General features: G+C 69.8%; 39 protein-coding genes and 1 pseudogene (1 of these 40 running past the window's edge). 19 read left to right on the forward strand and 21 right to left on the reverse strand.

Annotated elements, in window-relative coordinates:
• On the reverse strand, positions 1–399 hold a 399-nt coding region (locus K933_RS16325), incomplete at its 3' end, for a lysylphosphatidylglycerol synthase domain-containing protein (RefSeq protein ID WP_023395861.1).
• A gap of 163 nt (positions 400–562) precedes the next feature.
• On the opposite strand from K933_RS16325, the gene K933_RS16330 reads away from it, so the two are divergent.
• The 3 genes from K933_RS16330 to K933_RS16340 all read left to right on the forward strand — a co-directional run bounded on the left by K933_RS16330 (position 563) and on the right by K933_RS16340 (position 3599).
• Entirely contained in the window at positions 563–2305 is a 1743-nt protein-coding gene (locus K933_RS16330; RefSeq protein WP_023395862.1) for a DUF3604 domain-containing protein, read from the forward strand.
• Between the two features lie 374 nt (positions 2306–2679).
• Entirely contained in the window at positions 2680–3015 is a 336-nt protein-coding gene (locus K933_RS16335; RefSeq protein ID WP_023395863.1) for a hypothetical protein, read from the forward strand.
• Positions 3012–3599: a DUF6789 family protein gene (locus tag K933_RS16340; protein WP_023395864.1), complete on the forward strand. Its 588-nt coding sequence runs from the start codon at positions 3012–3014 to the stop codon at positions 3597–3599. The genes K933_RS16335 and K933_RS16340 overlap by 4 nt, the downstream gene beginning before the upstream one ends.
• A 79-nt stretch (positions 3600–3678) precedes the next feature.
• Here the strand turns inward: K933_RS16340 and K933_RS16345 are convergent, their stop codons facing one another.
• The 3 genes from K933_RS16345 to K933_RS16355 all read right to left on the reverse strand — a co-directional run bounded on the left by K933_RS16345 (position 3679) and on the right by K933_RS16355 (position 6173).
• Entirely contained in the window at positions 3679–3921 is a 243-nt protein-coding gene (locus K933_RS16345; protein ID WP_023395865.1) for a PRC-barrel domain-containing protein, read from the reverse strand.
• A 148-nt stretch (positions 3922–4069) separates the two neighbouring features.
• Complete coding sequence (locus K933_RS16350; RefSeq protein ID WP_023395866.1) at positions 4070–4654, reverse strand: 20S proteasome subunits A and B; 585 nt, start codon at positions 4652–4654, stop codon at positions 4070–4072.
• 115 nt (positions 4655–4769) lie between these two features.
• Complete coding sequence (locus tag K933_RS16355; protein ID WP_023395867.1) at positions 4770–6173, reverse strand: sulfatase; 1404 nt, start codon at positions 6171–6173, stop codon at positions 4770–4772.
• A gap of 110 nt (positions 6174–6283) precedes the next feature.
• On the opposite strand from K933_RS16355, the gene K933_RS16360 reads away from it, so the two are divergent.
• Complete coding sequence (locus tag K933_RS16360; protein WP_023395868.1) at positions 6284–6580, forward strand: hypothetical protein; 297 nt, start codon at positions 6284–6286, stop codon at positions 6578–6580.
• Between the two features lie 233 nt (positions 6581–6813).
• Here the strand turns inward: K933_RS16360 and K933_RS16365 are convergent, their stop codons facing one another.
• The 3 genes from K933_RS16365 to K933_RS16375 all read right to left on the reverse strand — a co-directional run bounded on the left by K933_RS16365 (position 6814) and on the right by K933_RS16375 (position 16021).
• Positions 6814–7158 (reverse strand): hypothetical protein, encoded by a 345-nt coding sequence (locus K933_RS16365; protein ID WP_023395869.1) that lies wholly within the window; start codon positions 7156–7158, stop codon positions 6814–6816.
• Complete coding sequence (locus tag K933_RS16370) at positions 7097–9208, reverse strand: PKD domain-containing protein (RefSeq protein WP_023395870.1); 2112 nt, start codon at positions 9206–9208, stop codon at positions 7097–7099. Before K933_RS16370 ends, K933_RS16365 begins: the two co-directional genes overlap by 62 nt.
• Before the next feature lie 204 nt (positions 9209–9412).
• A complete protein-coding gene (locus K933_RS16375; RefSeq protein ID WP_161631430.1) occupies positions 9413–16021 on the reverse strand; it encodes a malectin domain-containing carbohydrate-binding protein in 6609 nt (2202 codons plus the stop codon).
• 609 nt (positions 16022–16630) lie between these two features.
• Here K933_RS16375 and K933_RS16380 point away from each other — a divergent pair.
• The 3 genes from K933_RS16380 (at position 16631) to K933_RS16390 (ending at position 21524) form a co-directional block, all read left to right on the forward strand.
• A complete protein-coding gene (locus K933_RS16380) occupies positions 16631–17218 on the forward strand; it encodes a DUF7344 domain-containing protein (protein ID WP_023395872.1) in 588 nt (195 codons plus the stop codon).
• A 1019-nt stretch (positions 17219–18237) separates the two neighbouring features.
• Positions 18238–19572 (forward strand): orc1/cdc6 family replication initiation protein, encoded by a 1335-nt coding sequence (locus tag K933_RS16385; RefSeq protein WP_023395873.1) that lies wholly within the window; start codon positions 18238–18240, stop codon positions 19570–19572.
• Between the two features lie 506 nt (positions 19573–20078).
• Entirely contained in the window at positions 20079–21524 is a 1446-nt protein-coding gene (locus K933_RS16390; RefSeq protein ID WP_023395874.1) for an endonuclease/exonuclease/phosphatase family protein, read from the forward strand.
• A 9-nt stretch (positions 21525–21533) separates the two neighbouring features.
• Here K933_RS16390 and K933_RS16395 read toward each other — a convergent pair whose 3' ends face one another.
• Together K933_RS16395 and K933_RS16400 are read right to left on the reverse strand one after the other, a co-directional pair.
• A complete protein-coding gene (locus K933_RS16395; RefSeq protein ID WP_023395875.1) occupies positions 21534–21824 on the reverse strand; it encodes a HalOD1 output domain-containing protein in 291 nt (96 codons plus the stop codon).
• A 160-nt stretch (positions 21825–21984) separates the two neighbouring features.
• The gene (locus K933_RS16400) at positions 21985–22260 is read right to left on the reverse strand and encodes a winged helix-turn-helix domain-containing protein (RefSeq protein ID WP_049947978.1); all 276 of its coding nucleotides are present in this window, start codon (positions 22258–22260) and stop codon (positions 21985–21987) included.
• A 414-nt stretch (positions 22261–22674) separates the two neighbouring features.
• Between K933_RS16400 and K933_RS16405 the strand changes: the two genes are divergently transcribed.
• Positions 22675–23352: a DUF7344 domain-containing protein gene (locus tag K933_RS16405; protein ID WP_023395877.1), complete on the forward strand. Its 678-nt coding sequence runs from the start codon at positions 22675–22677 to the stop codon at positions 23350–23352.
• 663 nt (positions 23353–24015) lie between these two features.
• On the opposite strand, the gene K933_RS16410 is transcribed toward K933_RS16405, so the two are convergent.
• Positions 24016–28503: a PKD domain-containing protein gene (locus K933_RS16410; protein ID WP_023395878.1), complete on the reverse strand. Its 4488-nt coding sequence runs from the start codon at positions 28501–28503 to the stop codon at positions 24016–24018.
• Positions 28504–28770: 267 nt separating this feature from the next.
• On the opposite strand from K933_RS16410, the gene K933_RS16415 reads away from it, so the two are divergent.
• Positions 28771–30417, forward strand: coding sequence for an alkaline phosphatase family protein (locus K933_RS16415; protein ID WP_049947979.1), 1647 nt, complete (start codon positions 28771–28773; stop codon positions 30415–30417).
• A 121-nt stretch (positions 30418–30538) separates the two neighbouring features.
• Here the strand turns inward: K933_RS16415 and K933_RS16420 are convergent, their stop codons facing one another.
• Both K933_RS16420 and K933_RS19425 read right to left on the reverse strand, forming a co-directional pair.
• A complete protein-coding gene (locus K933_RS16420; RefSeq protein ID WP_023395880.1) occupies positions 30539–31546 on the reverse strand; it encodes a GNAT family N-acetyltransferase in 1008 nt (335 codons plus the stop codon).
• Positions 31543–33181 (reverse strand): annotated as a pseudogene (locus K933_RS19425) (alkaline phosphatase family protein). The gene K933_RS16420 and the pseudogene K933_RS19425 overlap by 4 nt, the downstream one beginning before the upstream one ends.
• A 281-nt stretch (positions 33182–33462) precedes the next feature.
• Here K933_RS19425 and K933_RS16430 point away from each other — a divergent pair.
• Both K933_RS16430 and K933_RS16435 read left to right on the forward strand, forming a co-directional pair.
• Positions 33463–35478: a hypothetical protein gene (locus K933_RS16430; RefSeq protein WP_049947980.1), complete on the forward strand. Its 2016-nt coding sequence runs from the start codon at positions 33463–33465 to the stop codon at positions 35476–35478.
• Positions 35479–35480: 2 nt separating this feature from the next.
• Positions 35481–35702, forward strand: a complete 222-nt coding sequence (locus tag K933_RS16435; protein ID WP_049947989.1) for a hypothetical protein — start codon at positions 35481–35483, stop codon at positions 35700–35702.
• A 121-nt stretch (positions 35703–35823) separates the two neighbouring features.
• On the opposite strand, the gene K933_RS16440 is transcribed toward K933_RS16435, so the two are convergent.
• From K933_RS16440 to K933_RS16470, 7 genes are all read right to left on the reverse strand, one after another.
• Entirely contained in the window at positions 35824–37713 is a 1890-nt protein-coding gene (locus tag K933_RS16440; protein ID WP_152529847.1) for a hypothetical protein, read from the reverse strand.
• Between the two features lie 109 nt (positions 37714–37822).
• Entirely contained in the window at positions 37823–38914 is a 1092-nt protein-coding gene (locus tag K933_RS16445) for a DUF354 domain-containing protein (RefSeq protein WP_023395885.1), read from the reverse strand.
• 1 nt (position 38915) lies between these two features.
• Complete coding sequence (locus K933_RS16450) at positions 38916–40166, reverse strand: nucleotide sugar dehydrogenase (protein WP_023395886.1); 1251 nt, start codon at positions 40164–40166, stop codon at positions 38916–38918.
• A 160-nt stretch (positions 40167–40326) separates the two neighbouring features.
• Positions 40327–41745 carry a sulfatase gene (locus K933_RS16455; protein ID WP_049947981.1) on the reverse strand — a complete coding sequence of 473 codons (1419 nt, stop codon included), beginning with the start codon at positions 41743–41745 and terminating at the stop codon, positions 40327–40329.
• 148 nt (positions 41746–41893) lie between these two features.
• On the reverse strand, positions 41894–43012 hold the full coding sequence (wecB, locus tag K933_RS16460) for a non-hydrolyzing UDP-N-acetylglucosamine 2-epimerase (RefSeq protein WP_023395888.1): 1119 nt from the start codon (positions 43010–43012) through the stop codon (positions 41894–41896).
• Between the two features lie 168 nt (positions 43013–43180).
• Entirely contained in the window at positions 43181–44428 is a 1248-nt protein-coding gene (locus K933_RS16465; RefSeq protein ID WP_023395889.1) for a hypothetical protein, read from the reverse strand.
• A gap of 278 nt (positions 44429–44706) precedes the next feature.
• Positions 44707–46332 carry a DUF7282 domain-containing protein gene (locus tag K933_RS16470; RefSeq protein ID WP_152529848.1) on the reverse strand — a complete coding sequence of 542 codons (1626 nt, stop codon included), beginning with the start codon at positions 46330–46332 and terminating at the stop codon, positions 44707–44709.
• A 197-nt stretch (positions 46333–46529) separates the two neighbouring features.
• On the opposite strand from K933_RS16470, the gene K933_RS19295 reads away from it, so the two are divergent.
• The 5 genes from K933_RS19295 to K933_RS16490 all read left to right on the forward strand — a co-directional run bounded on the left by K933_RS19295 (position 46530) and on the right by K933_RS16490 (position 53426).
• A complete protein-coding gene (locus tag K933_RS19295) occupies positions 46530–46658 on the forward strand; it encodes a hypothetical protein (RefSeq protein WP_268744634.1) in 129 nt (42 codons plus the stop codon).
• 50 nt (positions 46659–46708) lie between these two features.
• Positions 46709–47848: a glycosyltransferase family 4 protein gene (locus tag K933_RS16475; protein WP_023395891.1), complete on the forward strand. Its 1140-nt coding sequence runs from the start codon at positions 46709–46711 to the stop codon at positions 47846–47848.
• A 374-nt stretch (positions 47849–48222) separates the two neighbouring features.
• Complete coding sequence (locus K933_RS16480) at positions 48223–49809, forward strand: flippase (protein ID WP_080509309.1); 1587 nt, start codon at positions 48223–48225, stop codon at positions 49807–49809.
• A 453-nt stretch (positions 49810–50262) separates the two neighbouring features.
• Positions 50263–52053: a hypothetical protein gene (locus K933_RS16485; protein WP_023395893.1), complete on the forward strand. Its 1791-nt coding sequence runs from the start codon at positions 50263–50265 to the stop codon at positions 52051–52053.
• A 263-nt stretch (positions 52054–52316) separates the two neighbouring features.
• On the forward strand, positions 52317–53426 hold the full coding sequence (locus tag K933_RS16490) for a DUF1616 domain-containing protein (protein WP_023395894.1): 1110 nt from the start codon (positions 52317–52319) through the stop codon (positions 53424–53426).
• A 588-nt stretch (positions 53427–54014) separates the two neighbouring features.
• Here the strand turns inward: K933_RS16490 and K933_RS16495 are convergent.
• Positions 54015–54299: a hypothetical protein gene (locus K933_RS16495; protein ID WP_023395895.1), complete on the reverse strand. Its 285-nt coding sequence runs from the start codon at positions 54297–54299 to the stop codon at positions 54015–54017.
• 167 nt (positions 54300–54466) lie between these two features.
• On the opposite strand from K933_RS16495, the gene K933_RS16500 reads away from it, so the two are divergent.
• On the forward strand, positions 54467–55756 hold the full coding sequence (locus K933_RS16500; protein WP_023395896.1) for a sulfatase-like hydrolase/transferase: 1290 nt from the start codon (positions 54467–54469) through the stop codon (positions 55754–55756).
• 190 nt (positions 55757–55946) lie between these two features.
• On the opposite strand, the gene K933_RS16505 is transcribed toward K933_RS16500, so the two are convergent.
• The gene (locus K933_RS16505) at positions 55947–56480 is read right to left on the reverse strand and encodes a DUF7344 domain-containing protein (RefSeq protein WP_023395897.1); all 534 of its coding nucleotides are present in this window, start codon (positions 56478–56480) and stop codon (positions 55947–55949) included.
• A 382-nt stretch (positions 56481–56862) separates the two neighbouring features.
• Between K933_RS16505 and K933_RS16510 the strand changes: the two genes are divergently transcribed.
• Both K933_RS16510 and K933_RS16515 read left to right on the forward strand, forming a co-directional pair.
• Entirely contained in the window at positions 56863–57450 is a 588-nt protein-coding gene (locus K933_RS16510) for an acyltransferase (RefSeq protein ID WP_023395898.1), read from the forward strand.
• A protein-coding gene (locus K933_RS16515; protein ID WP_023395899.1) for a DegT/DnrJ/EryC1/StrS family aminotransferase crosses the window boundary here: on the forward strand, positions 57447–57671 show its 5' end (the start). The gene runs 888 nt beyond the window's last position; 225 of the gene's 1113 nt are visible here — the first part of the coding sequence; its start codon is at positions 57447–57449; the stop codon falls past the right edge of the window. Before K933_RS16510 ends, K933_RS16515 begins: the two co-directional genes overlap by 4 nt.

Consider the following 57671-nt stretch of genomic DNA (forward strand, 5'->3'; position numbering starts at 1 on the left):
GAGGAGGTTGACCACGTCGACGGCCATCACGGCCGCCAGCCCGGTCTCGTAGTCGGCGTCGGTCGAGCGGTCGAGGACGGCCGCCGTCAGCGCCTCGCCGCCCACCTGCGCGAACGGCGTGAGTCCGTTGAGAAACGTCGCGCTCGCGTACACCGCGACCGCACGCGGCGGGGAGGCGGCGACGCCGAGCGTCCGGAGCGCGACCCGCAGCGACAGCCCCCACGCGACCAGCCAGCAGGCCGCGGCCGCCAGCGCCGCGGCGACCCCCGCGGGGTCGGCGCCCGCGAGCCCCGCGAGTACGCGGTCGACGCCGGCGACCCACCCGAGACACGCGAGCGCCGCCAGCGCGACGAGGAAGCCGACGAGGACCGTCCGGGGTGGGACGAGCGGGCGCGACATCGAGCGAGCCGACGTTCACGACCGCCCGACATAAACGCGCCGCGTCGACTCGCGCGCGTCGCGACGGCCGGGAGCGAACCGGCCGGGACGGATGCGGGACCGGTGGCCGGCGAGCGTCGGGACGCCGGAAAGGGTAATGACCCGTCGCCGCCACGGGTAGGTGATGACGCTCGGTCCCGCGATACTCTCTGACGGACGCGAGTCGGTCGCGTCGTTCCTCCGGGGCGCCCCCTCGGTCCGACAGCTCCTGGCGAGCAGACACAGCGCATTCGAGAGCGCGCACCTCATCCTCCCGTCGACGGCCGTCGTCGGCGAGTCGGTGACGCTCTCGGTGCAAGCGTGGGACCGCTACGAGCGGCTGGTTCCCGACCCCGAGGCGGCGTTCGCCGTCGAGACGACCGACCCCGCGGCGACGCTCCCGACGGCGCTGGCGTTCGACGGGTCGCCGGTGGTGCGACTCGACGGCGTGCGGTTCGAGACGCCCGGCGTCCACTACGTCGCCGTCGAGCACCGCGAGACGGGCGAGCGGTTCGTGAGCAACCCCGTCGAGGTCCACGCGACCCCGCCCGACAGCCGGGTGTACTGGGGGGACCTGCACTTCCACTCGCGGCTCTCCGACGGGGTGGGCGGCGTCGCCACGGGGTTCGAGTTCGCGCGCGAGGTGATGGGTCTCGACGTGGTGGCGTGTACCGACCACGACACGATGGGGTTCTTCATCCCGCCGTCGCTCCAGCGCCGGCGGATGCACCGGCGCTACTTCGACCGGACGAAGCGGCTGGTCGACGACCACCACGACCCCGGCGAGTTCGTCACGCTGTTCGGCTACGAGTGGACCAAACAGCCCAACGCGGGCGGACACATCAACGTCTACTACGAGTCGCCCGACGCCGCGCGGCTGTTCGACTCGCGGAGCCCCGAGTCGGACACGTACGAGAAGCTGTGGGCGCGCCTCCGCGAGTGGCGCGACGAGACCGGCGAGCGGGTGCTCACGATCCCGCACCACCCCGCGGAGGCGCTGTACCCGTTCGACTTCGACGCCACCGACTACGACGACGAACTCGCGCCGCTGGTCGAGGTGTACTCCCAGTGGGGCAGCAGCGAACTCCGCGGCGCCGACGGCAACCCCAAACCGATCGGCGGCATCGGCAACGGCGAGGTGGACGTCCCCGGCCACTACGTCCAGGACGCACTCGCGATGGGCCACCGCGTCGGGATGCTGGCGTCGTCGGACATCCACGGTCCCTACCCCGGCCACTCGCACATCCACGTCGACCCCCACCTTCCGCGAGCGTCGGAGTGGCTCCGAGACGGCGTCGGCTGGGGGCTGATCTGGCGGGTCTGGAACGAGCGGAGCTACCCGGGCGGGCTCACCGCCTTCCGCGCGTCCGACCTCTCGCGGGAGTCCGTGTTCGACGCGCTCGAAGGCCGGGCGGTGTACGGGACCACGCAGCCGCGCCGCATCCTGGTCTCCTTGTCGGTGGACGGCCACCGCCTCCGCGACGAGGGGAGCGCCGTCGCCGTCGGCGGCCCCGACGCCGAGCGCCGGGTCGAGTGCTCGGTGGCGGGCACCGCCCCGCTCGACCGGGTGGAGGTGGTGAAGAACAACGCCGTCTGGCGGGTCGCGGAGCCGGACGACTCGGCGAGCGACGACGGGGCGGCGAGCGGGGAGCCCGCGGCCGCGAACGGCTACGAGCGGAGGGGCGACGCGTTCGCGGCGTACACCCTGACCGCGTCGTTCGTCGACGACGAGCCGCTGTCGGGGATCCGGTGGGACGAGCGTCGGGGGACCGACGACGACCACTACTACCTCCGCGTCCGGCAGGTCGACGGCGGGATGGCGTGGGCCGGCCCGATCTGGGCGAGCGCGGACGGCACGGACGACGCGGGCGCCGGCGGTGGGGAGTGAGCGACCGCGTCGAGACGCTCGTGGGTCGGCTCCGCCGCGCCGAGAAACGCCGGCTGGTGGAGGGACGAGCCGGGGTCAGCCCCCCTTGACGACGCGGTCCCAGTCGCCGTCCCAGGAGGTGGGGCACTCGACGACGCATCTACCGCGGGTCGAGCTACGCGTTCCGCCTCGTGTGCGGCGGTCTCGCCGGGGTCGTACTGGTCGCGCTGCGCCGAATCCCGTCGTGACGCCGGAGCGACGGTCGACTCGGCTCCGGAGACCCCCGGAGATGGGCCGCGCCGCCACTCGACCTAGAGCCGAGGTGGATACCCGGTCGTGTCCGGTTTCGCTTGCAACCCACACGTTCAACCCGACCACGCGCGAAGCCAGCCGGCATGAGAGATGTCGTCGAGGAACTCGAAGCCGTCGCGCTCCACGACCGAGTAACCGTCGAACTGGACGACGGAACGACCGTCGCGGGCACCGCCGCGCCCGTGGAGTTCGACCAGAACAATCGACTCCGGATCGAACTCCGGCCGGACGACGCCGCGGGGAGCGACGAGCGGTACGAACTCGCCGCGTCGGTCGACGACGGCGAGTGGTCGCCGGTCCGCGTCCGACGGCAGTCGGGCGACGAGGACTGGGCCGAGATGGGGGAGGCGGTGTCGGTCACGCGCGGCGACGAGCGCCAGTCTGACGACGACGGCGCCGCGGGGAGCGACGACCGATGACGCGCTCGCCGGTCGGTCGGCTGGTCGGTCTCGTCCGCCGCGGCGTCGGCGACGCGACGGGCGACCGGTCGACGGGCGACGACGCCGCGGCGGGCGAGACGAGCGGCGCGTTCGGCGCCGGGCGGGCGGCGCTCGCGGGCGGCGTGGGCGGGCTGCTCGGCACGGTCGGGATGACCGTCTACCGGCTGCCGGTGTTCCACGCGCTCCCGCCGACCGCGGAGTTCTGGGCGCAGTACGTCGGCGGCGGCGACGCCGAGGACCACCCTGTCGCGGGGCTCCTGCTCCACCTGCTGTACGGGGTGGCCGCGGGCGCGGCGTTCGGTCCGGCGTACGCCGCGCTCGTCGAACGGCTCCCCGGGGAACCGGACGCGACCGGGATGGTCGGCGGTGCCGCCTACGGCGCCGCCCTCTCGGTGTTCGGCGAGCGCGTCCTCCTGGAGGGGCTGCTCGACCGGGAGTTGGAGCGCGAGCACGCGCTGGTCTTTCACGCCGGCCACGTCGTCTACGGGCTGACGCTGGGGACGTGGCTGGGAACGCGCGAGCGGCGCGGCGACGTGTACGACCGGCAGAGCGACGGGTCGTAGCGGACCGACGGGCGCGCGGCTCGGCGTGCGGAAAGACGGAGAACGGCGACGGAACGGAGAGCGGCCGGCCGGGCCGACCTTACAGTCGGCGGAGGAGGACGCGGTCGTCGTCGACCGACTCGACGTCGGCGTCCTGGAGCGGGTAGACGTCCTCGTCGTCGTCGACGTCGCCCCAGCCCAGTTTCGACTTCACCGTCTCGAACATCCCCGGGTCGGGGTCGACGTACGCGGTCGCGTGGCGTACGTCGACGACGCGGCCGACGTCCTCGCCGTTCTGGTTGACAACCTTCTTGCCCTCGTCGTCGTCGGTGAACGTGACCATCGACTCCGATAACGTGTCGGACGCGAGATAAGCGTTGTTGCCGCATCCGGTCCGAGGCGCCCGCGAGCGGCCGATACGTTGTTCCGTGCCGCCCGCGTAGCTTCGTGATTCGTTCCGGACGCCCGAGGGGTCGACGCCGACGGCCGGGCTACGACCCGTCGTCGTTCGCGTCGCCCGCGTCGCTCGCGTCGGCGCCCGCCCCGTCGTTCGAGAGCGTCCACACCTCGACCTCGCCGCCGGTCTCGGCGTCGCGGACGGCGGCCGCCTCGACCGCGTCGCGAGCGAGCGCGGCCGCCCCGTCGGCGTCGGCGCGTGTGTCCGCGTCCTCGATGACGCCGAGCGCGACCGCCGCGCCGGTTCCGAGCGCGACGACCGGACCCTCGGTGACCGCGCCGGTCGCGCCGACGCCGCGGACCCGCGCGACCCCGTCGGCGTCGCGCGCGACGACCGCCGCCTCGACCTCGGTCATCTCGGCCGCCTCCCGGGCGAGCGCCACGACCCGGTCGAGTCCGAGCGGGTCGTCGCGGTCGAGCCGTTCCGACCGGAGCGTCGCGCCGAGTTCCCGTTCGAACTCGTCGACGCCGGCGCGGTCGCCGGTCGCCGCCGCGCCGACCCCCTCGAAGTCGAAGACGCGATCGACGTGTTTGCTCGTGACCGTCCCGTCGTGCGTCGCGAGCGAGTCGCCCGCGAGCGCTGCGCCGTCGTCGGTTTCGACCGCGACTACGGTTCCCATGTCGGGTCCGTGGGGACGGACCGTCAAGGGTGTCGTGGCCGCCCGGTCGTCGGTGGACCGACGGGGGCACGGCGGCCGGTCGCGTCGAACCGACGCCGGGTCGGCCGGGAGAGACTCAGAGGTAGCCGAGCCGTTCGAGCTGTTCCTCGGTTCCCGCGGCGATCTCCGGTCCCTCGGTCTCCGCGGGGTGCTCGGAGAGCGTCTCGTCGATCCGACCGTCGAGCGCGGCCCACTCGTCGTCCCACGCCTCGTCGACCACCCGCTCGGTTCCCTCGTCGTCGATCCGCGTCAAGATCGGTTCGCCGCCGATCCGGCGGATCAGCTTCCGCCTCCGCGTTCGGACGCACTGGAGGGCGTAGTCGAGTTCGTCGTACGCCTCGGCGGGCACCTCCCCCTCGACGTTCGATTCGAGCGCCGCGATCCCCGTGACGGGGTCGCCGTACTCCGCGAACACGGCGTCGCGCGTCTCGCCCGAGAACACGCTCCGCCCCTCGACCCCCTCGGGTACGTCGATTCCGAGCGCCTCGTAGATCGTCGGCGCGAGATCGACGTGCGAGACGAGGTCGTCCGTACGCGTGCCCGCGCGCTCCCCCCCGGGGAGTTTGATCACCAGCGGGACGTGGATGAGTTCGTCGAAGAGGCTGAACTGGTGGTACGCGCGGCCGTGTTCGCCGAAGTGTTCGCCGTGGTCGGCAGTGACGACGATCAGCGTCTCGTCGTACACGCCCTTCCGTTTCAGGATGCGCACGAGTTCGCTGAACAGCGAGTCGGCGAACGCGATCTCGCCGTCGTACCAGTCTCCGAGCGCCCGCCACTCCGCCTCGGTCGGGTCGAGGTCGCCGACCATGTAGGAGTTGCCCGCGTAGCGGGCCAGGTCCCACACGACGTCCATCCGGACCTCGTCGGGGTCGAACGACTCGAACCGCTCGCGGAAGCGCCGCGGCGCGTGGTACTGGTTGTGCGGGGAGTTGATGTTGATGAACCCGAAGAACGGCCGCTCGTCGTCGGCCCGGAGGCGCTTCTTGACCGCCGCCATCGTGAGGTACTCGCCGGCCTTGCGGTCCATCCCCCGGTAGTCGCGCGCGAGACGCGCGTACCCCGGTAGGAGGTCGAAGACGTACTCGCGCGCCTCGTCGAGCGACCGGGGGACGAACGGCACCCGGTAGGTGGAGACGTAGTCGTCGAACCCACGCGCCACGTCGGTGTCGTACCCGATCTTGGGGTTGAGCGACGACCCGAACGTCCGGTAGCCGTGCGCCGAGAGCGTCTCCGCGAGCGTCGCCGCGCCGTCGACTCCCGACCCCGTGTCGAAGTAGCCGTGCGTCGACGGGTACGTCCCGGTGAACATCGACGCGTGCGAGGGCGGCGTCCACGGGGCGGCCGCGAACGCGTCGTCGAACACGATACCGTCCGACGCGAGCGCGTCGACGTTGGGCGTCGTTCGACGGTCGTACCCGTTGACCGAGAGGTGGTCGTAGCGAGCCGCGTCGATGACGACGAAAAGAACGTTCGGTTTCATTACGGAATCGTATCCATTCGGACCGCATCACTGTTACGGCGAGGGTCGGTAACCGTTCGGTTCGGCTCGCGGGCCACACTAATTATACGTCAATAGCCAGAGTGGGAGGTATGGGAAGCGTCATAGACCGCCTGCCGACGAGCTTGCGGACGAAGAAGACCGACGTGGGAGCGCTCGAAGACGACATCGAGGAGGAACTCGACTCCAACAGCCAGATGGGTAAGGTCCGGATGCTCATGATGACCGGACAGGCGCTGTACTTCTGGCGGAAGGGACGGAAGGTCGACAGCCTGCTGCTGCTCGCCGCGGTGTTCATCGCGCCCAAGAGCGGGCGCGCCGCCTACCTCATCAACACCGCGGTCACGCTCAACACCCTCCGGAAGTACCTCAAAGGCCAGAAGAAGTAACGCCGGCCGCGCGGTCGCCACTCACCGGTTGAATTCTCGCGGCGTAGCGACCCGCTTGGTCGTTCTCGGGTCAGACTCCCGAACGGGGAGCGACGGGGACGGACGACCGGAGGGCGCCGTCGGCGTGTCGGCGCGAGCCGAGCCGTCGGCACCGAGCGGGTGAGACGCGTCGCTCGGCGGCGCGGGGGAGGGCCGAAAAATCGAGGCCGGTCGGAGACCGTGCGTCGAGGCCGCTACGGGGCGACTCGGTCGGGCGAGAGCCGCGCCGCGGGCGTGGCGTCGACGGGTTCGCCGTCGACGTACACCGTCGCGTCGCCCTCGACGGTCAGGTCGGTCAGGTTGCCGGTGAACGTGTACACGTCGCTCCAGGTGCCAGTGACTCCGCCGCTCGCGGTCGACCCGACGATCGAGTCGCCGGATTCGAGCGTGGAGCCGACGGCCGCCACCTCGCCGGCGGCCGAGAACTCGTAGGAGCTGTACTCACCGCTGCCGGTGAACCGGATCGTGTGCCGGTCGTCACCGTAGTCGGCGGGGTCGACGGGTTCGCCGTCGACGTACACCGTCGCGTCGCCGTTCACCGAGAGCCGTTCGAGGCTGCCGGTGAACGTGTACGCGTCGCTCCACGTGCCGGTGACTCCGCCGCTCGCGGTCGACCCGACGATCGAGTCGCCGGACTTCGAGCGTGGAGCCGGCGGCCGCCACCTCGCCGGCGGCCGAGAACTCGTAGGAGCTGTACTCACCGCTGCCGACGACCCGGAGCGTGTGCCGGTCGCCACCGTAGTCGGCGGGGTCGACGGATTCGCCGTCGACGTACACCGTCGCGTCACCGTTCACCGAGAGCCGTTCGAGGCTGCCGGTGAACGTGTACGCGTCGCTCCACGTGCCGGTGACTCCGCCGCTCGCGGTCGACCCGACGATCGAGTCGCCGGATTCGAGCGTGGAGCCGGCGGCCGCCACCTCGCCGGCGGCCGAGAACTCGTAGCTGCTGTACTCACCGCTGCCGACGACCCGGAGCGTGTGCTCGGTCGGGTCGTCGTCGACGGTGGTCGTGAACTGCGCGCTCTCGCTGTCGTCGTCGGTGGCGACCGTCACGTCGTGGTCGCCCGCCGCGAGACTGGCGGTGTCGTAGTCGAACGTCACCGTCTCGCTCGCGCCGCCCGCGAGCGTCAGCGACCGACTGTCGACTTGGATGCCGTCGACGCCGAGCGTGACCGTCTCGGTCGCCTCGGTGTCGCCGGCGTTCTCGACGGTCGCCGAGACCGCAACGGTGTCGCCCTGCGCGACCGACGACGGGACGGTCAGCCCGGAGACCTGGAAGTCGGCCGGGGTGAGCGCCGCGCTCACCGAGACCGTCCGCGTCGCCGTGGCGGTCCCACCGTCGTCGTCCGTGACGGTGAGTTCGACCGTGTACTCGCCCGCCGAGTCGAACGTGTGGGCGGGCGTCGCGCCGGTCGCGCTGTCGCCGTCACCGAAGTTCCACGCGTACGAGGCGACCGAGCCGTCGGCGTCACTCGACGCCGAAGCGTCGAAGCTCACCGACTGGCCCGCCTCGGGCGCGTCGGGGGAGACGGTGAACGACGCCGAGGGGGCCTCGTTCTCCGGCGGCGCCGCACTCACGGAGACCGTCTGGGTCGCCGTGGCGGTCGCGCCCTCGTCGTCGGTGACGGTGACGCCGACCGTGTACTCGCCCGCCGAGTCGAACGCGTGCGTGACCGACGAGCCGGCGTCGTCGGCGCCGTCGCCGTCGCCGAACGTCCAGTCGTAGCTCTCGACCGAGCCGTCGTCGGACGCGGCGGCGGTGAACTCGACGGAGTCACCCGCCTGCGCGCTCGACGGACCGTCGAGCGAGACGGTCGGGGCGGCGTTGACCGGGGTGACCGTGACGGTCACGGTGTCCGTGTCCGACGCGACGCCGTCCGAGACGGACACCTCGAAGGTGAGCGTCGTCTCCGCGCTCACGTCGGGCGCGGTGAACGTCGGCGCCGCGGCGGCGCCGTCCGAGAGGGTGACGCCGGTGCCCGCGTCGTCGACGACCGACCAGTCGTAGCTCAGGTCGTCGCCGTCGGGGTCGGTCGACCCGCTCGCGTCGAGCGTGACCGTCTCACCCTCGGCGGCCGTCAGGTCGTCGCCCGCGTCGGCCGACGGGGGAGCGTTGGTCTCGGGCCGTTCGACGGTGAGCGTCGTGGTCTCGACCGTCTCCATCTCCTGGCCGTTCTTGGTCACCAGTCCGGTCGCGGTGATGTCGTACTCACCGCTGTCGGCGTCCTCGGGGACGGCGACCGTGTACGTGGTCGTCTGGTCGCCCGTGACGTTGCTCGGGTCGAACCAGATCCACTCGTTGCGTTGTTGCTGTGCGATACCGGTGCTCGTGCTCTCGGTGATCGACCACCCGTCGGGGAGGTCGACCGCGAGGCCCGCACCGACGGTGTCGAGGGCGTCGACGTTGACCGTCGTCGTGACCTCGACCGTCTCGCCCGGGGCCACCGTCGCCGACGAGGGCGACTGGGTGACCACCAGGCCCTGGGCCGCCGCGGCCGTCCCCACCGGTCCGACGACCGAGAGGACGAGCGCGAGCGCCACCAGTGCGGCGGTGGTCCGTGTCGTGAAGTTTCGAACGCTATCGTTCATTTGGTGTGTGTTGTGTCGTGTCGTGTGTGGGCTGTGCGTCGTCGTGTGACCGGGTCCGTCCCGGCGTCTGAGCCGACGAGGGGGTCCTCCGGCGGGGAGCCGTCATCGGCGCGCGGCCGGCGCCGGCGCTCGGGGCGCTCCGGAGCGCCGCGGGGCGAACGCCGGCGGCCGCGCGTGTCCCGCTCATCGGTGTCGTACGCGCCGTCAGGCGCTCTCCTCCGTCCCGACGATCTCGATCGCGCGGACCTCCGGGTTCTCGGCCGCGCCGGTCTCGAAGGCGACCGTTATCGCGCCGTCGCCGTCCTCGGTGACGGTGAAACTCTTCGTCACGCCGGTCGCGTGGCCGGCGTCGGCCACGGGGTCGTACTGGTTCAGCACCTGCTGACCCTCGATGGAGACGTTGAACTGGCGGTCACCCGCCGCGTTCGTGTCCGGGAACGAGTTGGCGAGCGAGAGCCGCACCTCGACCGTCTCGCCGGCGTCGACCGTGAACGTCCACGTGGAGTTGCCGTACCGCTCGCAGTCGAACACCCCGTCCGGGGTGGACGAGGGGACCGACGGGCCGGCCGTCACGTCGTCGCCGCCGCAGTAGTTGCCCGCGCCGGAACTCGCGACCGACGCGAGGTACGGCGAGCCGGTGTCCGCGACGCCGGTCCAGTCGGGACCGTCGTCCGTCGCGGTGACCGTGGTGCCCTCGCCCGCGTTCACGCGGTGGAGCACCTGCGCGGCGCCGCTCGACTGTTCGTAGTCGAGGGCCACGACGTCCGACGTCCGGCCGGTGTCGCCGTCGGCGTCCGCGACGGTCGCCACGAAGTAGTCGACGTTCGACGCGGAGAGGCTCACCGGGAGGGTGGCCTGACCGTTGGCGTCGAGCGTGACCGTCTCCGTGTCCACCGACGCCGCGGAGTCGATCTCGTAGTCGTCCACGTCGTAGCTGCCCGACAGGTCCGCGCCGACCACGTGGGTCAGTTGGACCGTCGCGCCCGCCGGCCCGTTCAGGGTCAGCGTCTGGTCGGTGTCGTCGACCGTCGCCGCGACGTGAGCCGGGAAGTCGGTGCCGCTCAGCGAGACGTTCGCGACGCCGAGCGTCGGCGCCGCGGGAACGTCCGCCTTCGCGGTGGCTTGTGCGCCGCCCGCGCTGCCGTCGGCCGCCAGGTCGGTCGTCTGCGCCGACCCGTCGGCGTACGCGACGGTCACCGAGCTACCGGCGATCTCCAGCCCCGAGACGGAGCCCGCACCGCCGCTCCCGCTCGCGTTCTTGATCGTGGTCGGGTCGAGGTCGATCGAGAAGCCGACCGACTCGCCGGGGTCGAAGTCGTCGAACCCGACGGTCATCACGTCGTACCCCTCGGCGTCGTCCTGGCCGTTGTGCGGCTGGGCGAACACGTCGCCGTCGGCGGTGCTGACGACGCCGACGCCGTCACCCGACTGGCTGTCGATGCTGAGCGGCTTGGCGGTGCTATCGCCGGCGGTTCCGTCGGGGTCGAACACCGCGTCGGGGACGAGACTCCCGCTCACGTCGAACGTGACCGACTCGATCGCCTCGTCGCCGGTGTTGGTGACCTCGAACGAGTTCCCGCCGTAGGTGCTCGCGTCGACCCCGCCGTTCTCCGTGACCGCGACGTCGGCGGAGCCGGTGCCGGTGTCGGTGCCGTCGTCCGACCCGTTACCGGCTCGGCTCACCTCGATCGCGGAGACTTTCGCGTTGTCCGCGACGGTGGTGAACTCGGCGTTCAACTCGCCGTCGGTCACCTCGACCGTGACCGTCTCCGTGACCGCGGCGTGTGCGCCGCCCGTCTCGGCGTAGATGTCGTAGTCGTTCAGGACCTGCTGGCCCTCGACGGAGACGTTGAACACGCGGGCGCCCGCGCCGCCGTCGGTGGCGACGCCCTGGTAGAGTTCGGCGAACGAGAGGTCGACCTCGTAGGTGCCGTTCTCCACGGGCACGTCGTAGCCGAAGTCGCCGTACCGCTCGGTGTAGTACAGCTGGTCGTCGTCCGTGTTCGCGATCTCGGGAGTCGCGGGCGTCTCCGAGCCGCCGGTCGCGAACGTCGACCCGCCGTCGAAGTTCGTGTCCGCCGCGTACACCGTGCCGTCGGCCGCGGTGTACTCGGGACCGCCGGCGTTGACGGCGAACACCGTCTCGTTCTCGCCGGCGCCGTCGTCCGCGGACGCGTCGTAGTGGAGCACCACCACGTTCGAGGCGAGTCCCGTGTCGCCGGAGACGTCGCCGTGTGCGGCCACGAAGTAGTTGTAGCCCGCGTCGTCGTCGTCGTCGGCGCCGTCGGTCAGCGTGACCGGCACCGCCGCCTCGCCGTCCGAGTCGAGGGTGGCCTCGTAGTACTCGACGCCGACCACGTTGTTCGCTTCGAGCGCCTCGACGTCGTAGCCGCCGTCGGGCACGTTGCTCAACGCGAGTTCGCCCTCGACGCGCACCAGCGAGACCGTCTCGCCGGGTTCGCCGGTGACCGTGACGGTCTGGTCCGCGTCGGCGACCGTCGCGCCGCTGTGGTAGTCGTCGAGGACCGACCCGTCGAGCGAGACGTTCTCGACGCCGACCGTCGGCGCGGGCGCCTCGCTCGCGTTCACGACGGCGGTCGCGCCGCCGTCGGAGCCGTCACCCATCAGCTGGGTGGTCTGGGTGGTCCCGTCCGCGTAGGTGACCGTCACCGTCGAGCGGGCGAGTTCGAGCCCCGAGACCGGGCCGGCCTCCTGGGAGCCGACCGTCGCGCCCTTGATGCTCGTCGGGTCGTTGTCCGCCCAGAACGTCGCCGTCTCGCCGCTCTGGAAGTCGTCGAACGCGACGGTCATCACGTCGTAGCCGTCGTCGGCGTTCTGGCCGTTGTGCGGCTGGCTGAACGCCTCGCCGGTTCCGGGTTCGGTGACGATGCCGGTACCGCCCTCGCTGACGATGTTGAGACCCTCACCGGTCGGGTCGCCCGCGGTCCCCTGCGGGTCGAACACCATGTCCGGGAGCGTCGCGGTGCTCAGGTCGAACGAGACCGACGTGATGTTCGCCTCGCCGGTGTTCGTCACCTGGTACGACCCGGAGCCGTACGTCGACTGGTCGACGTTGTCGCTGTCGGGGGTGACCTCGACGAGCGCCGACCCGACCGCGTCGCTGCCGTCGCCGACGGACGCGCCGGTCTCCCAGAGGTCGGTGAGCGCCAGCATCTCGCTCAGCCCGATGGTCTCTCCGCCCGTTCCGGGAACTTCCGCGCCGGTCTGGTACCAGTCGATGGCGGTCAACAGCTCCTGTTGGCTGACCGTGGTGTCGTCGCCGGCGCCGTGGCTCGCGACCGCCTGCACGACGGTCGTCGTGCCGGCGTCGCCGTCGGCGTCCTCGACGGTCACCTCGACCGTGTCGGTGGTCGCGTCGGTGCCGTCGGAGACGCTGACCTCGAAGGTGAGCGTCTCGTCGCCGTCGACCTCGGGCGCGGTGAACGACAGCGTCGCCGAGTCGAAGTAGCTCAGTCCCGCGTCGGGACCGCCGGTCTGCGACCAGGTGTAGCCGAGCGTGTCGCCGTCCGGGTCCGAGGAGTTCGAGGCGTCGAGCGTGACCTGCTCGCCCTCCTCGACGGTGACGTCAGCGCCCGCGTCGGCCACGGGGGCCCCGTTCGCGGGCGGGGTGACGTACTCGACGGAGAGGTCGGTCCACGTCGCGTCGAACGTCGACTCCGCGCTGTACGACGTCGAGATGACGCCGACCGCCAGCCCCGTGCCGTCGGAGCTGTCGAGCCACGACGCCGGGACGGTGGTCTCGCCGACGTACGTCCGCTCGCCGCCGTCGGCCGTGTAGTACGCCACGACGGTGTCGTTGCTCGGGTACACCGTCATCGAGAGGTCCGTGTCGTTGCTCGGACCCACGACGCCGGCGTCGGCCGGGTAGGCGACCTGCGAGAAGCCGTCGCCGGTCTCCCCGCCGAACTGGACGCCGCCCTGCCCGCCCTTGGCGCCGACGACGAGTTTCAGGTAGTTGTCCTGGTCGCCGTTGCCGATGTAGATGCCGAGTCCCTGGTAGTCCGAGGGGTCGGCCGGCATGCCGTTGACCGTCGTGGAGACGGTGAACGGTTCGTCGGGCGCGTCGACGCCGCGCTGGAACGCGAACTGCTGGTCGTTGTTCGTGGCGTCGCCCGCGGGGACGTTCTCGACCGTCAGCACCTGCGCCGCGCCGCCGACCGTCATCTGGTCGGGGTCGTACAGGTCGGCGTAGTCGGTCTCGCCGTTCGTCATCAACCCGGTCCAGCCCTGGCCGTTCTCGCCGAACAGCTGGGTCTCCGAGAAGTCCATCACGACCGGCAGCGACGTCGTGGTCCCGTTGTCCGCGTCGACCGCGAACGGGTCGAAGGTGTCGGGTGCGCCGTCGTTGTCGTCGTCGGGGTCGTTGACGTTCGACGTGCCGTCGTCGTCGAAGTCGGCGGGCGTCGACGCCGCCGAACACGGGTTCGTCCCCGCGTCGAGTTCGTCGGCGTTGTCGTAGCCGTCGTCGTCCTCGTCGAGACTCGCGTCGTCGGCGCCCGTACACTGCGGTCCGTCGCCGCCGCCGGTGTTGCCGTAGTCGGTCGGCTCGAACACCGTGATGCCGCCGCGGGCAGTCCAGACGGTCCCGGGGAAGGGGTCGTCGTCGCCCTGCGTGGTGATGCCGAGCGCGCTGAGGTCGCTGAAGAAGTTGCCGTCCTGGTCGGTCACGCCGTCGCCCGCGTCGGTGAGCTGGACGCGCGTGACCGAACTGGAGCCGACGACGACGAGCAGGTCGCCCTGCATCTTCTCGCCGAAGTTCGAGGCGGTGTACTCCTCCATCCCGCCGGTCCACCCGAAGGTGTCACCGAGGGAGTTGTCCTCGCTCGGACTCTGGTAGTCGCACTCGACCGGGTTCACCTTCGAGGCGGGAACGGGGCTGTTGGCCTCCGTGATGTTGAGGACCATGTTGCCGTCCGCGTCGTAGACGTCCGCGCCGGTCGGGTTGCCCCGGGTGGGGTTGGGGTGACCCGCGTAGCTCCCCTCGCTCGCGAGGTGGAGTTGGTCGCCCGTGCCCGAGCCGGGGTCGTTCGGCTCGTTTGTACACATACCACCGGGACCCTCGTCGACCGGCTGGTCGCCCCAGCCGCCGTTCGGGCCGTTGTCGATGGCGTAGAGCCGTCCGTCCGCCGTGAGTGCGACGTCGTACGGGTTGCGGTAGCCCGACGCGTACACCTGCACGGGACCGTTCTCGACCCACTTGGCCTGGTTGACGCCGTCGTCGCCGCCGAACGGCAGGTCGTCGCCGTCAGTGGCGTCGTCGGTTTGGATCGTCGGGAGGGCGTAGTAGAAGTCGAGGTCGGGGTACGACCCACTGCTCCCCTGCGGGTCGTAGCTCTGGAGGCTCTTGGCCGCGTAGTCGGCCTCGATCTGTGCGAGGTCGACCGACAGCACCGCGGCCGACAGCGCGTACTCGGGGGTGTGCCCGAAGTTGTTCGAGGGCGCACCCTGGTTGGTGTGGCCGCCCTGTGCGGCGTACAGCGTGTCGCCGTCCGCCGAGAGGGCGAGCCCGTTGGTCGCGTGGTTCTCCTCCGACCGCGGCAGGCCGACCACGAGTACGTCGTGGTCGACGCCCGCGAGGTTCCCCTCGGCGTTCCAGTCGAACGTCAGCCGGGAGATGGCGCCGGAGTTGGTGTCGGTGTCGTCGTCGTCCGTCCCGACGTCGATCGTCGGGTCGCTCGACGAGACGTACACCACCGGCTGGGCCGCGGTGCCGCCCACCGTCAGCCCGGTCACCTGTCGGGTCCCCTCGCCGGGGACGTAGTTGCCGTTGTCGTCGTGGTTCGGGATCTCCTGGATCGCGCCGATCGCCTCCTGGGAGTCGACGGTGTAGTCGTTCTCCGCGGTGCGGGTGACGTCGAGCGCGTACACCATCCCGTTCTGCTGGGCGACGTACAGGCGGCCGTCCGGGCCGAACTCCAGCGCCGTGAGCGGCCCCTGGTCGAAGCCCTCGAGGGTGCTCTTGCCGAAGCCGACCTCCGCCGCGCTGGTCCCCTCGCCGGAGAGGGAGACGTTCAGCGGCGAGTCGACGCCGGTGTGTGCGACCTCGAGGGTCGCGCTCTCGGCGCCGAACTCGGACGGCGAGAACGTCACCTCGACCGTCGCGGAGTCGCCGGGCGCGAGCGTCGTCTCCGAGGGCGCCCCGACCGCGAACGCGTCGGCGCCGTCACCGGCGACCGAGACGTCGGTGAGGTCGATGCTCGGGTCGCCGTCGCCGCCGAGGTTGGTCAGCGTCACCGTCTCGGTGGCGCTCTCCCCCGCGACGACGCCGCCGAAGTCGACGCTCAACGCCGCGCCGAGCGTGTCGGGTTGGGGCTCGGCCGCGACGATCTCTATCGCGGAGACCTTCGCGTTGTCCGTGACGGTGGCGAACGAGACGTTGATCTCGCCGTCGTCGGGCGTGACCGCGTACGACTTCATCACGCCCGTGTTCGCGCCCACGTCGGCGTAGATGTCGTAGCCGTCGAGTTCGAGGTCGCCGCCCTCGACGTTCACGTCGAACACGCGCGCGTCGGCGCTGTCTTGGTATATCTCGGCGAAGTAGAGGCGGACCTCGTACCGCTGGCCGCTCTGGATGCCGTCGGTGAACGACCAGTCCATGTCGCCGTACAGTTCCGTGGTGAACAGGCCCGTGGGCGTCCCCGCCGGGACGGAGTCGTCGAGCGAGACCGACGCGTCTCCCGAGTACGTCGACCCGTCCGAGACGCTCACTCCCGCCGTGGATCCGGGCGTCGTCCAGTCGGGCCCGGCGTCGGTCGAGGCGACCGACGACCCGCCCGCGTTCACGCGATACACGGCGTCACCCGGGGCTGCGACGGCGGGGGCGACCGCGCCCCCGCCCGCCGGTCCCGTGGTGGCCGCCGCGACCCCGATGGGGCCGACGGCGACCGACAACACCATGACCGCTGCCAGTAATACCGTCCTTGCCGTCTCCGCTCGTGATGTTTGTCTCATCTTACACGTGCGGCCGTCCCCAAGCGATACCGCATGATTGTTATTAATGAACTGCCGTGTAGTCTCGGACGCCGACACCCGCTCTGTCCGGACGAGAGGTCGTCTCTCGCCCATCGAGACGGGTAACTGGCACCGCCGGACCGCCGGCAACGAGGACGTACGAGGGGGGCGTCCCGACGGCCCACGACCGGGGGCGGATCCGAGGGACGCGAGACCCGGGAGTAAGGAGTGGTTACACCCCACACGCCCGGCCCGACGGCGGCGGAGGTGTCGCCGTCGCTCCCGCCGGAATCGTGGCGGCTACGGGCGGTACGCTCCGCCTGCGACCCGGGGCGCGCCCCGCCGTCCGCCGGGGATGGATTCGCCGAGCGGGGCGATAATCGAACCCTGAGGCCGGTAATGACAGCGTCGCATACTCTTGTGGGGGGGGACCGTACCGCCGGTAGTGTAGTGAGCCTCCGAAACCAGGTTCGGGGTGACCCCCCGCGCGAGGAGTCGCGGTTGACCCGCGAGGACGTCTTCTCGCTCCTGAGCAACCGGCGGCGCCGGTACGTGCTGTACAGCCTGCGGAGCGAGGACGGGACGACGACCATCGGCGACCTGGCGACCCGGATCGCCGCCTGGGAGGCTGAGGTCGCGCCGGCGGCGGTGGGGTCGCGTCGGCGGAAGGTGGTGTACAACTCCCTCCAGCAGTCGCACCTCCCGCGTCTCGCCGAGAACGACCTGGTCGTCTACGACCGCGAGGCGGGGACGGTCGACCTCACCGACCGCGGCGCGCGCGTCGGCGACTACCTCGCACGGGTGCCGGGGCGCGACCGTCGGTGGGGGTGGCTGTATCTCGGGCTGGCGGGCGTCGCCTGTCTCGTCGCCGTCGCCCACCTCGGCGGCGTCCCGCCGGTGGCCGGGGTAGCGGGCGAGGTGTGGTTCACGCTGTTCGCGGCGACGCTCCTGTTCGTGGCCGTCGGCAACGTCTCGACCGAGTACGTCGGGCGGTCGTCGGTCGAGGAGCCGCCCGAGCGGACGGGCGAAGAAGGGTAACCGCGGGCGCCGGAGGGCCGGCGGGGACCGGACGCCGGAACGGCCGAGAGGAACGGTCGCCAGTCGGGTCCCAACGGGGCGACCCGGTCGGGCGAGAGCCGCGCCGCAGGCGTGCCGTCGGCGGGGTCGTTCGTCCAGTAGCTCGCGTCCTCGTTCGGGTGGTTCGTCACCGCCGGCACCGACCGCCGACCACGGCTCCGCCCCGCCTCGACACCGGCGGGCGGCGACGGGCCGCCAACCCCAAACCTGCGCCGATACGGCCGTGAAACCGATTTTACTGCGGACGGAGTGGGGTCGACCGACCGGGGAGACGGCGGTCGCGGTCGCGCCGCGAGCGACGTGCTACCCCACCGCGTCCGCCGTTGTCGGGCGCGTTCGAGCGTCAGGGGTCCCACGAACGGAACGCAGGTTCGACCGAAACGGCGGGCGGAGCGAGATACCACCCTCGGCGGGAATCGAGCGACTGTCGGGACCGTTCGACCGGTCGCTACTCGGGCGGCGGGCGTTCGGTCGGGTCCTCGAACGAACGCCTGTCGTCGACGCCGAACACCCCACCGCGTCCGTAGTTAGGTTGACACGATCGGGGGTGGAACAGCGGACATCGTGGTGTGCGGCGGTAGATCGAATCGAGAAGTTGGCGGTAGAATCCCTAAGACGGGAGATAACGAGGAGATAGACGTTCAAACGGAGCCGTCCACACACTCCCCCCACTGTGTCCGCCGTTCTTGCGCCGAAGGTGGGGGTGGGGGGTCGCGAGCGGTTTGTTTCACTACCCACTACTCGTTTTATTCTCGACGAAAGTGGAGTACGGTGAACTACGGCTAGATGGATTATAAAACTACCGCCGGTCTAGAGCCTCCCGTCCGAGGGGGGAGGGGGAGGTTCGGAGCGAGAACAGCGGACATAGTGGGGGGAGTGTTCCCCCCGTTTCCTTTAAGTCAGCGAGAACAGCGGAAACAGCGGACGCTCCGGACGCGGTGGTTTTATGCTCGCGTACGAGAGAGCGTGCGTCGAACACGATGGGGTTGTTCGAACGGGACACGGAGATCTACCGGGACCGGGACGCGCTCCGGGAGGACTACCAGCCGGCGGAGTTGGTCGGGCGCGACGAGGAGTTGCGGACGTACCGGGCGGCGCTCCAGCCGGTGATCAACGGCGAGCAACCGAACAACATCTTCCTCTACGGCAAGACGGGGGTGGGGAAGACCGCGGCCACGCGCTATCTGCTCGAACACCTGAAGGACGACGCCGCGGAGTACGACGACATCGAACTCACCGTCGTCTTCCTCAACTGCGACGGGCTGACCTCGTCGTATCAGATCGCGACGCGACTGGTCAACGAGTTCCGGGGGGAGGCCGACCAGATCAGCACCACGGGCTACCCACGCGCGAGCGTCTACGAGATGCTGTGGGACGAACTCGACGCGTGTGCGGGGACGGTGCTGGTCGTCCTCGACGAGGTTGACCACGTGGAGGACGACTCGATCCTCTATCAACTCCCGCGCGCCCGCGCGAACCAGAATCTCGGCGACGCGAAGGTGGGGATCGTCGGCATCTCGAACGACTTCTCGTTCCGCGACGACCTCTCGCCGAAGGTGCGGAGCTCGCTGTGTGAACAGGAGATCCACTTCCCGGCGTACGACGCGACCGACCTCCAGAAGATCCTCGAACAGCGCGTCGAGGTGGCGTTCCACGAGGACGTCCTCGAACCCGGGGTGATCCCGCTGTGTGCGGCGTACGGCGCGAAGGACGCGGGCGACGCCCGGCAGTCGATCGACCTGCTGATGAAGGCGGGCGACCTGGCCCGGGACGACGACACCGACGTGGTGACCGAGGACCACGTCGACGGCGGTCGGCGGGCGCTCGAACGCGGCCGGATCAAGGAGGGGATCACCGGGCTGACCCAACACGGTCACCTCGTGTTGTACGCGCTGCTCACGCTCGAACTCGAGGGGGACGCGCCGATCCGCTCTCGGGACGTCCGCCCGCGGTACACCCGCTTCGCCGAGATGGCCGACCGCGACCCGCTGGTGCCGCGCCGGATGCGCGACCACCTCTCGGAACTCGCCATGCTCGGCATCATCTCGGTCACCGAACGGAACGAGGGCCGCCGCGGCGGCACCTACCGCGAGTACGCCCTCGACATGGACGTCGACCTGATCCTCGACGCGATGGAAGACACCGTCCGCGACGTCGGCGTCCACGGCTCCGTCCAGGACTTCCTCATCCGCGGCGACGCGCCCGACGACAACGGGGCGGGTCAGCACGGCGGTTCCAAGGGGTTCGACGCCGACCGGTCGGACTCGGCGTCCGACGACGACGGCGGCCGCGACCTCACGAACTTCGGCGACTGAGTTCGGCGACTGAGTTCGGCGGCCGCCCCTCGGCGACCACCCTCACCGACCGTCTCCCGGCGACCGATTCCCGGCGACCGATCCCCAGCGTTTCTCCGGACACGGTGGTGTCGACCGACCCGGTCACCGGGGGTCGGTCGCCCCGACCCCACCGTGTCCGCTGTTCGTGGGCGATCCGGGCCGAGAACGGGTGGGTTACTCCACATCTGCTTACTCGGTACTGACTGCTCTACCTTGTTTCGTACCGAATACGGCCGAACGAGACCGAAACACACCACTGTGTCCGCTGTTCTCCCGCGTCGACTCCCGAAGAACAGCGGACATCGTGGTGTGTCGGGCCGGCGGACGCGCCGGGTGGACGGCCGTGACGACCCCACCGCGTCCGCTGTTCTCCCGGTCGGGTCACCGTAATCGGAACCGACCGCGGCGAGTCGGACCCGCCCGGTTCCGGTCGGCGCTCGCGACCGTCGAAACGCCTTACCCCCGCACGGCCGAACGGTCACCGGATGCCAGTCGAGGTCACCCGTCGGGCAGCCCTCCTGAGTCTCGCATCGGGCGTCGTCGTCGGGCGCACGTCGGCGACCGGGCCGAACCGGTCCGCCGACCCGGTTCGCACACCCGAACCGACCCGAACGACCCGCGGGGTCGACGCGACCGACGACCCCGCGGTCACGCTGGCGACGCGGAACCTCTACCTCGGCGCCGACCTGTTCCGCCTGTTCGCCGAACGGGAGGGGTCCCCGGCGGCGGTGATCGGGTCGCTCCTCCGGCAGGTCGACGCGAGCGCGGTCGAACGGCGGATGGACGCCATCGCGGGCACGCTCGCGTCGACGCGGCCGGACGTCGTCGGCGTTCAGGAGGCGGCGCTGATCCGGACGGACGAGTCGAGCGACGGGCGGGACGTGGACGACCCGGACGCGACCACGGTCCGGTACGACTTCCTCGAACTCCTGCGCGAGGGCCTCTCCGCGCGCGGCGCCGCCTACGACGTGGCGGTCGTCTCCGAGACCACCGACGCGGAGTTCCCCGCGCTCGTCGACGACGAACGGGTCGACGTTCGGCTGACCGACCGCGACGCGGTGCTCGTCCGTCGAGGGGTGACCGAGGTTACCGACACACGGACGGCGACGTTCGACACCGCGCTCACCGTCCCCGTCGGCGACGGGTTCACGCTCACGCGGGGGTACGCCGCGGTCGACTTGCGCGTCCGCGGGCGCGACCTCACCGCCGCGAGCACGCACCTCGAACCCGCCGACCCGGCGGTGCGGACCGCGCAGGCGCGGCAGCTCCGGTCGGCGGTGTCGTCGTCGCCCGCGGCGGTGCTCGGCGACCTGAACGACGGCCCGGCCGACCCGACGCAGGGGACGGACCCGGGCGCCTACGAGGTGCTGGCGGAGGCGTTCGACGACGCGCACGCCGCGAGCCGTCCGGACGGTGCCGTCGAACCGACCTGTTGTTTCCCGCCGTCGCTCCGGGACGGCGACCCGGAGACGGCGCTCACCGGACGGTACGACGTGGTGCTCTCGCGGGGACTCCGCCCGACCGCGGCGCGGCGGGTCGGCGTCGACCCCGACGCCAGAGTCGACGCGGACGGCGACCTGCTGTGGCCGTCGGACCACGCGGGCGTCGTCGCGTCGTTCGACCCCGCGGGGACCGGCGGCTCGACGGCCGCTCCCGGTCCGACGGCGACGACCGGGACGACAGCGACCAACGGGACGACCACGTCCGCGGCGCCCACAGCCGCCACACCGCCCGCCGACACCGCGTCGCCCGCCGCGACCGCCGCGCCGTCGACGCGGGGGACGACGGACGCCGAGCCGTCGACCGGGACGGCGTCTACTGGGACGGCGTCGACCGGAACGGCCGCTCCCGGGTTCGGGGCGCTCGCGGCGGTCGCCGGCGCACTCGCTGCCGGCGCGGGGCTGGCCTGGCGGTCCAACGACCCGGAGTGACGGGCCGGCTCAGGCGCGCGTGACGACGATCTGCCCGTCGGACGTGAGCGTGACGGAGCAGCCGGCGTAGGTGAAGTCGACCCGGCCCGGCCCGCGGTTGTCGCCGGAGAGCGCGGGGGTGAACAGTTCGGCGAGCGCGTCGCTGTCGATCGAGGCGTCGAGCGGTTCGAGCGACTCGGTTCGCTCGTCGCGGAGCTGTGCGACGCTGGTCACGATCGTCGTGACGACGGAGTCGGGTTCGGTCGGGTCGCAAGACGACAGCAGCCTGTCTTTCCCTTCGGGTGCGGACTGTCGTCTCATCGGTGTCGAGGCTTCATATCGGACGGTGTATATATATTATGAATGGGGCAGGATACCACACCTCGAACCCGGGTAGCCGGTGGCTCACCCGGGAGAGGGACGGCGATCGGGGCGGGGCCGGCGTCGGCCGGCCCGCGTATCCGCTCGCGTCCCGGGCGCGTTATACCAGGCCCTCCGCGTTGAGACGGCGCCAGACGCGCTCACCGCGCTCGGTGATCCCGTAGACGCGCCCCTTGCGCTGCTCTTCCGAGACGAGTAGTTCGACCATCTCCTGTTCGCGGAGGTCCGAGAGGCTCCGGGAGACGTGTGTGATCGCGATCCCCGTGTCGGTCGCTAGCTGCGACGGGGTCGCCGGCCCTTCGAACAGTCGCTCGAGCACCCGCAGTCGGTAATCGGACCGAAGTACGAAGCTGAGCGTGTCCCAATCGTCATCCATGTGTATGTGAGTTGCCGGCAGATGGTACCGAACGGTGATAAGAAGGGTAGATCGTGTACGCCCTGTTTCAGGCGATATGAGGTACTTAACGAGCGAATACACCGTATTATGCCGAGTAGTCACCGGTTCCACGCTTCCGAGGACGCGACCGACCGTTCTGTCCTCTCCCATCCGACTCGAACCCGGGAACACTCTCCCTTATCGATAAGTAGTGAGTAATTACTCGGCCCGTCACCGAGTAGGGACCCGACTACTCCCGGATTCGAGGCGGTTACATTCGAGATAACTCCCGTCGGATCGAGTACATAAATTACCGTCTACTTACTGGTTAGTGCCTCATTGCCCGGTAGGGGCAGGCCGTACACATCCAGTATAACTATACCATCTGGATGAATGGTACTCGCCAGGGAGCCCATGACAGAAACGAGTCTCAGCACGGCCGACGACGCTCCGAGCGATTCCACCGCGTCGAACGGGGGGGCGGAGCTGGCCGAGTCCACCGGGCAGGGGGAACTGGACGTAGGTGCCGAGGGGGAACAAGGCGACGTTAATGCGCCCGAACCGCTCACTACGAACGATATACACTCGCTACTCAAGAACCAACGGCGACGGTACGTCCTCGAGTACCTCCGGGACAACGACGAACCCGTCCGCCTGCGTGACGTGGCCGAACAGATCGCCGCCTGGGAGAACGACAAGGAACTCAAGACGATCACGTCGAGCGAGCGCAAGCGCGCGTACGTCGGTCTCTACCAGTGCCACCTGCCGAAGATGGACGACGCCGACGTCGTCTCGTTCGACCAGAACCGCGGCGACATCGAGATCGGTCCGAACGCGGACCAGCTCATGTCGTACCTCACCGACGACGAGGAGACGGAAGAAACGGACGCGGCCGTCCACTCGTGGGCCGACCGCTACCTCGCGGTCTCCGGCGCGGCACTGCTGGTGACGGTCGTCGTCGCGGCCGGGTTCGGCGCGAGCGGCGTCGGGGTGGCACTCGCGGCGCTCACGTCGCTGTCGGTCGGCGCGCTCTCGCTCGCCGAGAAGCGATCGCTCGCCGCCGACGACGGCGACGACGAGACCGCGGCGTAACGACGCGACACACCCGCCGGGCCTCGGGGACGTGACCCCGTTTTCGGTCTTTTTCCACCGCCGACGAGCCGCGGCGCCGCTCGTCGTCGACTCGCCGCCGTCGCTTTCGTCTCCCCAACCAGCCGACGGCTTCCCCGGCGGACCCCGTCGGGGGTGGACGCGCGGAACCGTCCCGCCGGCTGACTCCCGGGAGTTCGAGACCGTGGTCCACCGTTCATCGGGCCTCCCGCGGCCGGAACCCCGCGGACGGCACCGGCACGCCTGACGGTCTCGACACGCCGGTCGCCTCCGGTCGAGGCGCTTCGGCGCGGGGGGACAGCCGGAACGTATATGAGCCTCGGTTACGATATACCACTCACGCGGGGTTACCCGCGGTTCACCGAACCTCGATCGTGTGGCAACGTGGGAACGCCGCGCCGGCCGCGCCGGCGCCCGTTCCCGTTCGGTGCCTTCTGGCGTCGCCCGACCACAGAGCCGCGCCTCCGTTCGGGCGACGCCGACTCCGGCGAACGACGAGCGGCGGCACTGTCTCGACGGGTCGACGACTCGGAGGGACGACGCGTCCGATCGGTCGGGTAGCCGCTCGGCTCGGCGAGTGGTCTCGATAAAAAGGAACGGCGTAGGGTCGACTGCGGTTCGCGGTCGGACCGACCGGCGTTCGGCCTACTCGCTCCCCTCCCGGCGCACGCCGAGTGCGACCCCGGCGAGCGCCACGAGCGCTGCGAGTAGCGCGGTGACCGGGCCGAACCCGGGCGTCGTGGTCTCGGTCACGCCGGCGGTCGCCGTCTGGCCGGCGCCGGCCCCTTCGCCGACGCTGAGACTCACCGTCTCGTCGTCGACCTGCGCGGTGTACGTCCCGGCCGCGTCGATGGTCTGGACGAAACTGACCGAGACCGTCTCCCCGCCGGGCACCTCGACCGTCCGCTGGTTGACGACTTCGCCGAACAGTTCGAGTTCGACCGTGTAACTCCCCGCCTCGTCGCCCGCGTTCTCGACGGTGGCGGTGAGTTCGACCGGCTGACCGGTTCCGACGGTCGTCCGGTTGGCTTCGAGCGCGGTGACGCTGATGTCGGCCGGCGCGGGCGTCGCAGTCGGCGTGTCCGTGGGCGTCTCGGTCGGCGTGTCCTCGTCGTCGTCGTCGTCGCCGCCGCCTCCGCCGCCCGCGTTGCTGCCGCCGTCGTCACCATTGTCACCGCCGCCTCCGCCTCCACCGCCTCCACCGCCACCGCCACCGCCGCCACCGCCTCCACCGCCACCGCCGCCACCGCCGCCACCGCCTCCGCCGCCACCGCTACTGGCGGCCGCCACGGTCACGTTGTAGGTGGTGGTGTCGGTGTTGTTCTCGTCGTCGGTGACGCTGAGTTCGACCGTGAACTCGCCGTCGTCGTCGTAGGTGTGGGTCACCGACTCGCCGGTGGCCGTCCCGCCGTCGCCGAACGCCCACTCGTAGCTCTCGATCGTCCCGTCGTCGCTGGAGTTGGCCGCCGAGAACTCGATCTCTTCGCCGGCGGTCGCGTTCGCGGGCGCGTCGATGATCGCCAGCGGCTGACCCTCGTCGGTCCCGACGACCTCGACGGTCGCGAGCGCGTCGGCGGTCGAGCCGTTGGCGTCGACCACCGTCACGACGACCGTCGCGTCGCCCGCTTCGGTGAACGTGTAGTCGACCGTCGGCTCGCTCGTGGTCCGGTCGACCGTGAGGTCGCCGTCGAAGTCCCAGCGGTACTCGGCGACGCCGTCCTCGTCGGACGACCCGCTGGCGTTGAGCGTGACCTCCTCGTCGACGGTCGCGTTCGCGGGCGCCTCCAGGACGGCCGTCGGCGGCGTCGCGTTGGCGTCGGCGGGCGCCACGTCGACGGTCGTCGTGACCGTATCGGCGTTGTTCGCGGCGTCCGTGACGGTGAGTTCGACCGTGTAGTTGCCGGGGTCGGTGTACGTGTGTTGGACGACCTCCTCCGAGGCGCCCGAGCCGTCACCGAACGTCCACTCGTAACTGTCGATCCCGACGTTGTCCGCCGACCCGACCGCCGAGAACGTCACGGCGTTGTTCGCCGTCGCGTTCGTGCGGACGGCGATGTCGGCCGTCGGCGACTCCGCGTCGGTGACCGTCACCGTCCGACTCGTCGACGCGGTCGCCCGGTCCCCGTCGACGACGGTGAGCGTCACCGTGACGGTACCGACCGTGGTGAACTCGTGGTCGATCGTCGGCTCCGTGGTGCGGGCGTCGAGCGACCCGTCGCCGTCGAGGTCCCAGCGGTACTCGACGATGCCGTTCTCGTCGGACGACCCGCTGGCGTTGAGCGTCACCGCCGTCCCCGCGGGGACGGTGTCGTCGACGGTGAACGCCGCGGTCGGCGGCGTGTCGGCCGCCTCGACGCTGATCGACTGGGTGGTCGAGTTGGCGTTGCCGTCGTCGTCGGTGACGGTGAGTTCGACCGTGTAGTTGCCGGCGTCGTCGTAGGCGTACTCGACCGTCTCGCCGGTCGCGGTGGCGCCGTTACCGAACTCCCACTCGTAGCTCTCGATCGTCCCGTCGTCGCTGGAGTTGGCCGCCGAGAACTCGATCTCTTCGCCGGCGGTCGCGTTCGCGGGCGCGTCGATGACCGCGGTCGGCGGCGTCTCGTTCGCCGCGACGCTGATCGACCGGGTGGTCGAGTTGGCGTTGCCGTCGTCGTCGGTGACGGTGAGTTCGACCGTGTAGTTGCCGGCGTCGTCGTAGGCGTACTCGACCGTCTCGCCGGTCGCGGTGGCGCCGTCACCGAGCTCCCACTCGTAGCTCTCTATCGTCCCGTTGTCGGTCGACGCCGACCCGGAGAACTCGACGGCGCTCCCGACGGTCGCGTTCGTCGGTCCGTCGATGACCGCCACCGGCGCGTCGTCGGTCGCGTTCGGCGTGCCGGTGTCGTTCGCCGCGACCGAGATATCGGCGGTGGCGGTGTCGGTGTTGCCGTCGTCGTCGGTGACGGTGAGTTCGACCGTGTACTCGCCGGCGTCGGCGTAGGCGTACTCGGCCGTCTCGCCCGTGGCGGTGGCGCCGTCACCGAGCTCCCACTCGTAGCTCTCGATCGACCCGTCGTCGGTCGACCCGCTCGCGTCGAGCGTGACCTCCTCGCCGGCGGTCGCGTTCGCGGGCGCGTCGATAGCCGCGGTCGGCCCGTCGTCGGGTGCGGGCTGGCCGTCCGTCGCGTTGCCGAACAGCGTGAAGACGTACACGTTGGTTTCGACCGGGTCCAGCCCGTCGGCCGTGACCGTGTTCGTCTCGGTGTCGAGCGTCGCGCTCCCGACGCGCTGCCACTCGCCGTCGGCCCGCGAGCCGCCCTCTTGTGACTCCACGTACACGTACTGCCACAGTTCGAGCGACGACTCCTCGACCCCGGCGACCTCGTCGTCGGAGTAGGACATGCTGAACGTATCGAGCACCGGGTTCTGGATGACCGGCGAGTACTGGAGGTAGTCGCCGGTGCTAGTCAGATTCGACGACGGGGCGCTCACGGATCTCGTGTCGGTGAACGTCGCGCCGCTGCCGCCGGTGAATCCGAAGTTGGTGTCGTCGCCGGCGGTCATGTTGATCACCTCGTGGTCGAGCGCGCCGAAGTACCGGTTCCCGGCCCCGGGGAAGTGGTAGTACGCCCAGTCGTTGTCGATGGAGGTTACGTCGGTCAGCGTCGCGTTCGGACTCTCCGCCTCGAAGTGGAACCCCCACTGGTTGCCGACCGCCGTCGTATTGCGGTGGATGACGTCGTTCGCGTTGTTGTGTGCGAACCCGATGTCCTGATTGTCCTCCGAGCGACTGTCGGTGATCGTCACGCCGTCCGACCCAACGGTGAACGTCCCGTAGAGGTTGCCGCTGGTCATGAGGTTGGTGATCGTGGCGTTCTGCGAGTTCCGGACCTCGACGCCGACGGTCCAGCCGCCGCCGCTGCTCTCGGTGGTGACGTTCCGCACGGTCACGTTCGAGACGCCCTCGACGCCGACCGCGGCCCGGCCGCTGCCGGCGATCGTGTGGCCGTTGCCGTCGAACGTCACGTCGTCGGCGTTCACGTCGATACAGGTGTCGCTTCCGTCGGAGATGTCGCCCGTGAGTTCGTACGTCCCGGACTCGTTGATGGCGCGACAGCCCGCCACCTCGGTGGCGACGGTCTCGACGGTCAGCGACTCGGTCGCGGCGTCGTCGTTACGGCCCTCGTCGATCACCGTCACGGTCGCCTCGAACTCGCCGCCGCTCGGGTAGGTGTACTCGACGGTCGGCTCCTCGGTCGTCGTCTCGACCGTGCCGTCGCCGTCGAAGTCCCACTGGTACTCGATGATCGCGCCGTCGTCGGTCGACCCGCTGGCGTCGAACGACACCGCCTCGTCGGTGGTCGCGTCCGTCGGGTCGGCCGTGAGGTCGGCGTCGGGCGCGACGTCGTCGCACGTACCGGGCTCGACGGTGACGTTCTCGTTCATCTCGAGCGTCACGTTCTCGTCGCCGCCCGTGCGGACGAACCACTCGGTGAGCGTGTTGTTCTCGGGGCTCCCGCTCCACTCCTCGAACGGGTACGCCGACGACTCCTCGTTGAACGCGGGGTCGATCGTGATCCGGTCGAACGACCGGTTCAGCCCGGTGAACGCGCCGCCGTCGTTGCGGTCGTCGGACCACATCCAGACGACGTTGCTCCGCGACCCGTTATGGACGAACTGGTCGTCGCGGTTGTAGTAGTCGTCGTCCTCGACGGTCCACGAGCCGTTCTCGGGCAGGCCGGTGAACGTCATCTCGACGGTCCCGCCGTTCGACCCGTTCACCGCGTCGTGCAGTAGGACCAGGCTGGTACCGTCCGACCCGTCGTAGACGAAGAACTGGCTGGCCTGGTTCTCCTGGAGGTCGATCGTTCCGATCGAACTGTAGGTCGCCCGCGAGTCGTTGATCCGGTAGTCGTAGAACTCTTCGACGGTCTGTGAGCCGTCGCCGAGCGGCTGGATCACCTCACAGGTGTCGCCCTGTCTGACCGCGTACTGGTCGGACGACGGCGGAACGTCGCCCGGGATGTCGGCCGCCGCGGCCGCCCCGCCCGACGTGGAGACCGCTCCCGCCACGGAGACGGTCATCGTCGAGGCGACGACGGCGACGACGACCGCGAGCGTGAGCAGTCGCTCGCCCGTCCCGTGCCCGTTCATTCGTATCCTCCCCCGCCGTCGAGGACCAACCCTCGTGTCATACCCGCCCTCATACACCGAGGGGGTTTTGTTATAACCAGGCTTAACGCCCACAATGGTCTCGTGTCGACGTTTGATTCCGTTCCTTGCGTCGCATCCGTCGACGAACTATCTCCCTCGACTCGCTGATTCCTCCCGCCTCCGTCCGGCGATACCTATCGGGCCACGCACGTGTTCCGAGGAATATGTGCGTCATAACAACCACACCACGGGGACAATATCCGGCCAATGAGTACTGGCGAACGGACCGTGGTCGTCGGTTTCGACGCACTCGATTTCGAGTATCTCGACAGGTTCGATCTTCCCGCGTTCGACACGCTCCGCTCGGACGGCGTCGAAGCCCCGCTCTCGTCGACGTTCCCCCCGTGGACGGGGAGCGCCTGGCCCTCCACGTACACCGGATCGACTCCCGACCACCACGGCGCGTTCTCCTTCTTCGATTTCGCCGACCACACACCCGCGGACGCCCCGATACTCTCGCGGAACGAGGTTCGCCTCCCCGCCATCTGGGACTACCTGACCGCACGCGGGGCGTCGTCGATCGTCGTGAACGTCCCCGTCACGCACCCCGCCGACGAGATCGAGGGAGTGCTCGTCCCCGGCTATCTGGCGCCCGAACGCGAGCCGAGCCACCCCTCGGGCGTTCGATCTGAGATCTCCGAGGCGATCGGCCGGGAGTACCGGATCTACTCCGAGACCGAGACCGACTCCGGAGCGGAGGCGGTTGACAAACTCGACAGCTACGTCGACCTCATCAGGAGTCGTGGGGAAGCCGCCGAGTACCTCCTCGACGCGTACGACTGGGAGTTCGCGTTCGTCCAGGTCCAGAAGACCGACGCGGTGTTCCACGAGTTCACCGAGGAGTCCGCGTTCGAGCGCGTCTACCGCGCCGCCGACGAGGTGCTCGATACGGTCCGGTCGGCGGCGCCCGACGCGAACGTCGTCGTCTGCTCGGACCACGGCATCGGGCCGGTGACCGGGTCGCAGGTCGCCGTCAACGAGATACTCAGACGCGAGGGGTTCCTCGAGTCCGCCCCCGACGGCGAACTCCCCTCGTTGAGCGACCGGAAGAAGACGCTCGACGTGACGGTCAACGGGAACGAACGCACCCGGGGTCGACCGAGCGTGGCGGCGCGGGCGGCGTCGACGGCCGAGTCGGTGCTCCGCACCGCCGGGTTGACGCCCGACGACGTGTACGCGGTCACCAAACGGCTCGGCGTCGACGAGCAGGTCCGACGGCTGCTCCCCGAGGACGTGCTCGACTCGGCCAGACAGGGGGTCGACTGGGGGGAGTCACGGGCGTACTGCCGACTGGCGCCCGAACTCGGCGTGCGGCTGAACGTCGAGGGGCGCGACCCCGAGGGGGTCGTCCCCCCCGACGAGTACGAGGCGACCCGGGACGCCATCGTCGACCTGCTCGCGGGCGTGACGGCGCGCGACGGCGACCCCGTCTTCGAGTGGGTCGAACCCCGCGAGGCGGTGTACGACGGTCCCGCCGCCGAGGACGCCTGCGACGTACTGTTCTACCCCCGGGAGATGAACCACGTCGTCACTACCCGCGTGGGCGGGCGCCCGGTCAACAGCGCCGACACCTACAACCACAAGCAGAACGGCGTGTTCGTCGCCGCGGGCCCGTCGTTCGCGGAGGCGTCGGCCGACGCGGTCCCCTCGCCCATGTCGCTGACGTCGGTCGCCCCGGTGGCGCTCGCGGCGTCGGGCTACCCCGTCCCCGAGCGGATGACCGGCGAGGTGCCCGCGGGGCTCGGAGTTCCGGCGACGCGTGAACGCTACGGGAACGTCTCGTTCGCCGGCGGCGCGGCCGACGACGACGAGGGCGACGTCCGCGACCGGCTGTCGGACCTCGGCTACCTGTAACTCGGACGCCGCGGGCGGCGCGACTCGCCGAGCCAGGATCCCGATCTCCGACCCGTCGCGGGGCAGTCGCTCCCGGTTACCGGTGCTGTGTGAGCGGTGAGAAAACGCCGCGGGCCGCCCCCTACCCGAACCGGCGGTAGAGGTGGGCCGCGCCCCGCACCGCGGGCGAGCCGCGTTCGAGGGTGTAAAAGCCCGCGAGCGACGGCGCGAACTTCGACTTGTACTCACAGAGCCGCGGTTCGTCCGCGCCCACCAGGTCGTACGTCTCCACGCCCCGGTCGGCCGCGCTCGTGATCACGTGCCAGTCGAGCAGGTCGTTCACCGGCGCGTCGGCGTCGTGTTTCGCCCCGCCCTGCCAGCGGTAGACGGTGTCGTCGCTCTCGTAGAGGACGATCCCCCCGGCGGGTTCACCCTCCAACAGGAGTTCGGTCGGCCGGATCGCTCCCTCGGGGAGCGCGTCGTACAGGTCACACACCGTCCCCGTCGAGAGGGGGTACTCCTTCTCTTGGGCGTCGTATCGTTCGCGCACGCGCGCGAGGATGCGTTCGATGGCGGCGTGGCCGCCCTCGCGTACGTCGTAGTCGACGTCCTCGCCCCGGCGGACGTTCTTCCGGGCGTCGCTGCTGAACGCCGAGAGGAGGTCGTCGGGCCCCTCGGTCAGGTCGACGTGGTAGGTGTGTTTCGGCGTCGCCTCGAACTCGCCCCACTGGAACGGCCGCACGTCGGGGTACGCGGGGGTGGTCCGGAGGCTGACGTAGCGGGGGTCCGCCAGTTCGTCGACCCGGTCGAGACACGCCTCGAGGAACCGCCGGTGGCGGCGCTCGCGCTTCCGGCGCTTCAGTTTGTCGAGGTTCATCGGTGCCGGCCCCAGATACGGGACCAGCAGCGACGGCGGCGGCGAGAACGCGGTCTCGACGCCGAACACGTCCCGCGTGAACAGCGGGAACACGCCCACCGGCTCCTGTCCCTTGAACCCGACCAGCGGGAGGGGGTCGGTGCCCGACGCCTCCGCGAGTACGTCGAGCGCCTCGTAGCGGTGTAGCGGTGTGGCCGTCGGCGCGCGGTCGACGTAGCCGTTCCACGTCTCGGCGTCGGCGGGGTCGACCGCCTCGACGTCGATGCCGCTCATTCGACGTACCCCAGGTCCCGCAGGCGGTTCTCGACGGCGCCGTCGTCGGTCGGTCCCGTCGGCGTCGGCGGCTCGTACGGCGGGTACGCCTCCCGGCCGGCGTCCGCCACCGGCGGGAGCACCTCCCCGTCCATCCGGGTGTCGGCGGGGACGCCCATCGTCGCGAGCACGGTGGGTGCGACGTCGACGATGTGTGGGTCGGCGGCGTCGAGCGCGTCCGTGGCGGACGCGGGGTCGGTCTCGGTGGTCGCGTCCGTCACCGAGAGGATCCCGTACAGCTTGTGGTTCTGCGGCTCGGAGGGCGGGCCGAACTGCTCGCCCCGGAGGCTCTCGGTGAGGAACTGGTCGAACGCCGTCGGGACGGTCACGATGTCGACCGCCTCCTCCGCGCGCGGTCCCTCGAAGTACGTCTCGCGAGGCTCGACCGCCTCGAAGACGGGGTCGCCGTCGGGCGTCTCCACCGCCGCGAGTTCCTCGATCAGTCGGTCGCGTGTCTCCTCGTACTCGTCGGGTGGAACGACCCCCTCGGGGTCGCGCCCCTCGACGTTCAGCCGCACGCCGAGTTCGATCCGCGAGCGCATGTACGCCAGCGAGTCGGCGAAGTCGACGCCCTCGGTGCCCGCCCGCACCACGTCGTCGGGGACGACCCGGAGGACGGCGCCGGTGAGACCGAGTCGGTCGAGGACCGCGCCGATCCGCTGGCTGGTGAGACCGACCCGCGCGGCGGCCTCGACGGCCCGTTCGGCCGCCGACGGACCCGCCTCCCCGTCGGCCGTCCGCCCCACCGCCCGCGAGTTCCTCGTCGCGCACGGGTGCCCACGAGGGCATCCCGCCGCTGCTGGTCGTCTCGACGTCGCCGCGGTCCCGGAGGAACTCGTTGACGCGGAACTCGTACCCCTCGTAGTCGCCCATCCCGTGGTCGCTCGCGAGCACGACCGTCTCGGCGTCACACGCGTCGAGCGCCCGGCCGATGGCGGCGTCGACCGCCGCGTACGTCTCCGCGACGGCGTCGTCGTCGTTCGGACACTCGTGGAACACCGAGTCGGTCACCTGGAACTGGAGGAAGCCGAAGTCGGGGTCGAACCGGTCGACGAGATAGCGGAACGCGGCGTCCCGAAGCTCCGCACACCGGCGGTACTCGGCGACCTTCTGATCGCGTGTCGCGTCGCCGCCGCCCGTGTGGCGGGGGTAGACGCGGTACTCGCCGAGTTCAGCGCGAAGCTCCGAGAGCAACCCCTCCGGATGACAGGTGGGGTCGTCGGGCGCGGTGTAACCGGGGACGAGCGCGCCGTCGAACTCGTCGGGCGGGTGGGTCACCGGCACGTTCACCACGACGCTCGACAGGCCGAACTCGTCGAGCGCGGTCCACAGGGGGTGTGCCCCCCGCTCGGCGGCGTCGACGACCGACCAGTCGTACCCCTCGAACGAGAGGAACCCGAACACCCCGTGTTTGCCCGGGTTGACACCGGTCGTCACCGTGGTCCACGCGCTCGGCGTCCACGGCGGGATCCCGGACTCCAGCGGCGCGGTCGCGCCCCGATCCAACAGTCCGTCGATGTTCGGGGTCGTCCCGTCCGGGAGTCGGTCGAGCACCGGCCGGCAGGCCGCGTCGACCCCGAGGAGAAGCGTCTCCATCTGGCTCCCGTTACCCAACCTGACCGCTTTGTTATCCGTCTGTTACCCACCGTCGACCGCCCCGCCACGCCCCCGTCGACCCCCGGTAAGAGCCGGATACTTTCCCACTATCTCGACTGTTTCACCCTGCTGTCCGACCGTCATACTGGTTCACACGACGTCGTGTCCTAGTATTTAATCTGATAATCGGTACTAAATCGGTACTAAAATGGCTCCCACATCTATCAAAACGAGTGTATTAGAGAACAAGCTTTATACCGGTAATGAATCTGTACTCGACTGTGCCACACGACCGGAACGGTGAACAACGGTGCGACGACGGCGACAGCGCGGGACTAGTCGGGCGGCGGAACTGTCTGAAGGGGATCGGGGGGCTCGTCGCGGCGGCGGGCGTCGTCGGTACGGCGGCCGGCACCGCGTCGGCGTCGACCACGCGACGCGGTATCGAGTTCGACCGGACGGTGAACGTCGTCGAGGAGTTGGGTCTCGACCCGAACGGGAACGAACCGATCCAGAAGAAGCTAAACAGCAACAAGCAGAGCGGGACGCTGTACGTCTTCCCCGAGGGGGAGTACCTGGTGACCGACCGCATCCTCATGCTGTTTCTGGACACCGTCGGGTTCCTCGGCAAAGGTGACGTTCGATTCACCGTCCCCGAGCGGTTCAACGACTGGGCGGTCATCATGGACCACGGCCAGAACGCCCTCTTCGAGAACATCGACATCGACCTCCGCGCGGACGGCGCCACGCCCGGCTGCCGGTTCGCCGGCTACGACCGGATCCAGGTCCACGACGTCGAGATGGTGGGTCAGGGGATCCACCTCGACAGCGACCCGCGGGGGGAGGGACAGGGGAATCCCGAGGTCACACCGGCGTTCGCGTTCGTCGCACGCGACGACGACGCCGAGGTTCACGCCGAGAACCTCGTCGCGCGCAACCGCGGGCTGATGGGCGCGTACAACTACGGTAAGGGCCGAAAGGGGGTGTGGGTCGGCCGCGGGAGCAAGGGAACGGTGACGATGCGGAACTGTCACTTCTCGGGCTTCCCGAACAACGGTCTCTACACCAGCCGGACGCGGGGTGTCGTGCAGGTCGAGGGCGGCGTCTTCCGCAACAACGACGTCTCGCAGGTTCGGCTGGGGAGCGAGGGGAGCTACGTCAAGAACGCGCTCATCGAGGTCGACCCCTCCATGAGTAAAAGCCCCAACCCCGAGGACATCCTCTGTGCGCGTGGGGTTCGCATCGAGAGCGGCCAGATCGACTCGGCGGGCGTCACCGTCGAGAACTGCGACATCCGTATCGCCGACGGCGTCAACTCGCTGGGTGGCGTGGTCGCGGCGCGGCCGGGCGGGATGTTCGACGTGGTCGACACCCGGATCCAGGTCGACGCCAAGTACACGTCCGGGGTTCTCGGGCGCGTCCCCGACGGCGGGTCGCACAACCCGCCGCCGAAGCCCCACCGGGTGCGGATGGAGAACGTGAGCATCACGGGCGACGCCGACGGCGGGGCGGCCGTCGACATCCGCTCGCGCCCCGACTCGATGGTCCGGTCGTGCTGTATCCAACAGACCGGCGACAACCGCGACGCCGTCAAGATGACCGACTCCGACGGGTCGACGGTGCGCGAGTCGACGCTGAACACCACCGGCAAGTGGTACGACATGCGCAATACGGACGCCAACACGTGGGGCAACTCCGGGAGCGGGTCGTGCTCGCTCCCCGACATGGACGACTCGGACAGCCCCGCGAGCGGCACGGACGGCTCCGACTCGGACGACGGGTCCGACTCGACCGACGGCGGGTCCGACTCGGGGTCGAGCGGTTCGGAAGACCTGAAGCGTCTCGAGATCAGGGGGAAGTCGAGCAACGCGGCGAAGTTCCGGGTCGAGGTGAGCGGCGAGATCAACGGCGCCGAGAGCGCCGAGTCCAACGAGCAGGGCTCCGGCGGGTCGGTGACCGGCTGGGTCGGCAAGGGTCTCGACGCGTTCACCTACACCGGCCGGATCGAGGAACTGGTGGTCGAGGCCGACTGCTCGTTCACGTACAAACAGCGGCCGGGTCCGGACCTGTACAAACTCCACGGCAACGAGACCGGCGACATGCTCCAGTACACCGGCAAGGTGACCGACTCGTTCTGGGGCGGCGGCAACGGGGGCGACTCGATCAGTACGACCCCCACCGGCGACGAGGTGACCGGCTGGATCGGCGGCTGGCGCGACTTGTACAAGTGCAACGGGGAGTTCCGGTCGGTCTCGGTCGACGGGGTCTTCGACATCACCGTCTCGGAGGAGGCGTGAGCGTGCCCCGTCCAGCCAGTCGGTCCGACTGGGAGGACCAGCCCGACGACCCCGACCTCGAACACGACCTGGGGTACGAACTGCTCGAGATGCGCTCGGTGAAGGCGCGAAGCGGGGGCCGCGACCACCTGCTGTTCCTCCCCGAGGAGGACGAGATGCTGCGGTCGGAGGCGTTCATCGTGGCCCACCCCGACGTGGTCTGCCAACTCGAAGAGCACATCTGACCGAGACGGTTACACCCCTCGGGGTGGAGTTCATCGTCGACGTCGAGAGGTCACGATCCCTCGGTGGTCGCCGTCGGTACCGGTACGGCTCCGCGTTCCGACCCGGCCTACGGGGCGTATCCTATCCCGTCGCCGACTCGTTGCCGGAGCCGTTGATGAGGTAGCCGCGCACCTCGCCGCTGTCGTGGACGCGGCTGACCCCTACCTGCCTGTCGAGTGCGGCGAAGTCGGATTCGTCGTACCGGACCTGTTGGTACGCGATCAACTCCCTCAGCCTGTCGAACTCGGTGAACGCCAAGTACCTGCTCTCGTTGTACTTGCTCGGTAACTGAACGAGCGTGTCGTTCGGGACGCTCTCCCAGTCGCCACTCAGGCCGGTACCCTGACTCCCCTCTTCGACCCCGTAGATCGCGTGGAGGTATCGCCGGTCGGTCGCTCTGAGGCGTACGTCGTCGACCCCTTCGACTTGGTGTTCGAAGAACGACTCGTACCCGCCCATCGCCTGCTCGGTCACCTGCCGGTTTGGACGGTAGATGTAGGGGTCCTTGAACATGATCGCGAGCGAGTGAGTCATCAGCGCCACCACCACGACGACCGCGAGGGCGGTCCGGATGCTGCTCGCGGTCGGTCCGAGGTCGCGTAACCGGCGGACGATCGACCGGCCCCGTACCGACCCTCGAAGCAGGATGGGGAGGTAGCCGAGCGCGAGCACGCCGACGATGGTCGAGACCATCATGATGCTCCCCAGGTTGCGGAAGAAGAGCTTCGAGACGTTGCCGACGAACAGCGCGAGCGAAGCCGGAACCAGAACGGCCAGCCCCAACGCGAGGTGCGTGACGACCGCTCCGGTGTCCGACCGGCCCGCGCGAACCCGACCGACGCCCGCGGCGAGGATGAGTATCCCGCTCAGCGCCGCGAACACCCCCATCACCAGGAACATCCGGAGGAAGACGTCGAAGTAGGAGACGCCGATCGCCGAGAGCGCTCCGCCGCGCTGTTGGACGACACCCCCGACGCTGCTACCGCCGCCGAAGAGGAAATCGCGGACCTCCGATAGGACGACGTTGAGCGTCCGGTCGCCCCGGGAGTGGAGGATCGTCCACCCTCCGGCTAACAGGGCGAATCCAACTGTGTGGGGGAGCAGCGAGCGCTGCGTCAACAGACGGTGGTCGGGCTGGAGGACCCACCGCCCGCCGATCTGGATGACCACCGCGAACCCGAGGACGACCAGCAGGTTCACCGCGTGTTCCGGGTGATAGAAGACGGCCCCGATCAGGAACAGTGCGAACGCTCCCCCGATCGCCGTCAGCCGGCGTTCGCCGACCGCGGCGTCGTCGCGCCTACTGACTAGGTAGAGCGCCATCGTGTACAGCGCCAGCGGGAACATCTGCGTCGACTGCGAGAACGGGTGCGTCGACATGTAGTGGGTCGACACCTGATTGATGCTGAGATAGCAGAGCCCGGCGAACACGCCCGCGGTCACGAGCCAGCGGCGCTGGGTCAGGATCCACACGGTGAGCGGCACGAACACCGCCGACATGACGACGAAGCTCAGTACCGCGAACAGCATCGACCGGTGGAACGGGAGGTCGGTTACGCGCGAGATGAATATCGAGTAGACGTGCATCCCGGGGTAGAGCATCTGCGCCGGGTCCAGCACGCCGAAAACGATGTCCTTCACCCATCCGAGATGGGTGAGCGCGTCGGCGGTTCCGTAGAAGTAGTACCCGCGGATGATCGGGAGCGCACAGACGGTGAGCGCCGCGCCGCCCGCACCGACCACGCCGCCGGCCCACGCCCACGTCGACCGGGCGGTGACGGCGGCGTACGCCGAGGCGACCAGCGCGACGCCGAGCGGAATCCAGACGGTCAGCGGGGTCGCACCGTAGAGCGATATCTCGTATCCCGTCGTCGGTGCCCAGTGGGCGGCGAGCAGGGCCACTCCGAGCGCGCAGAAGCCGACCGCGAGCGCAAGGAGAGTCCGTCGCCGGGCGGGAGGTGACGTCGACATTCGGTTGTCCGTTCCTCCGTTCGGGCGGGCTTTGTTATAGGTGGAATACCGCCGAGCGGCGGCGCGACGAGCGCTCGCGTTCCCCCGGGTTCGAGGCGGTATGAGACTCTTAATCCCGGGGCGGCGTCGGGGAGTGGTCGACGCACCGGTCGATCAGGTCGGCCGTCAGGTCGACCGCCTCCCGTCGGACGCGCCGCGCCCGTTCGGTGTCGCCGCCGGGCGTCGGCTCCGTCGAGCCGACGTGTTCGACGACCGCGGCGGGGTCGCGCGAGTGGAACAGCCGTCCGCGCTCGGTCAGGTCGCGGTCGACCGACAGCAGCGGTCCCGGGAAAAACGACACCGCGGGCGTCTCCATCGCCGCCGCCTCGCGGGCCATCGTCCCCGACCCGGTGAGCACGCAGCGGGCGTGCCACGCCAACTGGAGACCGTCGAGCGGTTCGGACGGCACGTACACGTCCGTCGGGTCGTACGGCGCGGCGTGGCCGCGGTCACCACGCCCGCGGGGGAGGTAGACGACGCCGACGCCCCGCTCGACGAACCGGTCGAGGAGCGCGGGCACCAGCGACCGCTCGGCGTGGACGTACGTCGCGTCGAGCGCCTCCGGCCGCACGACGACGTACGAACCCGGGTCGAACGGGACGCGGTCTCCGAACGCGGGGTCGGGGTCGAAGTCGGCGACGTAGAGGTCCTCCTTCGTCCCGTCGAACCGGTGGACGCGCTCGGGGTCAGCGCCGCGGTCGGTCAGAACCGTCGTGTCGAACGCCGCCGGGACCACGTTGTGGGTCGCAGCCGCTTCGAGGCGGGCGTACACCGACTCGCCGGTCACGCCCTCGTCGTGTCGCATGATGTCGTTGTCGGTGAAGTGGACCGACGGCACCCCTCGGACCCGCGAGGCGAGTACGCACATCGCGTTCCGGAGCGACAGCGACACGTCGCACGGCGGCATCCGCCGAACCAACTGGAGGGTCCGGTACGGGATACCGAACTTCCGGGCGAGCGGGCGGTCGTAGTCGCGACCCACCACGGTGTGTTCGATCCCGAGTTCGCGCGCGAGCGGCACCGTCTCCGTCTTCTCGCGCGCCGTCGTCCGGGCGGTCACGCCGTCGAGTCCGGCGAGGAGCGACCGGAAGAAGAACGGGTGGCCCGGGCTCGCCAGGTCGACCCACGCGCGGACGGGGTGGCGTCGGGGAGCGCCGCCCACGTCAGACCACCCGGAGGTCGACCCCCGCGGCGCGCCACGCCCGGCGGTCGAGCACGCCCACCGCGTCGACGGCGCCCGTCCCGTCCATCGCCGCCGCGGCGCGCTCGGGGTCCACCTCGGCGTACCGCCCGTGGCCGGTGGTGAACGCGGCGGCGTCGGCGCCCGACAGCGCCGACTCCAGGTGGGTCGTCACGTCGGCCGCCGCCACGAACGGGTCGTGGTACGTCACGTCGGTTCCGCCGGCTTCGAGAACCTGTCCCACCCGCCGACCCGGGCTGTTGCGCGCGTCGGCGACGCCGGGCTTGTAGGCGACGCCGCAGACGGCGACCCGCGCGCCGTCGGGGCTCCGGTCGCCGAGGGCGTCGGCGACGAGTTCGGCGACGTACTCCGTCATCCCGTCGTTCACCGCGCGGGCGCGCCTGACGAGTTCCATGTCGGCGCCCGCGGCGAGGAACCACGGGTCGACCGGGATGCAGTGGCCGCCCACGCCCGGCCCGGGGGAGTGGATGTCGACCCGCGGGTGGGCGTTCGCCAGCGCGATGGTGTCGCGGGCGTCGACGTCGTACGCCGCGGCGGCGCGCGCGAACTCGTTGGCGAGCGCGATGTTCACGTCGCGGTAGGTGTTCTGGGCGAGTTTGGCGAACTCAGCGGCGGTCGGCGACGCCGCGACCCGGACCTCGCCGTCGGTGAAGCCCGCGTACAGGTCGCGCGCGGCGGCCGCGGACGCGTCGTCGACGCCGCCGACGACGCGGTCGTTCGCCCGGAGTTCCGCGAGGACGTTCCCCGGCGCCACCGTCTCGGGGGCGTACGCCAGCCGGAAGTCGTCGCCGACGGCCAGCCCCGACCCGGCGAGCGCGTCCGCGAACGGGCCGACGGTCGTCCCCGGCGGCACCGTCGACTCGAGTACGACGGCGTCGCCCGCCCGAAGCAGGTCGGCGACCGTCCGTCCGGCCGCCTCAACCATCGAAAGATCGGCCGTCGGCTCCGGCCCGTCGGCGAGCGGCGTCGGGACGCAGACGACGTGGACCGCCGCGGACGCGGGGTCGGTCGACACGCGGAGCGACCCGTCGAGCGCCTCGCGGACGAACGCCGACAGTTCGGCCGACCCGTCGACCGCGGGGTCGTCGCCGCGGATCCGTTCGACGCGGCTCCCGTCGACGTCGAACCCGCAGACGTCGTACCCCTCGTGGGCGAGCACCGCCGCCGTGGGGAGACCGACGTGGCCGAGTCCGTGGACGCAGACGTCGGTCACGCCCTCACCCCGCGGCCGTACTGCCGCCCACGGTCCGTCGGCGCGACCTGGCTCGGTCGCACGGATCGTGTGGACCGCGCGGGTCCCCTCGGGGGGCGGGCGGACTCGACGTCCCGTCGGGCCGCGGGGGCGGTCGTTCCACCGACGACACCGTCCCCCCTCATCCGTCCATGACGTACCCGAGGTCTTCGAGTCGTTGTTTCGCGGCGTCGGAGTGGCTGGCCGACGCGGTGCTCTCGACCGGCTGACCGTATCGGTCGAACCAGTCGTCGTACAAGCCGTCGAACTCGTCGCGCACGTCGGGGTGGTCGTCGGAGACGTCGGTCGTCTCGTCCGGGAGGTTGAACAGTTCGGTCCGGTCGTCGCTCCGGACGTACTTGTACTCCGCCGTCCGGAGCGCGGTCACCAGCGAGTCGTGGACGTCGGGGTGGCTCGTGAACTCGGGGTTGAACTCCTGGGCCCGGGTGAACGTCCGGTCGCGGGTCTCTTTCCCGCGCTGGCTCACCGCGTAGGGGCGCGACTCCTCGCGGAGGTCGTACCCCGCCATCCCGTTCGTCGACGCTCCGCCCGCGGCCACCAGCGTCTCGATCAGGTCTATATGCTGGACCACCTCGTCGGTCCGGCTGCCGACGTCGGGGAACCCGTACGTGACCGCGGGGACGTGCAACAGCGCGTCGTCGGTCGAGAGGTTGTGCGAGATCAGGCCGTGTTCGCCCAACAGGTCGCCGTGGTCGGCGGTCACGACTAGCACCGTGTTCTCCATCCCCTCCGCCTGGAGGTGGTCGAACAGTTCGCCGACCAGCCAGTCGCTGTACGCGACCGAGGCGTCGTACACCGCCTGGAGCGCCGCCCACTCGTCGTCCGTGTACGCACACCCGTTCGCGATCTCGCGGTAGATGTTGCTCGACCGGTCGTACGCGAACGCCATCGCTTCCTCGAGCGACATCTCAGTCTCGCCCGCCACGAACTCCTCGGCCCACTGCGGCGGTGCGTAGTAGGGGTAGTGCGCTCCCTGGTAGTGGGCGTACATGAAGAACGGGTCGTCGCCCTCCGCGAGGTCCGATATCCACCGTTTGGCGATCTCGTTGACCACGAAATCCTGTCTGTGCTTCGACACCTCGGTCGAGAACCCGGCCGAGTGCGAGCGGATCCGCCGAAGGTACTTGAGCGCGGGGACGACGCTGTCGCGGGTCAGGAAGTCCTTCACGGAGGTGATCGCGCGGAACCGGTCGAACCCCCGGTCGAGTTGGGTCGCCTCGCTGAAGAAGGGGTTGATCGAGAGCCCCGCGGTGGTGTACCCCGCCCGGTCGAACCGGGTCGAGACGGGTTCTATCTCCGACGGGAGCACCTCGTTGTGGAGTCCGGCGCCGTGGGCCGAGGGGTACGTCCCGGTGAGCATCGACGTGATCGAGGGCTGCGACCAGATGGCGTGGGAGAAACAGTCGTCGAACGCGGCGCCCTTCGGCGCTGTCGCGATCCGTTCCATCTCGGGCGTGGTCCGCCGGTCGTACCCGTGGACAGATGTCCTGTCGGCTCGGACGCTGTCAAGGGTGAGCCAGATGACGTTAGGGGCGTCCATTGGCGGCTTCTTCGACGGGTGCGTATAAAATTAAACAGCTGATACTCGCCGTCCGCCTCGTCGAACGGATCGCCTCCCCACGTCGGCTCCGCCCGCCGGGTCACCATCGTCCGTCACACCGGTCGCGTCGGCCGGGAGCGGAGGGGTATCACGTCGTGACCTCGCGGTCGCTCTCCGACCGGGAGCCGACGAGCGCATCGAGTACCCGGTCGGCGGCGTCGCCGTCGCCGAACGGGTTCTCCCAGTCGCCCGGTCGGTCGCACATCGCCTCCGCCGCGGCCACCACCGACTCGGGGTCGACGCCGGCGACCCGGTTGGCGCCGACGGTGACCGTCTCCGGCCGCTCGGTCGAGTCGCGGAGGGTGACGCAGGGCGTCCCCAGCACGCACGCCTCCTCCTGGACGCCGCCGGAGTCGGTGAACACCAGCGCCGCGTCGTCTTCGAGCCTGAGGAAGTCGAGGTACCGAAGCGGCTCGACCGTCCGTATCGCGTCGGGCACGTCGACCCCGGACGACTCGATGCGCTCGGCCGCCCGCGGGTGGACCGGATAGACGACCGGGAGACCGACCCGGTCGGCGTACCGCGCGACCCCCTCGAGCAGGCGGCCGAACCGGTCGGGGTCGTCGACGTTCTCCTGTCTGTGAGCGGTCAACAGCAGGAACTCCCCCGCCTCGACCCCGACGTCGTCGAGCACCGTGCTCCGGTCGGCGGCCACGCGGGCGTGCTCGCGGACCGCGTCGACGACCGTGTTGCCCGTCACGACGATCCGCTCGTCGGGCAGGCCCTCCGCACGCAGATTCTCGCGCGCGCGTTCGGTCGGCGCCAGCAGGCTGTCGGCGACGTGGTCGACGAGCACCCGGTTCACCTCCTCGGGCATCTCGCGGTCGTAGCTCCGCAGGCCCGCCTCGACGTGTGCGAGCGTCGTCGGGAGCTTCGACGCGACGACACCGCCCGCGAGCGACGAGTTGGTGTCCCCCTGGACCACGACTATCTCGGGGTCCTCGTCGGCGACGACCGCCTCCACCGCCTCTATCATCTCGCCGGTCTGTTCGGCGTGGCTCCCCGACCCGACGCCCAGGTGGTGGTCGGGTTCGGGGATCGAGAGGTCGTCGAAGAACACGCCGTCGAGCGCCCGCGAGTAGTGCTGTCCCGTGTGGACGAGCGAGTAGTCCACGCCCCGCCGCTCGCAGGCGCGGATCACCGGCGCGAGTTTGACGAGTTCGGGCCGCGTCCCGAGCACGATACAGACCACCGGGCCGGCGCTCATCGACCGCCCCCGGCGGCGGCCGCTTCCCGCGGCGCACCCCGCGGCTCGTCGCTCGCGTGTGAACTCGCCGTCATCCGTTGGCCGGGCTACTCGCCACGAGGGCATTGTTATTCCATACATACCCTCGCGTTACGCTTACTTACCGGGCGGCGAGCGCCCGGTCGGGCGCTACCGCGGGGTCGGCTCGGGGGAGTCGGGGGCGAGCAGGTACGTGGCCGTCGCGTACGACATCCACGCCTGACACCACCGCATGAGGGTGAACCGCCGAGTGTAGTAGCGGTCCTGTCGGAAGTAGAACCGCCCGTCGCCGGCGTGGAGGTGCGCGAGCGTCCACGACAGCACCCGCCGCGCGCGGTCGAGTTCGCCCGTCTTCGAGAAGACGATGATCCCCTGGGCGGCGGCGTGGGTGTCGCGCGGGTACGCCTTCCGCTCGTCCCAGTTGGGCGCGCCGTCGGGTTCGAACAGTTGTTCGCGGTAGAAGTCCAGCCCGCTGTCGAGCGCGTCGGCGTAGCGGTCGTCGCCCACGAGCGTCCGGTAGCGGAGCAGCGACTCGACGACGAACCCGTTGTGGTGGTTGTCCATCGAGAGGTGCGAGCTGTCGGGCGGGTCGCGGTAGCGCCAGCCGCCGACCGGCTCCTGTCTGGAGACGACGTAGTCGAGCAGTTTCCGCGCGCGTTCGAGGTGGCGCTCCTCGTCGAACCGCTCGTGCAGTTCGAGCAGCAGCACCGCCCCGAGCGCGACCGCGTTGAGCGTGTAGTTGTCGGTGCCGTGGGCGGGGACGTACTTGATCCGCGCGGTGTCGTCGACCTCGTGGTACGCGAGGTCCTCGTAGATGAAGTCGGCGGCCGAGCGCACCGCCTCCTCGTACCGGGGTTCCTCCAGTTCGTCGGCGGCCGCCAGCAGCGCCTTCACCGCGTAGACGGTCGAGACGACGTCGGGGTCTTGGGGGGTGCCGACCCGGTCGCGCCACTGGATCGAGTGGCGGTGGCCGCCACAGAACCCCGCGTGCCCGCGGATCCGGTGTTCGACCAGCCAGTCGGCGAGGTCGCGCGCCTCAGCGCGGTAGGCGTACGGGTCCGGGTCGAGCATCCCCCGCTCGGCCAACTCGGCCGCGCCGAGGTTCGCCATCGTGAACAGCGCGGTGCCCTTGTAGTTGCGCCGCCGTTCGACCCGGAACAGCGGGCGGACGTTGACGGGCGAGCGCTTGATACCCTCCTGGACGGCGGCGTTGACCCACTTGTTGTCGACCGGCAGTCGCTGGAGGAGACGGCTGCTCATCCCGTCGCCGTAGTCCCAGCCGGTGTAGTCGCGGTCGCGGGCGTACGTCAGCGTCGCGTCGAGGGTGTCGACGAGGTACTGGCGGTCCTCGGCGGTGTCCGGCGGCGTCGCGGGACGGGCCGGCGGAGCGCTGGTCATCGAACTCGACTACCCCCCGGACGCGGTTTGTTATGCGGCTACTTCGGGGCGGTGTCGACCGCCGAGACGGCCGAGTGGAACCGGAGCCATCGGGGAGGGGCCCCGTCCGAGCGGCGAGCGGGGTACTGCCGAGAGAACCTCGTCGGACCGTCCGTCGACCGGACGGATCGCCCCCCGCAGGGCCGGTCCGGAGTTCGCGGCCGACCCCGGCGAACGGGGGACCGCGGGGGAAGGCGACGACGCCCCGTCCGGACGTTCGACTGCGCGTCGTCCGTGGGTCAGTCGCGCCCGCGCGCGAACAGGAGCGCGGCGCACGCCAGCGCGACGAGGGGGACGAGCGGGCCGAGCGGCGCGGTCGTCGCGGTGCCGCCGGCCGCCCCGCCGTCGTCCGTTCCCTCGGCCGTCGCGGCGTCGCCGGCCGCGTCGGTCGTCGCGGCGGCCGTCGTCTCGGTCGCCGCCGCCGCCGAGACGCTGATCGTCGCGGTGGTCTCGAGTCCCGTGTCGGGCACCGCCACCGTCAGGCTGTACTCGCCGCGGTCGAACGCGGTCGTGTCGACCGCGAGGCGGCCGTCGGCGGGCACGCGGACGGCGACGCCCTCGTGGTCGCCGGCCGCGGTCACCGTCGCGTCGCCGAACGCCGCGCGGAGGGCGTCGTCGTCGATGCCGTCGGCGCGCACCCAGGCGGTGTAGCCGCCGCGCTCGGAGTCGAGCACGAGCGAGCCGTCCTCGACCGACGCCGAGACCGACTGGGTCGCGACCGTCATGGCGTCGTCGCTCACCCGCCGGTCGCCGTCGCCGTCGAGGTCGACGACGGCGCTCTTCAGGCGGTTGACGAGGACGTACCGGTCGCCGACCGCCAGATCGCTCGTGTTCACGACTACCACCCCGTCGGCGGAGGCGGTCCGTGTCGACACCGCGTCGCCGACGTCACCGTCGTCGGTCACGCGGTGGAGGGCGTACGGCGTGTTCGGACGCCCCTCGTACAGTAGCGTCTGGCCGGCCCACACCGTCCCGCCGGCCGCGTACGCGTCCGCGTCGGGGACGGTCACGCTCACGGTCCGGGTCGGCGCCGTCCCGGTGTTGCGGTACGGCTCGTCGACGCCGTCGTCGTAGGAGGCGTTTCCGCTGGTCTCGCGGTACAGCGACAACTGGAGCCGTTCGCCGTCCGCCACCGGTCGGTTCAGGGGAACGTCCACGTCGCGTCTGGTGTGGTTCGGCGTCACGTACTCGGAGACGCCGACGACCTCGCCGGTCTCCGAGCCGGCCGTCTCGCGGACGACGACGTAGCCGCGGTTCGGGAGGACGCCGCTGACGTGGAGCGTCTGCGGGGTCTCGAACGGGGCGACCACGCGGGTCTGCAGGTCCGCGTGCGCCTCGATGACGCTGTACTCGACGCGCGTCGGACCGGCGACGTTGCCCGCCGGGTCGGTGGCGGAGACGGCGACTTCGAACCGCTGGCCGGTCCTCGACTCCAGGATCGACGAACTCGTCCCGTTGGCGACGTGAACGTACATCCGGTCGCCGGCGCTCGCGTTCACCGGCGTCTCCAACTGTATCGTCACCCGCTCTCTGTCGGGCGTGACGGTGACCGCCGAGACGTTCCGGCGCTGGCGGTCGATGTAGAGGGTCACGTCCTCGACGGACGCGTTCCCGACCGTCCCGTCGAACTTCTCGTCGACGCCGAAGTCGAGCGTGACGCTACTGACCGCGGCGGGTCCGCCACCCGTGGTCACGACGCTGTCTCCCGGTTCGAACTCGACGCCCACCGAGTACGTCGTCTGCGTTACTGGCGTGTGTGGGTGGGGAGTCGCTCCCAACGGCTCGATGGCGGCGACCGGTCCCGTGAGACCGGCGACCACCAAGAGGCAGATCAGCCCCCCTGCCCGGATTCGGTTGCGTATCATCGTATGTGGCTCCTGTGAGTCGAGTTACTATCTGCATCTATCCGGCTTTGTTATTGTATACTTACCGACCCGGTGCCCAGGAGGGCGGTCGTCCCGGCTGTCGGCGCGACCCGACCGCGGAGGGGCGGAGAGGTCCGGGTATCGGGGTCCGGCAGTCGGAGACGCGACCCCGCCTGGGCGCCGGACCAGCGCGTCCGGTGGACGACGCGCCCGACCGGTTGGTCGAGGCGCGTGACGAGCAGTTCGACGCGCTCGGCGGCGGCTCCCGGACCGCGTCGTTAACCGACAAGGAGATTGACCACCTCGAAGCACTAGGGGACGTATGACGACGACACAGGCCCACGATCCCGACCGCCAGACGCGGGAGTGCCGCTGAATGCACGTCGCACAACTCATCTCGACCGACTTCCCGCCCGAGGAGGGGATCGGGTACTACACGTACAATCTCGCACAGCAACTGCTCGACCGCGGGCACGAGGTCACGGTCATCACGCGGGGGTCGACGCGTCGCGAACGGTTCACGTACGACGGGATCCGGGTCGTGAAGCTCCCCTTCCTCCCGGTGTACCCGTTCCACGTCGACGTCCACGGCTGGTTCGTCAGGCGCGCGCTCTCGGAGATGGAGTCGCAGTTCGACCTGGTCCACCTCCACTCGCCGCTCACACCGCCCATCGACACGTCGCTGCCCGTCGTCGCCACCGTCCACACCTCCGTCGTCGAGGATACCAGACAGATGCAGGACGGGACGCTCAGGGAACTGTACCAGAAGGCGGTGGCGTGGGCGAGCAGCCGGCGGATCATCGACAGCCAGTGTCGCACCGCCGACCGGGTCACGACCGTCGCCTACTCGGTGGCGGACGAACTGGCGGACTACTACGGCGTCGACGACGCGCTCGTGTTGGGGAACGCGGTGAACCTCGCGGAGTTCGACTCCCTCCCCACCGTCGACACCGACGACCCGTTCGTCCTGTACGTCGGCCGACTGGACAACCGGAAGGGCGTACCCGACTTCCTCGAGGCGGCCGAGCGGGTGTCCCGGACCCACGACGTCGGGTTCAAACTCGTCGGGCAGGGCCCTCTCGAGGAGAAACTGCGTCGGAAGGCGGACGACCTCGGTATCGCCGACCGGACCGAGTTCCTCGGGTACACCGAGCGGGACCGACTGCTCCAACTGTTCGGTGAGGCGACCGTGTTCGTGCTCCCCTCCCACTACGAGGGGCTCCCCACGACGCTACTCGAGGCGATGGCGTCCGGAACACCCGTCGTCGCGACGGCGGTCAGCGGCGTCCCCGACGTGGTCGACGACGGGGAGAACGGGCTGCTCGTCCCGCCCCGCGAGCCGACGCGCATCGCCGACTCGGTCTCGCGACTCCTCGACGACCCGGAACTGTCCGAACGGCTCTCGCGTGCGGGCCGGGAGACGATCGAGCGTGAGTACACCTGGGAGTCGATCGGGCGGGAGTTCGAGTCGCTCTACGCCACGCTCGTCGACGGCGAGCAGGCGTCCGAGCGGTGAGCGACAGGTCGCTGACGCCGCCCGATGTGACGTGGTTCCGACGCCGAGAGCGTCCCGGCCTCCGAGTAGGGGAGGTCTGTCCGCCGCCGCGCCCTATCACCCCCTCGGTCACCCTCGTCCCCGGGATCGGTGAATGCGCTCTATAACAAAGGCCGCGACACGCCGAGGTGCGGTGTAGCCATCTCACTATCGCTAATGTACGCACAACGTCTACTCCGAACTCGACGGGTCTCTCGGCTCTTTCCGGCTCCCGTCTCGAACGCGCGTGCGCGACATCGTAGCGAACGCGGAACTGTCCTCCGGGCGCCGCGTAGACCTCACCGGCCGGTGGCGGGCGCTACCGCCGGTGGGTCTCTCTCCTCTCCGCACCACGTATGACAGAAGAAATCGCTTCTAGCTCCCCCGACGGGGAGGACGAACCGACGGACTCGGATAGTACACCGACCGACAGCGACCTCTCGAAGCTGATGTCGAGCGCCACGCTCGTCATCGCCGGCCAGATACTCTACTCCGCCTCCAACCTGATCGAACGCGCGATCATCGCGAACGCGCTCTCGACCGAGGCGTACGGGCAGGTCGGGATCGGGCTCTCGCTTCTGTTCATCGGAACCACCGTCGGCTTGCTCGGATTCCGCTCGGGCATCCCACGGTACGTCTCGCGGTTCACCGACGACACGGAGATCCGGGGGGCGGTCGTCACCGGACTGGTGGCGAGCGTGGCTTCAAGCGTCGTCGTCGCCGTCGTCCTCTACACCAACGTCGATCTCATCGCCTCCTACCTGCTCGACCCGGGCGACAGCACGCTGCTCTTGCGGCTGTTCATCCTGACGATCCCGGTCGTCACGCTCCTCCAGATCGGTACCTCGGCGATCCGCGGGATGGAGAACACCCTCTACCGGACGTACGCCGAGCAGTTGGCCTACCCCGGGTTACGACTGCTCCTGATGGCGGTCTTCCTCCTCGGGTTGGGCTGGGGGATCGCCGCCACCGGATACGCGTACCTCGCCTCCGCGGCCGTCGGCGTGATCATCGCGTTCGCGCTCTTCAACCGCCTGTTCTCGATGCGCGGCCCCGTCGAGACGAGCTTCCGCGAGATGCTGTCGTACTCGCTCCCGCTCGTCCTCTCGGGGCTAGCCGTCCGACTGCTCACCAAGGCGGACACGCTGATGGTCGGCTACTTCCAGACCACCGTCGACGTGGCGTACTACGAGGCGGCGTTCCCGCTCGCGACCGGACTCCAACTGTTCCTCGGCGCGTTCGGGTTCCTGTACTTCCCGCTCATCTCGCGGCTCGACTCCGAGGACCGTCTCGGCGAGGTGAACAACATGTACAAGCTCACCACCAAGTGGGTGTACCTGCTCACGTTCCCGGTGTTCCTCCTGTTGTTCGCGTTCCCGTCGGACGTGCTCCGTATCGTGTTGCGACCTGAGTACTCGGCCGCCGGGCTCGCGCTGTCGATCCTCTCGGTCGGCTACTTCACCCAGGCGGCCGCGGGGCGGTGTATCGAGACCCTCTCGGCGTTCGGCCGAACGCGTCTGGTCTTCATGATCAACGGGCTGAGCTTCCTCCTCAACTTCTGTCTGAACCTCTATCTCATCCCCGAGTACAGCTTCGTTGGCGCGGCCGTCTCGTCGGCGGTCGCGTTCGTCTTCCTGAACTCGCTCACCGTCGGGCTACTCTGGCGGCTGTACGGCGTGACCCCCTTCTCCACCCACTCCGTTCGCACGTTCGTCGCACTCCCGTTCGCGCTCGTCCCGCCCGCACTCGTGGTCTCGCGACTCGTCACCCTCTCGCTCCCCACGTTCGTCCTCGCGGTCGTCGTCCTCCCGATTCTGTCGGTGGTCGTCTACGTGGCTGCCGGCTGCACGGAGTCGGAAGACCGGATCGTGGTCGACCTCGCCGAGGACAAACTCGGCCGGTCGATCCCGTTCGTCGACCGCATCATTCCACCGCGCGAGTGACAGCCACCGTCTTCGGCTGTTACCTTTAACGTTAAGTGTATAATTCCTGTCTATAACTCTCGCGTCGGCTCGCGGCGCTCGTTGCGTCTCGCTCGTTCGTGTGAACCCGTACCACCCCGGATCGACGGCCCCTGGTGAAGTGTGGAGATCGTTTTGATCCGTTCTACCCCGGCGCAGTACGCCGTTTTACTCTCCTCTTACCGTTGGGGACGGTTTACGAAACGGTGAGGGAACCGGGCGGTAAAAACAGTTAACGTAGTGTTTCCCTCAGTCCGCATCGTGTCATATCCGGACTTTGGCGGAAACAGCGGTAGAGATGACAGCAGTTCTTTCGGACGCCGGACGTGTCTTCGCGGTCTCGGTGGCCTGGCGGCCGCAGCCGGTGGGGCAGGAGCCTTCTCGGAGCGTGCGTCCGCGGCGACGACGCGACGGGGTATCAAGTTCGACCGACGGGTGAACGTCGTCGACGACCTCGGACTCGACCCGAACGGGAACGAGCCGATCCAGGGGAAACTCAACAACGCCGAACAGGATGGCACCTTGTTCGTGTTCCCGGAGGGGGACTACCTGGTGACCGACCGCATCCTCATGCTGTTCAACGACGCCGTCGGGATGGTCGGGCAGGGCAACGTCCGCTTCACCACCCCGAGCGGGTACAACGACTGGGCGGTCATCATCGACCACGGCGAGTACGGACTCTTCGAGAATATCGACGTCGACCTCCGTGCGAACAACGCCACACCCGGCTGTCGGATCGCCGGCTACACCGACGTTCAGATCCGCGACGTCGAGTTCATCGGGCAGGGGATCCAAAACAGGGCCGCCGACGTCAACCCGGCTCTCGGGCTCATCGCTCGCGACTCCGACGCCGAGGTGCTCGCGGAGAACGTGGTCGCACGGAACAAGGGGCGGATGGGGGAGTACAACCGAGGTAACGGCCGCGTCGGCGCGTGGGTCGGTCAATCGAGTAAGGGGACGGTGACGATCCGGAACTGCCACGTCTCGGGATTCCCGAACAACGGGCTGTACACCAGCCGGACCCCGGGCGCCGTGCAGGTCGAGGGCGGCGTCTTCCGTAACAACGACATCTCGCAGGTTCGGCTGGGGAGTGAGGGGAGCTACGTCAAGAACGCGCTCATCGAGGTCGACCCCTCGAAGAGCAACAGTCCCAACCCGTGGGGGATGCTCAACGGGCGGGGGGTCCGCATCGAGAGCGGCCAGATCGACTCGGCGGGCGTCACCGTCGAGAACTGCGACATCCGTATCGCCGACGGTGCCAGCTCGCAGGGTGGCGTGGTCGCGGCGCGGCCGGGCGGGATGTTCGACGTGGTCGACACCCGGATCCAGGTCGACGCCAAGTACGCGTCCGGGGTTCTCGGGCGCGTCCCCGACGGCGGGTCGCACAACCCGCCGCCGAAACCCCACCGAGCGCGACTACGGAACGTGAGCGTCACGGGCGACGCCGACGGCGGGGCGGCCGTCGACATCCGCTCGCGCCCCGACTCGATGGTCCGGTCGTGCTGTATCCAACAGAGCGGTAACAGGCGGACGGGTGTCAAGTTGGTCGACTCGAACGGGTCGGCGGTACGCGAGTCGACGGTGAACGTCTCCGGGCAGACGGTCGAGACGGAGAGCACCAACGCGAATGTCTGGGGGAACTCGACCGGCGGGTCGTGCCCCGCGCCCGGAGAGGGCGGGGCCTCGACGACCGACGCGGGCGGGTCGGACGACGACGGTGGCGACGACTCGTCGTCCGACGCGTCGAACGAGGGGAAACGGCTCACGGTCCGGGGGAAGAGCCACAACTCGTTCAAGTACGTGGTCGAGGTGAGCGGGGAGATTCACGGAACGGACAAAGCGGAGTCCGGCGAGGGTGGGTCCGGCGGGTCGGTGACCGGCTGGGTCGGCAAGGGTGAGGACTCGTTCACCTTCACGGGAGAGATCGAACGGCTCGTCGTGAAGGGGAAGATGACGCTCCGGTACCGCCGGTCGGACGGCTCGCCGAACGTGATGAAGTTCGGCGGCAACCACACCGGGGAGATAGCCTGGTACAACGGACGGGTCAGCGGCGACGCCGGCCGGACCTGGAAGCTCGAAGACGGCGACTCGATCTCCTCGGACGGCTCCGAGACGTTGCTGGACGGTTGTGTCGCCGGCGGCGGCTGGTGGGACTCGTATCACACCCACGGGGAGTTCCGGTCCGCGCTCCTCGACGGGGACTGTGCGGTGTCGGTCGACGACTGAACCGGCCGTCCAGTTCGGTCGGACCTCGCGGCGACGACGCGCGTCTTCGTCGGTCGGAGTGGACTCCACATGTCGGGCGAGTGGCGAGCGGGTTGCTAACGGTCCGCAGTCGGCCGCTCTCCGCCGCTGTCGGCGTGTGTACCTCCCTACGACGACGGACCCGCGGAATATGGACTCTATAACAATGTCTCTCGCTGTATCGCGTTACTGCATGGCTGTCGGGACCGCTCGCTGTCGGGGAGACGCACAGGACGGGGGAGTCGATGGATAGCGGCCGGAGTGAACCGGACGGGGGGCAGACGGCGGTTCGGGACGTCTCGTCGGGACCGCTCGCGTCGGTTCCGCTCGACATCGCCGGCCTCCTGGTGTTTCTCGCCGTCGCGCTCCCGTTTACGCTCGGAGTCGCCTCGCTCCCCGACCCGGTACAGATCCTCGTCGGACTCCCGCTCGTGATGCTCCTCCCGGGGTACGCGCTCACCACCGCGCTGTTCCCCAAGCGGGCACGAGGGGAACTCGACGCGAACGTCTCGGCACTCGGCGCCGACGCGATCCCCCACCGCATCCGCGGACTCTCGGACCGCGGGCTGGTCGGCGCCGAGCGGGTGGCGCTCGGGTTCGCCGTGAGCGTGGTGCTGGTGCCGCTGTACGGTCTCCTGATCAACTTCAGTCCGCTCGACTGGTCGACCCAGTCGATCGTCGGGATCCTCACCGTCGTGACGGTGGTGGCTTCGATCGCCGCGCTCGTCCGACACCGCGAACTCGCCGCGGTCGACACCACCGGGTACACCGTCGCCGGCGCGGTCGCCGCGTTCCGGCAGTCGCTCCGGCGGTCGACGTTCGACGCGACGCTGACGGTCGTGGTCGTCGTCTGTATCCTCTTTGCGGGCGTCAGCGGGGCGTTCGCCCTCACGTCGCCGCTCGACCGGTCGACGTACACCGATTTCAGCCTGGTGACCCAGACCGACGGCGGGGAGTACGTCGAGGCGAACTACCCGGACACGCTCGTCGCGGGCGAGCCGACCGACTTCCACGTCGGGATCGTGAACAACGAACAGCGGCCGACGGACTACACGGTGGTGGTCCAACTCCAGCGGGTTCGGACCCAAGACGGCGACGTGAGCGTGCTGACACGGAACCGCCTCGCGTCGTTCTCGACCCAGCTCGGTACGGGCGAGTCGACGTACGCACAGACGAGCCTCACGCCGCAGTCGCTCGGCGAGAACTTCCGGCTGGCGTTCCTCCTCTACGACGGGAGTGACCCGCCGGCGAACCCGACGATCGACAACGCCTACCGGTACACGTTCGTCTGGGTCGACGTCGTCGGCGAGGAGTCGGCCGCCGCGTCGGCCGGGTCGACCAACAGCAGTTCGTAGGACCCCTCGTCACCCCCCGGCTCTCAACTCGGGTTCCGCTTCGTTTCTCCCACTCGTATCCCCCCGCTCCTCCACCTCCCTTCGGGCGTCACGCACCCCACGCGACGACGCCCGCCGACACCGCTGTGACGTACAGCCGACGGACCCCACTACTTGCCAGCGGCTCCCGGCCGTCTCGCGTCGACGGTACGGACGCGTCCGCGCTCGTCGCGCGGCCCGCCGTCGCGGTCCGTCACTCGCGCGTCGGCGGACGTGGACGGGGCCGTCCGGTCGCCGTCGTCCGTCGGCGGCTCTACGGCGTCGCGTCGGTCCTGCAGCGTCGCGTCGGTCTGCGGCGTCGCGCGCCGACTCGGTCGCGATCGCGATGTCGTTCCCCACCGACTCGATCGGTGACTCGGCCGCGTACGACTCCCGGTTGGTGCGCTCGGACCGCCCCCGGCGCGAGTGTGGCGGCCGATGGCCCGGCGCGTCGGGGCGAGAGCGACGAGGGAGGGAACGGTCGGAGGCCCGAGGCGGCGGCTCAGCGGGGAGAGGGGCGTCGAAAACGAACGGTCGGTCGCGCGGGTCGGTACGGTCGGAACCGCGGCCTCAGAGGTAGCCCAGCGACTCGAGGCGACTCTCGACTTCCTCGTTGTCCTCGTCGTCGTTCTCCCGGTCGAGCGGGTCGGCGGCGGCGCCGGTCGTCGTGCTCCCCTCCTCGACCCGCGAGAGCACCTCTTCGAGGGTGTACTCGACGTACTCCGCGGGGGTCTCGAAGTCGGTCCCCTCGACTCGGGCGGCGACGCGCTCGTGGATAGAGTCGCGGATCGCGACGTTCGTCGTGTCCTCGTCCGTGTCCTCACGCGAGTCGGCCGCGTCGCTTCCGTCGGTCATCGTCTACCGATGCCGCCGTGTCCACTTGAGTATACTGTACATTCGCAGGGGGCCGCCGCCCCCGGTGTCCGGCCCGCGTATAAGTAGCTGTATAATTAAGCCCCCCCGTCGAAACACGGGACTGTGAGCGAACACACCGTTCCGGCTCCCGTCAGGGGTGAGCCACGATGAGCGCCGGCGCCGACGGCGACGGAGAGGGTGACGAGCGGCAGAACGTCATCCTCGTCTCGGTCGACAGCCTCCGTGCGGACCGCTGCGGACATCTGGGGGGGACGAGTCGGATGCCGACGCTCGACTACCTCGCCGAGGAGGGGCTGGCGTTCGACCAAGCCGTCGCGCCCGGACCCACGACCACCGACACGATGACGGTGATGCACACCGGGGAGTTCCCGACGATGACCGCCGACGACGAGCGGGCCGGGATGAAACGCAAGATCCGCCGACACCTCCTCTCGCGCGAGACGCTCGCCCAGCGGTTCAAACGGAAGGGGTACTCCACGGCGGCGTTCACGACGAACCCCTGGACGTCGAGCTACTTCGGCTTCGACAAGGGGTACGACCGCTTCGAGGACTTCATGGAGGGTGACGCGTCGAGTTCGCTCATCCGGAACACGCTCGAAGACACGAGTGTCCCCGGCTCGACGCTGGTCCAGAACCTCCTCAGTTGGACGCAGGGGCAGAACATGTACATGTCGTGGCGGCAGTTCTTCGGCGACATCCGCGAGTGGATCCGCGAGGCGCCGGAGCCGTACTTCCTCTGGATCTTCCTGGTCGACGCCCACATGCCGTACCAGCCGAGTCCGGCGAACCGCACTCACCCGCGCCCGCTGAGCCTGGCGGCGAACGCGTGGCTCTACGGCGGCGCGGACGACCGGGTGGAGGACCTGTTCCGACCGATACTGCTCCAAGCGTACGACGACACCGTGTACGACGTCGACGACTTCGTCGCGACCCTCCGCGGAAGCGTCGACTCGGACACGCTCCTCGGCTTCCACGCCGACCACGGCGAGCTGTTCGGCGAGGGGGGCGAGTACGGCCACGGGGTGAACCTCCGCGAGGAACTCGTTCGCGTCCCGTTCGTCATCGCCAACGGTCCCACCGGCCGGATCGACGAGCCGTTCCCGCTCCGGGACATGCCGCGGATGCTCCCGAAACTCGCGACCGGCGGCGGCATCGAGGCGGTCGAGGAGTTCACCAAACCCCACGTGCGGACGCGAAACTACGACCCGCAGTTCGGCGTCTGGGGGACCGACTGGACGTACGTCGACCGCGCGTCCGACGAGATCGTGTACGAGCGCGGCTCGCTCGGGTCCGAGCAGGAACAGTCCGTCGGTCCGACCAACGAGGAGCACGCCGAGGTCGGCCGCGAGGTGGTCGGCCGGTGGCGACGGGGCCTCGAAGAGCGGCGCCAGGTGTCGGCCGCCGCCGCTCAGGTGGCCGCCGAAGCCGACCTGTAACCCGGCTGGGTCCGTTCCCGTTCGCGGGTCTCTCCCTGGCGGCTTCCGTCGTCCGTTCTCCGCTCACCGACGGCCCGACCGCTCGACGAGTTCGAGCGACAGCGTCAGTTTCGCCCGTTCGGCCCGCCGAGCGGTCGGGTGATCCGGCGGTCGAAGGAGCGGTGAGGGAGGTCGGCGCGAGACTAACCGGTTACCAGTACTCGGGGACGTCCGCGCCGTCCCGCGTTTCGAGGTAGTGGTAGCCGGCGAGGAGGAGGAACCCGGCGGCGAGCCCGAGCGCCACGTACGCGTCCGGGAGGGCGTCGAAGCCGGGAACGTCGACGGCGGCGGCGCCGGCGACGACGCCGCCTGCGACCCCCAGCGCGAGGTAGTACCGGAGCCAGGGGCGGTCGTCGTGCCGTTCGGTCATGTACCGGGTCACCTCGTCGGCGTCGCCGGTGAGTGCGACCAGCCGCTCCTCGTCGTCGTAGGTGACCACGCCCGCCTCCTCGAGTTTCGGGACGTGCGTCTGGTAGAGCGAGATGTACGTCTTCTTGCGGTCCTCGCGGGTCAACTCGTCGACGTCGGTGCCGCTCTCCCAGGCGGCGATCTGTTCTGCGAGTTCGTGGATCCCGACCGGCGAGCCGTGGTGGCTCAGATACGAGATGACGAACCGCCGCCGAGGGTTGCTCAACAGCGTGAACGCTAAGTCCTCCGATAGACCGGCCGTCTCGGCGTCAGACATGCGAACTAGCGTACCTCACATACAGTTGGCATCGGGGGTCGTCACACACGGTTCGGAGAGCGTGCCGCCCGGCGCCGCTCGGCCCCGGTTCGTAACACGGTCCCGTCGTTGTCGGCCTCCTCGCTTTGTTACTCTCTCACTACTCGCTCACTAACGCACACGAGGGGGGACCCGGCGTCGAACGGTCCGAGGGGCCGTCGCGGTCGATTCCGGCCGAAATAACCTCATACTACCGGGAAAGTGACTCATAACAAAGCGTCGAAGATGGGTACTGTTCCACAACGCGAGGCGGAGCGTACCGCCGCCGCGATATCGATGACAGCACGACAACTCGCGACCGTCCGTCACGTTCCCCCCGGACGGTCACAGTGGGGTAGCCGGGATGAGTAGTGCCTCCTTCGGCGACGGGGCGGAGGTGAGCGACGCCGCGACGGTGGGGCACGCGTACGCCGCGGAGTCGACACCGCCCGAGTTCGGCACGGACGCGCGCGTTCGCGCCGAGACGATCATCTACGACGACGTGACCGTCGGCGACGGGTTCCAGACCGGTCACGGCGCACTCGTCCGCGAGGGGACGACCGCGGGCGACGACGTGCTCGTCGGGACGAACGCCGTCCTCGACGGCGACGTCACCGTCGGCTCGCACGTCAGCATCCAGACGGGCGTCTACCTCCCGCCGGGCACGACGGTCGGCGACCGGGTGTTCCTCGGGCCGTGCGCGACGGCGACGAACGACCGCCGGCCCGTCCGGCAGTCGGGCGACCCCGACCTGGACGGCCCGACGCTCGAAGACGACGTCTCCGTCGGCGCGAACGCGACCATCCTCCCGGGCGTCACCGTCGGGGCGGGCGCGTTCGTCGCCGCCGGCGCCGTCGTCACGCGGGACGTCCCCTCGGAGACGCTCGCGGTCGGGGTTCCCGCCCGGCACGAACCCCTCCCGGACGACCTCCAGCCGCCCAACGAACTATGACGGGGGAGATACCCATCGCCGACCCGCAGCTCGGCGACGCGGAGGCCGCGAAGCTGACCGAGGTGCTCGACTCCGGCTGGCTCGCGGGCGGACCCGAGGTGGAGGCGTTCGAACGCGAGTTCGCCGCGGCCCACGGGGCGGACCACGCCGTCGCCACGGCGAACGGCACCGCGGCGTTACACGCCGCCTTCGAGGGGTTAGAGATCGGTCCCGGCGACCGC

Origin of the sequence: Candidatus Halobonum tyrrellensis G22, from assembly GCF_000495475.1 — an archaeon.
Taxonomy (GTDB): Archaea; Halobacteriota; Halobacteria; order Halobacteriales; family Haloferacaceae; genus Halobonum; species Halobonum tyrrellense.

Bases quoted from the DNA above. Each gene is read 5' to 3' on its own strand.
- K933_RS16330 (WP_023395862.1), top strand. From the start codon at position 563: ATGACGCTCGGTCCCGCGATACTCTCTGACGGACGCGAGTCGGTCGCG.
- K933_RS16335 (WP_023395863.1), top strand. From the start codon at position 2,680: ATGAGAGATGTCGTCGAGGAACTCGAAGCCGTCGCGCTCCACGACCGA.
- K933_RS16340 (WP_023395864.1), top strand. From the start codon at position 3,012: ATGACGCGCTCGCCGGTCGGTCGGCTGGTCGGTCTCGTCCGCCGCGGC.
- K933_RS16345 (WP_023395865.1), bottom strand. From the start codon at position 3,921: ATGGTCACGTTCACCGACGACGACGAGGGCAAGAAGGTTGTCAACCAG.
- K933_RS16350 (WP_023395866.1), bottom strand. From the start codon at position 4,654: ATGGGAACCGTAGTCGCGGTCGAAACCGACGACGGCGCAGCGCTCGCG.
- K933_RS16355 (WP_023395867.1), bottom strand. From the start codon at position 6,173: ATGAAACCGAACGTTCTTTTCGTCGTCATCGACGCGGCTCGCTACGAC.
- K933_RS16360 (WP_023395868.1), top strand. From the start codon at position 6,284: ATGGGAAGCGTCATAGACCGCCTGCCGACGAGCTTGCGGACGAAGAAG.
- K933_RS16370 (WP_023395870.1), bottom strand. From the start codon at position 9,208: ATGAACGATAGCGTTCGAAACTTCACGACACGGACCACCGCCGCACTG.
- K933_RS16385 (WP_023395873.1), top strand. From the start codon at position 18,238: ATGGGGTTGTTCGAACGGGACACGGAGATCTACCGGGACCGGGACGCG.
- K933_RS16390 (WP_023395874.1), top strand. From the start codon at position 20,079: ATGCCAGTCGAGGTCACCCGTCGGGCAGCCCTCCTGAGTCTCGCATCG.
- K933_RS16395 (WP_023395875.1), bottom strand. From the start codon at position 21,824: ATGAGACGACAGTCCGCACCCGAAGGGAAAGACAGGCTGCTGTCGTCT.
- K933_RS16400 (WP_049947978.1), bottom strand. From the start codon at position 22,260: ATGGATGACGATTGGGACACGCTCAGCTTCGTACTTCGGTCCGATTAC.
- K933_RS16405 (WP_023395877.1), top strand. From the start codon at position 22,675: ATGACAGAAACGAGTCTCAGCACGGCCGACGACGCTCCGAGCGATTCC.
- K933_RS16410 (WP_023395878.1), bottom strand. From the start codon at position 28,503: ATGAACGGGCACGGGACGGGCGAGCGACTGCTCACGCTCGCGGTCGTC.
- K933_RS16415 (WP_049947979.1), top strand. From the start codon at position 28,771: ATGAGTACTGGCGAACGGACCGTGGTCGTCGGTTTCGACGCACTCGAT.
- K933_RS16420 (WP_023395880.1), bottom strand. From the start codon at position 31,546: ATGAGCGGCATCGACGTCGAGGCGGTCGACCCCGCCGACGCCGAGACG.
- K933_RS16440 (WP_152529847.1), bottom strand. From the start codon at position 37,713: ATGTCGACGTCACCTCCCGCCCGGCGACGGACTCTCCTTGCGCTCGCG.
- K933_RS16455 (WP_049947981.1), bottom strand. From the start codon at position 41,745: ATGGACGCCCCTAACGTCATCTGGCTCACCCTTGACAGCGTCCGAGCC.
- wecB (WP_023395888.1), bottom strand. From the start codon at position 43,012: ATGAGCGCCGGCCCGGTGGTCTGTATCGTGCTCGGGACGCGGCCCGAA.
- K933_RS16465 (WP_023395889.1), bottom strand. From the start codon at position 44,428: ATGACCAGCGCTCCGCCGGCCCGTCCCGCGACGCCGCCGGACACCGCC.
- K933_RS16470 (WP_152529848.1), bottom strand. From the start codon at position 46,332: ATGATACGCAACCGAATCCGGGCAGGGGGGCTGATCTGCCTCTTGGTG.
- K933_RS16475 (WP_023395891.1), top strand. From the start codon at position 46,709: ATGCACGTCGCACAACTCATCTCGACCGACTTCCCGCCCGAGGAGGGG.
- K933_RS16480 (WP_080509309.1), top strand. From the start codon at position 48,223: ATGACAGAAGAAATCGCTTCTAGCTCCCCCGACGGGGAGGACGAACCG.
- K933_RS16490 (WP_023395894.1), top strand. From the start codon at position 52,317: ATGGATAGCGGCCGGAGTGAACCGGACGGGGGGCAGACGGCGGTTCGG.
- K933_RS16495 (WP_023395895.1), bottom strand. From the start codon at position 54,299: ATGACCGACGGAAGCGACGCGGCCGACTCGCGTGAGGACACGGACGAG.
- K933_RS16500 (WP_023395896.1), top strand. From the start codon at position 54,467: ATGAGCGCCGGCGCCGACGGCGACGGAGAGGGTGACGAGCGGCAGAAC.
- K933_RS16505 (WP_023395897.1), bottom strand. From the start codon at position 56,480: ATGTCTGACGCCGAGACGGCCGGTCTATCGGAGGACTTAGCGTTCACG.
- K933_RS16510 (WP_023395898.1), top strand. From the start codon at position 56,863: ATGAGTAGTGCCTCCTTCGGCGACGGGGCGGAGGTGAGCGACGCCGCG.